This window comes from Nocardia macrotermitis (assembly GCF_009604405.1).
GTDB classification, from domain to species: Bacteria; Actinomycetota; Actinomycetes; order Mycobacteriales; family Mycobacteriaceae; genus Nocardia; species Nocardia macrotermitis.
Window position 1 is genome coordinate 113,337 of the sequence record NZ_WEGK01000019.1, and the last position, 40,978, is coordinate 154,314.

Here is a 40,978-nt window from a genome sequence, read left to right on the forward strand (position 1 = left end):
GATTCAGCGCAGGGTGTAGTGATATCTGCTGGTCGGGACCACATCGATATCCCGGTCGGCACCGAAGGCGGCGATACTGGTCATCATCCGGGTGACGCGGCGTCGCAACTCGGCGTCGTCACCGCCGCTACCCCAGAACGCGTGCGGATCGGTCATGGCGGCCATCGGGAACAGTTCCTCGACCAGACCGTCGAGGTGACGTCCCGGAGTCACCGCCGAGACGACGGTGTTCTGGAGATAACCGAAGGTCGCCTGCGTCTCCATGGCGATCGCGGTGTGCACGTCGTGCCAATACCGTTGCCACGCTTCGGATGTCATCTCCGAGGGAGTGCGCAGGAACGCGAGATTGGACAGCGCGTCGAAGCGGGTGCCGTCGGCGGTCGCCGGGGGCGGCATCGGGACGCGCTCCTGCACGATCCAGCCTTCGACCCGATCGGCGAGGGCATCGAGTTCGCGGGTGATCGGCTCGTGTTCCGCCGCGGTCCACACGCTGACCACGGCGGCCACTGGTTCGTCGTAGGTCGAGAGCCGCAACGCCGCCGCCGCGACATCGTCATCGACCACGTTGACCTGCAATTCCGCAGCGCCCGCGCGGGCCAGCCGGAGATGCGACGCGGGGGAGCGCAGCGTGTCGCGCAGATCCGAACCCCACAGGGCGTACATCAATTTCATCTCGCTCGCCCTTTCGACGGAGGTCTGATCGACGAGGGTATCGGCGTGCGAGGACCGCCTGGGGGAATTCCCGCGGACGGTCTCGCTGAGCGGAATCGCCGGGTTCAGCGGGTGCTGAGTTCGGCGAGTTGGAAGGCGATCGCGCGCCGCACGAACGGGAACAGCACCGCGGTGCGAATCACGATGTTGCGCAGGGCGCGAGCCGGACGCGGGCGCAGGGTGGCCATGCGGGTCATGCGATCGGTGAGCGTGACCACGTCCTGCGCGATCGGACGACGGGTCGCCTCGTACTGATCGAGCAACGTGTCCGCCTCGCCGTGCAGCACCCGCGCGAGCAACCGGCCCAGCAGCGCGCCGTCCTGGATGCCGGTGTTCATGCCCTGCCCACCGGCCGGGCTGTGCACGTGGGCGGCGTCACCGGCGAGCAGGACGCGGCCCGCGCGGTAGTGGTCCGCGAGCCGGTGGTGGACGTGAAAACGCGAGCTCCACAACACTTCTCGGATCCGTCCGCCCGGACGACGCGCGTCGATGATGGCTTGCAGGAAGGCCAGGTCGGGTTGTTCGGGGGCCTCGTCCACGGTGGCGACGATGCGGAACCGGTCGTCCTGCTCGTCGGGCAGCGGCGCGACCAGGGTGAATCCCTCCGGCGCCAGGTGCAGCGCGACCTCGGTGCGCGGATCCGGCCAGTCCATCCGGACGTCGGCCAGTGCGAAGGATTCCGGGTAGCTCGCGCCGGTGAATCCGATGCCCGCCTGTTCGCGCACCACGCTGTGCATACCATCCGCGCCGACCACGTAGTCCGCCCGGATGGACCCGGAATCGCCTGCGGCATCGGTGAATTCGACGGTGACGCCGGTGTCGTCGCCCCGGACGGCGGTGACCGTGTACGGCCGCAGCACCGTGCCGCCCGCCCGGTGCAGCCGGGCCAGCAGCGCCTCCTCGGTGGTGGCCTGGCTGATCAGCAGTGCGTAGGGGAATCGGGTGGGCAGGTCGTCGAAGCGGATGGTGGCCAGGCGTTCCGGGCCGTCGTTGAGGTCGAACTGGCCGACGACGAGTCCGCGTTCGTTGAGTTCGGCGGCGACGTCGAATTCGTCGAGGACCTCGAGGGTGCGGGCGTGCACGACCGCGGCGCGCGAGGTGTTCGCCCCCTCGGCCAGCCGGTCCAGCAGCACCACGTCGACGCCCGCGTCGGCGAGGGCGATTCCGGTGGTCAGACCGGCGGGACCGGCGCCGATGACGACGACCGAGGCGGTGGCGGGAACGGTGTTCATAACGGCTCCTCTGGTTTGCCAACACTTGTTGGCCAACGACTGTTGACATCAACGATAGAACTCCGGAGGTGGCGCGTCAACAGTTGTTGGCCTACGTTTGTTGGCATGACCGCCGAGACCACCGCCCGCCGCTCCGATGCCACCCGCGCCGCCATCCTGGCCGCCGCCCGGCACCGCTTCGCGCAGGACGGCTTCCGCAAGGCGACCATCCGGGCCATCGCCGCCGACGCCGCAATCGATCCGTCGATGGTGATGCGGTACTACGGCAGTAAGGAGGGGTTGTTCGACGCGGCCCTCGAGATCGATCTGGAACTGCCGGATCTCGGTGTGGTGCAACAGGATTCACTCGGCGAGACGATCGCGCGCCGATTCCTCGAACTGTGGGAGACCCCGCCCGGCGACGAGATCCTGCTGACCCTGCTGCGCTCGGCGGTGACCGACGACGAGGTCGGCAAGCGCGCCCAGCGGATCTTCGCCGGACAGATCATGCCGATGGTGCTGCGCGTCGGCGATCCGGCCGACGCCCCGCGCCGCGCGGGCCTGATCGCCAGCCAGGTCCTCGGCGTGGCGCTGTGCCGCTACGTGCTGCGCCTGGAACCGATGGTCGCGATGACGCCCGCCGAACTGACCGCCAGCATCGCCCCCGTACTCCAGCGCTACCTGACGATCCGTCCCGGCGAGTCCTGACCCGCGCGGTGCGTGTCGCGGCGGGTCGTAGGGTTGAACTGCCGTCGCGGACGTGCGACGCGTGCGAGAAAGGCGAGGTGCGGTGGTGCATTCGGTGGAGGAACTGGCCGCGCGGCTGCCCGAGGGGCGCGTCGTCACCGATCCGGACGTGATCGAACGATACGGGCACGACGAGGCCGAATGGGCTCCCTACGAGCCGCCGCTGGCGGTGTTGCGGCCGCGGTCGGCCGAGGAGGTCCGCACGATGGTGCGGTGGTGCGCCGAACATCGCGTGCCGGTGATCGCGCGCGGGGCGGGGACCGGGCTGTCCGGTGGGGCGAACGCGACCCGCGACAGCGTGGTGCTGTCCTTCGAGCGGATGAACGCGGTGCTGGAGATCGATCCGCTCGAGCGCGTCGCGGTCGTGCAGCCGGGCGTGGTCAACGAGGATCTGCGGACCGCCTGCGCCGCATACGGGCTCTGGTATCCGCCGGATCCGGCGAGTGCGCCGTGGTCCACGATCGGCGGCAACGTCGCCACCAATGCGGGCGGGCTGTGCTGCGTGAAGTACGGGGTGACCCGCGACTATGTGCTGGGTATGCAGATCGTCACGGGCACAGGGGATCTGGTTCGGCTGGGCCGCCGCACCGCGAAGGGGGTGGCGGGGTACGACCTGGCCGGATTGCTGGTCGGCTCGGAGGGGACGCTCGGCATCATCACCGAGATCACGGTGCGGTTGCGGCCACGTCGTCCGGCCGAGCGCACCGTGGCCGGATATTTCGACTCCATCGTGGATGCCGGGCGGGCCGTCGAGGCCGTCGTCGGTTCCGAGGTGATCCCCTCGGCGCTCGAACTCATCGACCGGCATTGCCTACGCGCGGTGGATGATTGGAAGAAACTCGGGCTCTCGGTCGACGCCGAGGTCGTCCTGCTCGGTCGCGTCGACGTCGCCGGATCGGTCGGCGAGGCCGACGCGGAGACCATGCGCGCCTGCTTCGAGAAATCGGGCGCGACGTGGAGTGCGGTATCCACCGACGAAACCGAGTCCGAGGCCCTGTTCCAGGCCCGCCGCCTGGCCTATCCGGCCGTCGAACGCCTGGGACCCGTTCTCACCGAAGACATCTGCGTCCCCGTCCGCGCGGTCCCCGCCATGCTCGCCCGCATAGAACAAATCGCCCAGCACCACGACACCGTCATCGCCAACATCGCCCACGCCGGCGACGGCAACCTCCACCCGCTCCTGATCACCTCCCACGACGACGAGGCCGCCCGCGCCCGAGCCCAAGCCGCCTTCGCCGACATCATCGACGCCGCACTGGATTTCGGCGGCACCGTAACCGGTGAACACGGCATCGGCCTCCTGAAGATGCCCGGCCTCGCCCGAGAACTGGACCCCGTCGCAATGGCCATGCACCACAACATCAAACAAGCCCTCGACCCCCTGGGAATCCTCAACCCGGGCAAGGTGATTCCCGCAAGTCTCCCTGATTGATGCTGTGTATCAAGGTGATCCGGGCGTCGATCGCAGTCCGAGCGGACAGAGAAGTGAGGCTGCATCATGTGTCTTCAAGGGCTACATACTGATTGATCGCGCGTAGGAGACTCGCGCCATCACCTCGACGAATGAATCATGGCCGGAGGCAGCGGGATCAGTACCGCGTGATGACGCCCGGTATGGCTCACCGCCACTTGGATGTAGCCGGAAACGGTCGATGGCGGTCCAGACTGCTCCCCGCAACGGTATTCGACCCGATGGCGTGTAGATCACGCCGGGAAATACCGTGATGTCGCCGATGTCGAGCAGTGGGCAATTGACTGGCTGAATCGGTGAAGAGGCTGGGATCGGCAGCCACGGTTGCGGTTCGCGGGGTGCGGTCATGGTCGTTTCGCTCCTCTGGATCGGCGGAGCGTGTCGGTACCGGGAGCGCTCGTTGATCCACCTCGGGCCTTGGGTGACGTCCGTCCATAGCCGGTTGGCCGTTGAGCGTTACTTCCATCGGTACCGAGGTGTTCGTCCGATGGTCGAATGTTCGTTGCTGCCGGTACAGTTGGGCTGCGGTTGTCTGCGTGGGCGGGATGCCGCGTGGCTCGGTTCGCTGGTGGGCACGGCTAGGGAGGGTCTGGGATGGTGGTGCCGCACGAGGTGCTTCTGGCACCTCGGGACTTCGTGAATCGGAAGCCTGCTCTGGAGTGGAGTGACGGTTTCTGGGCCGATGACAGCGGCCATGCCCGGGTGGGGGTGTGCTCGGGGCTGCCGGGGGTGGGCAAGACCGCCTTCGTGCGCCGCAGTGTCGAAAAGGCAATAGCGTCAGGGCGATTCGCCGACGGTCAACTGTGTGTCGAATTCGGTTCGGGGCCGGGGGAGCGGACGTCGGTGTCCGACGGGCTCGCGGCCTGCCTGGCCGCACTGGGTATCGCCACCGACGCGATTCCGAGCAGTCTGAAAGAACGCTCCAACCGTCTGCGCAGCATCACGGCAGAGAAATCGGTGTTGATCGTGCTGGAGGACGTCACCGATGCCGCGCAGGTGGTGCCGTTCGTTCCCGGCGGTCCGACCAGCGCGGTGCTGGTGACCAGTAACAAGCTGCTCACCGAACTGGTGCTCGACGGTGCGTGGGGGCATCACTTGGAACCGCTGGACGGCATCGCCGGCACTCATCTGCTCACCGCACTCGTCGGTGAGCGCGTGGAGCGCGAACCCCTCGCCGTCGCCGAACTCGTCCGACGATGCGCGGGCCTGCCCGTCGCGCTCAAACTCACGGCGGCCCGGCTGCTGGCGCGTCCGAGCCTGCGGGTGGAAGCCCTGGTGGCCTCGATCGATGCCGATGACAGCGGTGTCGCGCCGTTCACCCGGGCCGGTTGGGAGAAGGTGACCGCGGTCTTCTCCGAATCGTATGAAGCCTTGGACGGCGAGGCCGCTCGTCTGTTCCGGTTGCTGGGCATATTTCCGGGGCGGGATCTGGCCGCCGAGACCCTGGACGTGTTGCTGGACCGCGGCCCCGTCGTGCGGGATGCCGCGATCTACTCACTCATCGACGCCGGATTCCTCGTCGAAGACTCGGCGGGTCGAATGTCTTTGCACCCCTTGCTGTCTCAGTACGCCGCACAATTGTCCGAGTACATGGATCACAGTGCCGATCGGGAGGCCGCGCTGGCGCGAGTTGCGAGTCATCTGGTGCGGCGTGCGGCGCAGGCCGATCGGAAGATCATGGGAGAAAAGCGTTTTCGATGCACTCCCGACGAGGTCGCCACCGGTGCGGAATCCCCGTTCGCCGATGACCGCGACGATACCGCGGCCTACGCGTGGTTCGAAGTCGAGCGGGCCAACCTGCTCGATCTCCAGCGGGTCGTCGCGGCCAAGGGGTGGCACGACTGGTCCTGGCAGTTGGCTGAGGCATTGTCCGCGCTGTATTCGCAGCGCCGCTATTTCGTGGACTGGACCGTATCGAGTGAGATCGGTGCGGCCTCGGCCCACAGGGCCGGTAACGTCCGAGCGGAGGCGCGGCTGCGCAGTTATGTCTCCCGCCCCTTGCTCGAGCTGGAACAATTCGAGCGCGCGCACGACGAATTGCTCGTCAAGGCATTCCCGTTGGCCGAAGCCATCGGTGAGGGTCGGCTGCTGGGATCGGTATGGGAGATGATCGGTCGCTATCGCGATGTCATGGGTGATCCCGCCGGGGCGCTGGAAGCGTACACACACTCGAGCGCGCTGTTCGAAGCCGAAAACGATGCCCGGGGAATCGCTTTCGTAACCGTCTTTCGCGCACAGATGCTGTACCGGCTCGGTGACCTCGAATCAGCCGAGCGCACAGCACGATCCGCGGTGGAAAGGTTGCGGGCGCTGCCGAAGCCAGAGCCCAAGATGGAGGGCCGCGCTCTTACCGAGCTGGGTAAGATATCCGCCGAACGCGGTGAATATGCTGGTGCGCGTGCACAACTCGATAATGCGATCAGCATCCTGACAACTGGTGGTGGATACGCGTTCTACGCCGCAGGCGCGCACGAGCAGGTGTTCCGTCTGGCCGAGCGCACCCAGGACACCGAACTCATGCGAACCTCGCTGGAACAGATGCTCGTCATCCATCGTGATCTGGGTAGCGCGCGGGTGCGTGAGCTCACCGAACAGTTGGCTCAGCTGACCGATCGATCGTGAATTCGACAGGGAGCCTTTTGATTCCGGCCTGGATGGTCAGTTTTCGATCCGTGAGTGAACCGTCCAGCAGGCAGCAGTAGATCGCCGATGCGATCAGCTGAACCGATTGTGCGACATCGGATTCGGAGGTGATCAGCACGTTCCGATGCCTGCGAATCACCGCGAGGCAGCCCTGCGGTGTCGGTGCGACCGCAAGTCTCGCGCCCGGATGAGCGGTCAGTGTCGAGACCGCCCAGCGTTGTGCGGGAACGGGATCCAGTATCCCGCTACGGGTGATGGCGGCAGCACGCTCCATGGCCTTCACTTCGAGTTCCCGGTAATCGATGACCACATGGGTTTCGGCGTCATCCGTCGAGGACGCGTAGTGCCGCACCGATACCGGAAACCGCACCAGTGCCAGCGTGTCGTCGACCGGCGCGACGGTGTGCACCGTGTATCCGGTGACATCCTGAATTGTGCAGTGTGGGACCGGAATTCGAATCACCGAGTCGGTGTGCGCCAGCGGCTCCACACGGAGTTTTCCGTAGAGCGCCTGCTGGAGGGCGAGGGTAGCCCCTTCGGTACCGGCGAACACCCGATCGATGATGTGCTGGTATCGCCCGGAATCGTGTCTTTCTCTCCCAGCCTTGTATTGCTCACGGGCGCAATGGATCTGATGAGCCAGATCGCCGTCGAAACGTAAGGTCGGGGCCAGTCGGGCAAGGTCCTCGGCGGGCGTACCCGGAACCGTCTCCGTCGCAGCGCCTGCCATCAGCAGTGGGCGATCCAAACCTGCGGCGAACAGCCCCAATGAGCCGTGATCGGAAATAACGACGTCGGCGGCGATGAGTGTGGCCTGCCAACCTGCCTCGGGCGGCAGCGCCGCGAGCCCGGCCCGCAGCGCGGACGAATACCATGTCTCGATCTGCAGCTTCTCTTCCAGCGCCCAGATATTGGGATGAAATATGGCTGCTACCTGGTATGAATCGGCATCCAACGTGGCCAGCAGTCGCGTCACGACGTTGGGATCGCACCCGATCACCGACTCCGGCCCCCAGGTCGAGGCGATGGTTACCAGGGTGCGGTCGCCGGTGCCCAGCGCCTCCCGGTAGTCGTCGCGCAGATCGACGCTCGCGAGCATCTGCTCGAAGGTCGGGTCGCCGATGTGCACGGTCCGGCCCGCGGTCTCCGGCACGGCGGCGAGCAGCTCCTCGCGCTGTCCGGGGTGTGAGAGTGCGATGGTGATATCGCGCGTCCGCAGCGCCTTTCGCGGTGGGATGCCAGCGATGCGCAGCTCTTTTCCCCTACCCGCGTAGACCAGTTTGTTGAACCCGAGGCCGTGTGCGAGCAGGAAGATCGGACCGTCGAGGGCCGAGAAATCGATGGTCTCGCTGGCGCACAAGGTGAGGTGATACCGCACCTTCCCGCGCCGGACTCGTTTCCAATCGATGATCTTCGCGCCCCTGCGATGCAGTAGCTCGGGGACGTCGGCGCCGAAGGCCGACCTGTCGTCGGTGGTGAATGCGAACTCTATCCGGAAGTCGTCGCGGAACAGCGAGATCGCCTCCAGCAGACGATAAGTCGAGGTCGGGCTGCGTGCGACCAGCAGCACGTGGAACTTGCCCTCGGTGAAGGTCTTCCACGTCGTGTCATCGGTGCGGGTCGACCATGCCTCGCCGCTGCGGCGGCGCGACACGCCACGTTCCCCATCCACTACCGCACCGTCCCCCGATCGGAAAATCGCTGGCCCGCAACCGATATCGATCCCCGAACCGCCACCGGGACCGACCGATCACCCGGTTTCCGGTTTCCGGCATCCGGCATCCGGCATCCGGCATCCGGCATCCGGCATCCGGCATCCGGCATCCGGCATCCGGCATCCGGCATCCGGCATCCGGCATCCGGCATCCGGCATCCGGCATCCGGCATCCGGCATCCGGCATCCGGCATCCGGCATCCGGCATCCGGCTCGAGCATTCAGTATAGCGCGGATCGCAGGATGAAATGCCAAGTAGTGCAGTCGATTTCGATGAAACCCGAACCGGACGATCAGTGTGTCGCAAACTCCCCGTGCGCAATTCGGCTACATGGTGGCCCGATCGAGGACTCGCCGAGGAGTGCCACGCGATTGCCACCTGTTGTCCATCCCTGTTCGAGCCGTCGAATCCGGTTCAACCGTAGCCGATCCGGACAACCGCGATCCGCGCCCACCTCGCGTGCCCGACAACGAAAAAACCCTGACCAGTCGCACTGATCAGGGTTTCGGTGCCCTCGGCAGGAATCGAACCTGCGGCCTTCTGCTCCGGAGGCAGACGCTCTATCCCCTGAGCTACGAGGGCGGGGATGGACCCGTTCGTCTTTCGTCCGATCGGGCTGGGAAAGCGTATCGCATCATCGGCCGTGAGCCAAAAAGCGGGCTCGAGCGGGTCAGGTCATGGGGAGTGGGGGTGCGTTGCGGGCGGTGAGGAGTTGGGTCATGAGCTGGATCTCGCCCTGCTGGGTGGCGTTCATACTCGTGGCGAGGGTGCGGACGGCGTCGGTGTCGGCGTGCGTGCTCGCGTAGTCGACCATGGTGATGCCGCCCTGATGGTGACGCAGCATCAGTTGCAGGAACAGGGTGTCCTGCTCGGGGCCGGTGAGTTGGCGCAGGCGGTTCATCTCGGTGGCGGTGGCCATACCGGGCATGGACTGCACCGCCCCGGTCGGCTGCGCGCTCATCGACATCGAGGGCATCGAACCCATCGAATCGTGCATGCCGCCGTGCGCACTCATCCAACCCATGTACCCGTCCGGATCCACGCTCGGCCGCTGCCACAGCTGCAACCAGCCCTGCATACGCCCGGCCTGATTCTGCTGGGTGGTCAGAATGTCGTACGCGAACCGCTTGATCTCGGGATCACTCCCACCCGACAACTCCAGCGCCGCCATCTGCACCGCCTGCGCATGATGCACCGACATGTCCTGACAGAACCCGACATCCACGGCATTCGGCGCGGCATCCCCCTTGTCCTGCAAGGGAATCCGCGCGATCACCCCGATCGCGAACCCGGTCAGCAGCAAACATGCCCCGAGCAATACGAACAACGTGGTGCGGCGTCGAGGCGAGGACCCATCGGCCTCGGTCGAGTCGAGATCCGCAGACGCCGCCCGACCAGATTCGCCGAGACCGCTCTCGGCCCGCACAGCGTCGGAATCATCCGGATCGTCGGCCCGCCCGGATTCGTTCCCGCCGACAGCCTCGGTCGACACCGGGTCCTCCCCGGCATCGACATCGGCCGAACACCCGCTGTTACTCACTTACCGACCAGCACCCGGAACGAACTGCCCCCCACCCGACGGAACCGGAATCCCCGGAATCCCACCCGGCAACGCCCCACCCATCTCACTCGGATCGGTCTGCAATCCCTTGCCGTCCATGGGAATCGCATCCTTACCCGGCGCGCTCGCGTCGAACGCGGGCGGATTGTCGGTGTCGAACGTCGGATTGGCGCAGTCCGCGCCGACCTCCGGATAGGTGTACTGATTCAACCGCAGCGCCGTGATGAACTCGCCGACGCGCTTGTCCTTCGGATCGTCCAGCTTCAGCTGATGCCCCCAGGATTGCAGCGATACGGTATGATCCAGCCCGGGATACGGCGACATCAACATCGCGGGCTTGCCCTGCACCCGGTCCTTCAGCGAATCCAGCGCCGAACCGGTCACCTTGTCGGGGTTGTAGGCGATCCAGACCGCGCCGTGCTCGAGCGAATGCACCGCGTTCTCGGTGCGAATCGCCTTGCCGTACACCACGCCCGTGCAGGTGGCCCAGGACGCGTCGTGCGGGCCGCCCATCGGCGGGGTCATGTCGTAGGCCACCCGCTGCGTCGCCGAGACGTGCAGTCCGGCCGGATACTCCTTGTGCACCACGCCCGGAATATCGGTCGAGGGATCCTTGTGGTCCGCGGTCGGGGTGAATTTCTGCGCATCGGCCTTCTGCTGATACTTCGGCACCAGATAGACCGCGAGCGCTGCCACCAACGCCACGATCACCACGACGCCGCCGACGATCGGCCACTGGATCCGACCACCCCCGGGCAGTTTCGGACCGCCCTTGGATTTACTCGCGGGAGCGGACCGGGCGGCGGCACGGATGGCCTTGGCCGACTTTGCGCTGGTGTTCGGCATCGCTGATGGGCTCTCTTCGATCGGTCGGCTGATCCGAGTCCGGGAAACCCGCTGGCGGTGCCCCCCTGCTCGAACCATAGGATACTTACTCGTGACTCCAGTTGACCTTGCTGATCTTCTTCGTGCTACCGCGGCGAAGGTACTCGTGGAACGTGGATCGGACCCTGCGGTCCTGCCCGACGAGGTCACGGTGGAGCGACCGCGCAATCCCGAGCACGGTGACTATGCCACGAATGTGGCCATGCAGGTGGCGAAGAAGGCCGGAATGAATCCGCGCGAACTCGCCACGTTGCTCGCCGCGGCGCTCACCGCAGCGGACGGTATCGACACCGCCGAGGTCGCCGGTCCCGGATTCCTGAACATCCGGCTGGCCGCCGCCGCGCAGGGCGCGATCATCGCGAAGATCCTGGCCGCGGGCGAGCGCTACGGCACCGCCGACACCCTCGCGGGCACGAATATCAACCTGGAATTCGTCTCCGCCAATCCGACCGGTCCGGTTCATCTCGGCGGCACCCGCTGGGCGGCGGTCGGCGATGCGCTGGGCCGCATCCTGATCGCCCAGGGCGCGGCGGTGACCCGGGAGTACTACTTCAACGATCACGGCGCGCAGATCGACCGTTTCGCCAATTCCCTGGTCGCCGCCGCGACCGGCGCGCCGACTCCGGACGACGGATATGCGGGCGCGTACATCGGCGAGATCGCCGACACCATCGTCGCGGCCAATCCCGGCGCGGCCGAACTGCCCGAGGCGCAGCGGCGGGAATTGTTCCGGCGCGAGGGCGTCGAGCTGATGTTCGCGCAGATCAGGGCGTCGCTGCACGAATTCGGCACGGATTTCGACGTCTATTTCAACGAGAGTTCGCTGTTCGAATCCGGTGAGGTCGAACGCGCGGTCGCCACCCTGAAATCCTCGGGCAAGCTGTACGAGAAGGACGGCGCGTGGTGGATCGCCTCCACCGAATACGGTGACGACAAGGACCGCGTGGTCATCAAGAGTGACGGCAATTCCGCCTATATCGCCGGTGATATCGCGTACTTCCACAACAAGCGCGCCCGCGGCTTCGACCTGTGCATCTACATGCTCGGCGCGGATCACCACGGCTACATCGGCCGTCTGAAGGCCGCCGCGGCCGCGTTCGGCGACGACCCGGCGACCGTCGAGGTGCTCATCGGCCAGATGGTGAATCTGGTGAAAGACGGTGTGGCCGTGAAGATGTCCAAGCGCGCGGGCACCATCGTCACCCTCGACGACCTGGTCGACGCGATCGGTGTGGACGCCGCGCGCTATTCGCTGATGCGTTCCTCGGCCAACAGCAGTATCGATATCGATCTGGACCTGTGGACCAAGCAGGAGAGCGTCAACCCGATCTACTACGTGCAGTACGCGCACGCCCGCACCTGCCGGATCATCGAGAACTCCGCGGCGTTCGACTTCGCCTCGGTGACACCGGATTTCGCCGCGATGACCGCCGACCGCGAGGGTGAGCTGATCCGCACCCTGGGCGAGTTCCCGCGGATCGTGGCCACCGCCGGCGAGACGCGCGAACCGCATCGCGTGGTGCGGTATCTGGAGGAGCTGGCCGGTGTGTATCACCCCTTCCAGTCCGACAACGACATGCGCGTGCTGCCGCAGGGCGACGAACCGCTCACCCCGCGTCACGCCGCGCGCCTGGAACTGGTGAAGGCGACCCGTCAGGTGCTGCGCAACGGCCTGTCGCTACTGGGCGTCAGTGCCCCGGAGCGCATGTGAATCCGAAGGAAGGACCATTCGTCGTGAGCGGTAGCGAACGAATCATCGACCCGGCCGCGGGTACCCGCGCCGGGGATGCGGCCGCTGTGTTCGTCTCGGTGTCGATCCCCGGTGAGGTCGCGGCATGAGCGCGCATCCCGCCGGGCCCCGGCACGCCGAGATCCCGCACGCGCCGAATCTTCCGGAGCGGCCGAGTGATCCGGCGCAGCTGATCGAGCTGCCCGAGAATGTGTGGCCCCGCAACGCTTCTCGCGACGCCGACGGCGCGGTGCGGCTGGCCGGTGTGCCGGTCGCCGAACTCGCCGAGAAGTTCGGCACCCCGCTGTTCGTGGTGGACGAGGACGACTTCCGTTCCCGCTGCCGCGACATGGTGAACGCGTACGGGCCGAACACCCGAATCCACTACGCCTCCAAGGCTTTCCTGTGCGGTGAGATCGCGCGCTGGGTCCGCGACGAGGGCCTGTCCCTGGATGTGTGCTCCGGCGGCGAACTCGCCGTCGCACTGCACGCGGGTTTCCCGGCCGAGCGAATCGCGTTGCACGGCAACAACAAATCAGTCGCCGAACTGGATGCCGCGGTCGCGGCCGGGGTGGGCCACGTGGTGGTCGACTCGCTGCTCGAGATCGATCGGCTCGAGGCCGCGGCGGGCCGCGCGGGTGTGGTGCAGGACGTGCTGGTGCGCGTCACCGTCGGCGTGGAAGCCCATACGCACGAATACATTTCGACCGCGCACGAGGATCAGAAGTTCGGTTTCTCGATCGCGGGCGGCGATGCGATGGAGGCGCTGGCGCGGGTGTTCGAGGCGCGCAATCTGCGCGTGGTCGGCCTGCACAGTCACATCGGTTCGCAGATCTTCGACATCGACGGTTTCGAGATCTCCGCGCGACGCATGCTGCGGCTGCTGCGCGAGGCCATCGAGAAGTTCGGCGTCGAGCGTACCGAACAGATCCACACCCTGGATCTCGGTGGCGGACTGGGCATTTCGTATCTGCCCGCGGACGATGCACCGCCGCTGGACGAATTCGCGAAGAAGGTCCGGCACCTGGTCGAGGAGGAGTCCGCGCTGATCGGCCTGCCCACCCCGACCATCGCGATCGAACCGGGCCGCGCCATCGCCGGACCGGGCACGGTCACGCTGTACGAGGTCGGCACGATCAAGGACGTCGTCCTGGACGCCGGTGCGCAGCGCCGCTACATCAGCGTGGACGGCGGCATGAGCGACAACATCCGCCCGGCGCTGTATCAGGCCGAATACGACTGCCGCCTGGTCTCGCGCACCAGCGCGGCCCCCGCGGTCGTCGCCCGCGTGGTCGGAAAGCATTGTGAGAGTGGCGATATCGTGATTCGCGACACCTGGATGCCCGCGGACGTCGGTCCGGGCGATCTGCTCGCCGTCGCGGCGACGGGTGCGTACTGCTATTCGATGTCGAGCCGATACAACCTGTTGACCCGCCCGGCGGTGGTCGCCGTACGGGACGGGCAGGCGCGCCTGATCCTGCGCAGGGAAACGGTGGAAGATCTCTTGAGCTTGGAGGTGCGGTCATGACGGACCAGGAACATCACTTCGGAACCGATCACCCGATCGGCGTCGCGGTCCTGGGAATGGGCAATGTCGGCACCGAGGTCGTGCGGATCATTCAGGAGCAGGCCCAGGACCTGCGGCAACGTGTCGGCGCGCCGCTGATGCTGCGCGGTGTCGCGGTGCGTCGCGCGGACGTGGACCGGGGTATCGATCCCGCGCTGCTGACCACCGACGCACACGCCCTGGTCGCCCGCGACGACGTGGATCTGGTCGTCGAGGTGATGGGCGGTATCGATCCGGCCCGCGCCCTGATCGGCGCCGCGCTCACTGCGGGCAAATCCGTGGTAACCGCGAACAAGGCGCTGCTGGCCGACTACACCGGTGAGCTCGCCGCCGCCGCCGAACACAGCCGCGCGGACCTGTACTTCGAGGCCGCGGTCGCCGGCGCCATCCCCGTGGTGCGCCCGCTGATCCAGTCGCTGTCCGGTGACCGCGTCAACCGTGTCGTCGGAATCGTCAACGGCACAACGAATTTCATCCTCTCGGCGATGGACGAGACCGGTGCGGACTACCACGCGACACTCGCCGAGGCCACCCGCCTCGGTTACGCCGAGGCCGATCCCACCGCCGACGTCGAGGGTTTCGACGCCGCCGCCAAGGCCGCGATCCTGGCGTCGCTGGCCTTCCACACCCGCGTCACCGCCGCGGACGTCTACCGCGAGGGCATCTCGCGCATCACGTCCGAGGATCTCGAGACCGCCGCGGCCCTGGGGTGCACCGTCAAACTGCTGGCAATCTGCGAGCGCGTCCCCGCCGGCCCGGGTGAGCCCGGATCGGCCCAGGGTGGCAAGGACCGCATCTCGGTTCGGGTGTATCCCGCGCTGATCCCGCGCAAACATCCGCTCTCGTCGGTGAACGGCGCGTTCAACGCCGTGGTCGTGGAGGCCGAGAACGCGGGCCGCCTGATGTTCTACGGCCAGGGCGCGGGCGGCGCGCCGACCGCGTCGGCGGTGATGGGCGACGTCGTGATGGCCGCCCGCAACAAGTTCTTCGGTGGCCGCGCACCGGGTGAATCGGTCTATGCTGAGCTGCCGATCGCGCCGATCGGCGACACCCCGACCCGCTACCACGTGAACATGAAGGTCGCCGACCGCACCGGAGTGCTCCAGGCGGTCGCGGGGGAATTCGCCAAGCACGGTGTGAGCATCTCGACCGTCCGTCAAGAGGGGCAGGACACCGGCGTGATCGAGTCGGGCCCGGAGGCGGCAGCGGAGCGTAACCACGCAGGGCCCTCGAGCACGCCCAGAAGACAGGGCGCGCGATTGGTCGTGGTGACCCACCACGCGACCGAGTCGGCACTGGCCGATACGGTGGCCGCGTTGGCCGAACTGGAATCCGTCACGTCCGTGACCAGCGTTGTGAGATTGGAAGGCACCGAGGAATGAACAAGGCAGGAGTGCCGATTCCCACCGCGGTACACAAGCCCTGGCCGGGACTGATCGAGGCGTACCGCGATCGGCTGGCAGTGGGTGCGGACTGGGAGACCGTGACGCTGTACGAGGGCGGGACGCCGCTGGTGCCCGCGCACCACCTCTCCGAGCTGACCGGCTGTGAGGTGTATCTCAAGGTCGAGGGTCTGAACCCGACCGGATCCTTCAAGGATCGCGGCATGACCGTGGCGATGACCGACGCGAAGGCGCGCGGCCAGCAGGCGGTGCTGTGCGCGTCGACCGGCAACACCTCGGCATCGGCCGCGGCGTACGCCACCCGCGCGGGCATGCACTGCGCGGTGCTGATCCCGCAGGGCAAGATCGCGATGGGCAAGCTGGCCCAGGCGGTCATGCTGGGCGCGAAGATCATCCAGGTGGACGGCAATTTCGACGACTGCCTCGAGCTCGCGCGCAAGGTCACCTCGGAGTTCCCGCAGGTGGGCCTGGTGAATTCGGTGAATCCGGCGCGCATCGAGGGCCAGAAGACCGCGGCCTTCGAGATCTGCGACGCCCTGGGCCGCGCCCCCGACGTGCACGCGCTGCCGGTCGGTAACGCCGGCAACATCACCGCATACTGGAAGGGCTACAGCGAATACCACGCCGACGGCCTGACCAACTCCCGCCCGCGCATGCTCGGCGTGCAGGCCGCCGGGGCCGCGCCGCTGGTCAACGGCGCGCCGGTGAAGAATCCCGAGACCATCGCCACCGCCATCCGGATCGGCGCGCCCGCGTCGTGGAACAGCGCCGTGGCCGCCAAGGAGGAGTCGGACGGCACCTTCCGGGCCGCCACCGACGAGGCCATTCTCGAGGCATACCGCCTGGTCGCGGGCACCGAGGGCGTATTCGTCGAACCCGCTTCGGCCGCGAGCGTGGCCGGGCTGCTGGCCGCGCGCAAGGAGGGTTGGCTGGATTCGGGGCTGACCGTGGTCTGCACGGTCACCGGTAACGGCCTCAAGGATCCCGACACCGCGTTGTCGGGGATGCCGCAGGTGCAGGCGATCGCGGTCGACCCGGTCGCGGTCGCCCACGAGCTGGAACTGGCCTGAGTTGACCGCGCGTGAAGGGCAGCGTGAGCGAGTGAACCCTGTCACAACGCCCGCCGGGGCCGACGCGCGCCGGCGCGGCCCCGGTGCGACCCGGACCCTGCCCGCCGGATTGCGTGTCACCGCGCGGGTGCCTGCGTCCAGCGCCAACCTCGGACCCGGATTCGATTCGCTGGGTATCGCGTTGGGCGTGCACGACGAAATCGTGGTGCGCACCACCGATTCCGGGCTCACCATCCGGGTCGAGGGTGAGGGCGCGGACGATGTGCCTTGGGGCCCTTCACATCTCGTGGTCCGTGCGATCGAACGTGGTCTGCAGGCCGCGGGGGTATGGGCCGACGGTCTGGATGTGGTGTGCCACAACGTGATTCCGCACTCGCGAGGAATGGGGTCCTCGGCCTCGGCGGTGGTCGGCGGACTGGCCGCGGGCCGGGCGCTGGCCGCGAAGTTCGACCCCGAACTCTGGTGCGACGATGCCGAATTGGTCCAGCTCGCAGCGGAATTCGAGGGACATCCCGATAACGCGGCGGCCAGTGTGCTGGGCGGTGTCGTGGTCTCCTGGACCGAATCCGAGGAGGTTGCCGACGCCGCCGGAATCGGTCGTCGCTATCACGCGGTGCGGCTCGATCCGCACGATCGGCTGCGGGCGTTCGTGCTGGTCCCCGAGGAACGTTCGGCGACCGCGCACACCCGCGGCCTGCTGCCCGAGACGGTGCCGCACGCCGACGCCGCCTTCAACGTCAGCCGCGCGGCCCTGGCGGTAGTGGCCTTGACGCAACGTCCTGACCTGCTGCTTCCCGCCACCGAGGATCGGCTGCACCAGGGCTACCGGGCTTCGGCGCTGCCGGTCACGACCCGCTGGATCGCCCGGCTGCGGGCGGCCGGAATCGCCGCGACGGTGTCGGGTGCGGGCCCTACCGTGCTGGCATTGACCACCGGTGAATTTCCCGTCGAACTGCGTGAACTCGCGATTGCCGAAGGGCTGCGGGTACTCGAACCGACAATTTCCGAGGGTGTGCGAACCGATTGATGGCGTGCCTGCCTTGCAGGCATTCCTGCGGGGGGCTATTCTGGGCGAGTCCGTACATCGTGCGCATCAGACGCCGGTGCTTCATTTGGGCAAATCGCTCCAGCAGGCTCTTGCTCAGGCTCGCGAGACGGGTCTCGAGATCATGGGGTCGGCACTGGAATGAACTCCCACCTTTGTGAACCGGTGGCGCAGACCTGGCGGTGATGAACCGCAGGTCCGGCGGGGCAGGCGATACGGCATCCGGGCTCGACACAGTGATCGGGCTTCGGGACGAAACCCTCGAATAAGCACACGGCAATCGAGGGAAGGAAAGGATCTCCGTGACAGATACGGACCTGCTCGCGACACCCGGGGTGGAAACCGATGGACGTTCCTCGGCCAGCGATAGTGACTCCGGACAGATTTCGAAGATGAGCGAACAAACCGACGTCGCACGATCGGGGCTGACTGGAATGTTGTTGCCGCAGTTGCGCGCGCTTGCCGGAGAGCTCGGTATCCGAGGCACTTCCGGAATGCGCAAGGGCGATCTGATCGCCGCCATCAAGGAAAATCAAGCCGGTAAGCCGACGCGTGGCCGCGAGGAATCCGCCGCGCCCGCGAAGTCGGCCAAGACCGAGGCCGCTCCCGCCGCGGAATCGCCACGGACCAGGTCCGCTGCGGCGCGCGGTGAGCAGCAGACGCTGGACGGCGTCGCCGACAAGCCCGCGGAGAAGTCCGCGGAGAAGGCGGCCAAGTCCGCCGACAAATCCGCGGCGAAGACCGCCGAACCCGCTCCGGCCAAGGCTGATTCGCCTGCGCGCCCGGCGGATTCGGGTGAGGAGAACGGTCGCGAGGGCAGTCAGCGCGGTCGTGGCCGGCAGCGCCGGGGTCGCGATCAGCGGGCCGAGAGCGGTGAGGCGAAGGCCGAGACAAACGGCACCGAGGTCAAGCCCGAGCAGGACGCCGGTGAGCGTCGTCGGGAGCGCAACGACCGTAATCAGCAGAACGATCGCGGCGAGCGCAACGACCGGAACCAGCAGAGCGATCGCGGCGAGCGCAATCAGCAGAGCGATCGCGGCGAGCGGAACCAGCAGAGCGATCGCGGCGAGCGGAACCAGCAGAGCGACCGTGGCGACCGGAGCCAGCAGAACGATCGTGGCGACCGGAACCAGCAGAACGGTCAGGGCAACCAGAACCGCAATGGCACCGATCGCGACCGGGATCGCGGCGGTGACGACGACGGTGACGGCCGCGGTCGGCGCGGGCGTCGCTTCCGGGAGCGTCGCCGGGGCCGGGACCGCGAGGGCGGCACCGGTGGCGGTGAGACCCGCGAGGTCGAGATCCGCGAGGACGACGTCCTGCAGCCGGTCGCGGGCATCCTGGACGTGCTGGACAACTATGCGTTCGTGCGCACCTCCGGTTACCTGGCGGGCCCGAACGACGTCTACGTCTCGATGAACCTGGTCCGCAAGAACGGCCTGCGCCGCGGTGACGCGATCACCGGTGCGGTGCGCGCGCCCCGCGAGGGCGAGCAGGGCAACCAGCGGCAGAAGTTCGATCCGCTGGTGCGTCTGGACACCGTCAACGGCACCGATATCGACTCGGCGCGCCGTCGTCCGGAGTTCAACAAGCTGACCCCGCTGTACCCGAACCAGCGACTGCGGCTCGAAACCCAGCCCAACAAGCTGACCACCCGCGTGATCGACCTGATCATGCCGATCGGCAAGGGCCAGCGCGCCCTGATCGTGTCCCCGCCCAAGGCCGGTAAGACCACGGTCATGCAGGACATCGCGAACGCGATCGCGACCAACAACCCCGAGGTCTACCTCATGGTGGTGCTGGTCGACGAACGTCCCGAAGAGGTCACCGACATGCAGCGCTCCGTGCGCGGCGAGGTGATCGCCTCGACGTTCGACCGGCCGCCGAGCGATCACACCTCGGTCGCCGAACTCGCCATCGAGCGGGCCAAGCGGCTGGTGGAGATGGGCCAGGACGTCGTCGTGCTGCTGGACTCGATCACCCGTCTGGGCCGCGCGTACAACAACTCCTCGCCGGCTTCGGGCCGCATCCTGTCCGGTGGTGTCGACTCGACCGCGCTGTACCCGCCCAAGCGGTTCCTCGGCGCGGCCCGCAACATCGAGAACGGCGGCTCGCTGACGATCATCGCCACCGCGCTGGTGGAGACCGGTTCGACCGGTGACACGGTGATCTTCGAGGAGTTCAAGGGCACCGGTAACGCCGAGCTCAAGCTGGACCGCAAGATCGCCGAGCGGCGCGTATTCCCGGCCGTGGACGTCAACCTGTCCAGCACTCGTCGCGACGATCTGCTGATGGCTCCCGACGAGGCGGGCGTGGTGCACAAGCTGCGGCGCGTGCTGTCCGGCCTGGATTCGCATCAGGCGATCGACCTGCTGATCGACCGGTTGAAGAAGTCGAAGAACAACATGGAATTCCTGGTGCAGGTCTCCAAGACCGCGCCGGGTGCTCTGGACGAGTAGGTATTCCGGTACTTCGTGCGGGTCCGACCGTGTCGCGACGGGCCCGCGCGAGGTACGGGTCGTTCCGGCGAGCGAGCCGTGTCCTCGCCGGATATCCGATACCGACACCGCTGAGGTCCTGCTTCCGGGCAGGGCCTCAGCGGCGTTTTCGGCTGGGGGAGTAGAAGATTCGGCCCACCACCATGGCGCCGAGGATGAGTCCGCCGAGGATCAGCGCGGTGGCGGCGGTGAGGCCGCCGGTCGGCAGTGCGGTCGCGGTGAACTGATACGGCTCGCTCTCGGCCGGCGTGGCGAGCGCGGCGGCACGGTGTGGGGGCGTGGCCCAGCAGCCGACCGCGATCATCACGGACAAGACCATCAGTACGACTCCGGCGACGAGTTCCGCGCGCCAACCCCCCGGCAGGACGCGAACTCGGCGGCCGATCGCCGTTCCGGGGGACCGCGACCCCCGAGCCCCCCGAGCGGTGTGTTGATTCACTGCGTTCCCTCCTGTCGCGGCCGTCCCGGGTCTCGGCATTACTCTATGAACAACACTGTTCGCATTCATGGGTAGCCGACTACCCGACTTTCAGCGTGGCTCGAGACCTGCCGATACGCGTGCCCGTACTTCCTGTGTCTTTTGCCTCCGCTCCGCTCCGGCGGGTTTTCGGCGCAGGTGTGGCTCGTCGTTCGGGCACCGCTGCTTGCTCCTTCGTCGCGTACGCAGCGGTACCCGAACGACGAGCCGCGCCGAAAACCTTTGGGGCGCTCTTACTGAGCCTTTCGCTGCGCGGGCGACTTCCAGCGGGACGGAGACGCTTCGCCGCTGGTTGCGTCATTCCGTCGGAGGTGGGGAGGGGGGAACAAAGCCGGTTGGAGCAGCGTTTACACTGACACGTTGGCAACAATGCCTAGTCGGTTCCGGTTCACGTCCTCGTCTGCGAGGGCGACCCGGCGACCATCGAAAGGGACATCCATGAAGGCAGGAATCCACCCCACGTACGTCGAGACGACAGTCGTCTGCGGTTGTGGGAACACGTTCCAGACTCACAGCACCAAGGAGTCGGGCAAGATCACGGTCGAGGTCTGCTCGCAGTGCCACCCGTTCTACACGGGCAAGCAGAAGATCCTCGACACCGGCGGCCGCGTCGCCCGCTTCGAGGCTCGCTACGGCAAGCGCACCCCCAAGAAGTCCGACGCCCAGTAGCATTGAAACCGACGCCCGTCCTACGCTTCGTAGGCCGGGCGTCGGTGCGTTTGCAGGGGAAGAATCGAGCCTCGGGTCGCGATCGACGTGACACCGCAGGCGGTGCCGAAGACTAAGGAGCTCCCGCGATGGCCGATGTGACGGCCCCGTCCGCGATCGACGACATCCTGGCCGAACATGCCGGGCTGGAGATGCAGCTGTCCGATCCGGCGCTGCACAACAACCCGGCCGAGGCGCGGCGCGTGGGCAAGCGGTTCGCCGAGCTGGCTCCGATCATGTCCACCTACGGCAAATTGCGGACCGCGCGTGAGGATTTGAGTGCCGCGCGCGAGCTGGCCGCCGATGACGCCTCCTTCGCCGCCGAGGTGCCCGAGCTGGAGACGCAGGTCCAGGAGTTGGAGAAGGCGCTCACCGATCTGCTCGCCCCGCGCGACCCGCACGACGCCGACGATGTGGTGCTCGAGGTGAAATCCGGTGAGGGCGGCGAGGAGTCGGCGCTGTTCGCCTCGGATCTGGCCCGCATGTACATCCGCTACGCCGAGCGACGCGGCTGGAAGGTCGAGGTGCTCGACGCGAACATCTCCGATCTGGGCGGCTACAAGGAAGCCACGATCACCATCAAGAGCCGCGAACCCAGCCGCGACGGCGTGTGGTCCCGGCTCAAGTTCGAGGGCGGCGTACATCGCGTGCAGCGGGTGCCGGTCACCGAGTCCCAGGGCCGCATCCACACCTCGGCCGCGGGCGTGCTGATCTACCCCGAACCCGACGAGGTCGAGCAGGTGCAGATCGACGAGGGTGATCTGCGCATCGACGTCTACCGTTCCTCGGGCAAGGGCGGCCAGGGCGTCAACACCACCGACTCGGCCGTCCGCATCACCCACCTGCCCACCGGCATCGTGGTGACCTGCCAGAACGAACGTTCGCAGCTGCAGAACAAGATCCGCGCCATGCAGGTCCTCGCCGCCCGCCTCCAGTTGCTCGCCGAGGAACAGGCCGACGCCGAAGCCGCCGCGGGCCGCGCCAGCCAGATCCGCACCGTCGACCGCTCCGAACGCATCCGCACCTACAACTTCCCCGAGAACCGCATCACGGACCACCGCATCGGCTTCAAGGCCCACAACCTCGACGCTGTGCTCGACGGTGACATGGACGCGGTCCTGGACGCCCTCGGTGAAGCCGATCGCGCCGCCCGCCTGGCCGCGGAGTAGGTCTAGAGCAGCGTGACCATGTTCGACGCACCCCCGGCGAAGCGTCTCTGTGTGCTGGGACTGTCAGACCTGAAAGACCAACCCCGAAAACCCGCCGGAGCGAAGCGGAGGCCGAAAATACAGTGAGTCGCGTCAGTTTGCGCCCGGCCGTGCTCGAGGCGGTCGAGCGGTTGCGGGTGGCGGGTGTGCACAGTCCGCATACCGATGCCGAATTCTTGGCTGCTCATGTGCTGGGGGTGGAGCGGCCGCGGCTGGCGTTGGTGCCGATGCTGACCGTCGAGCAGCTCGCCGAATTCCGCAAGCTGGTGGATCGGCGCGCGGAACGTGTTCCGCTGCAACATCTCACGGGTGTGGCGGCGATGGGGGAGATCGATCTGGCAGTCGGTTCGGGCGTGTTCGTGCCGCGTCCGGAGACCGAATTGCTGTTCGCCTGGGCGCTGGCCCACCTCGAGGCGGCCGGGCACGAGCATCCGCCGATCGTGGTGGACCTGTGCACCGGATCGGGCGCACTGGCCCTGGCGATCGCACACGCCCGCCCCGACGCCGAGGTCTACGCGGTCGAGATCGATCCGGCCGCGCGCGAATGGGCCCGCCGCAACGCCGACCGCCAGGCCGCCCAGGGCGACACCCCGATCCATCTACACGCCGGTGACGTCACCGACCGGAATGTGTTGTCCCCCTTGAACGGTCGCGTCGACGTCCTGGTAGCCAACCCCCCTTACATCCCCGAGGACGCCGTCCTCGACCCCGAAGTCGCAGACCACGACCCCCACCGAGCCCTCTTCGGCGGCCCCGACGGCCTCTCTGTCATCACCCCCATGATCACCACCATCACCCGTCTCCTGCGCCCCGGAGCCGTAGCCGCCGTGGAACACGACGACACCAACGGCCCCCAGGTAGCCACCCTCTTCGCGAACACATCCCGCTTCACCGCCATCATCGAACACCCCGACCTGGCCGGCAAACCCCGCTTCGTAGCCGCCCGCCGCACCGCGAACTGACCCGAAACGGCTACCTGTCGCCGGACAGGGCGTAGAGCTTCTCCTGCATGGCGTCCCAGTCGATTCCGCGATCAGGACCGCGTTTCCACCGTCGTCGGCGACGATCGTGACCGGTGCGTGGTTTTCGGCAGCGGACCGATTCTCGAAAATTATCTCTGATTCAGATGTAAATACCTCTGACTTAGAGGTAATCTGGGGCGGTGCAGACGGTTCGGGAAGGTGTTGCCGCGGGTTCGGAGGGGTCTCCGGAGCTGGTCGGCGGCATGTTGCGGGTGTTCGGGCGGTTTCGGCGGCAGGTGCGCAGGCTGGCCGGGCGGGTGTTCGATCAGCCGGGGATCTCCGACGCGCAGGCGGAATTTCTGCGGCTCGTGTCGCGGCATCCGGGGATCTCGGTGAAGGCCGCGGCCGCTGAACTGGGGTTGGCGCCCAACAGTGTGTCGACCTTCGTCAGCGCGCTGGTCAAGACGGATCTGCTTGTGCGGGAACAGGATCCGGAGGATCGGCGCGCGTCGCGGCTGAGCCTGACACCGGATGTGCAGCGTTCGGTGGACGAAACCCGAAGGCGCAGGCACGAACTCGTCGGCGCCGCCCTCGGTGAACTCACCGCGCGCGAACGCGAGGACCTGGCCCGTGGTCTGGCCGTGGTCGAGAAACTCACAGACCTGCTGCACGAGCGTGAACAGCGCCGTCAGCGGTGATCCGGGAACCCACCGGTCGGCCACGACCGGCCCGGCAATTCGATACCGACGCCGAGCCCGCGAATCCGCCCACCGCGGAACGGGATTCGGCACGAGCGAGAACGGGGGAGTGCGATGACGGCGAAATCCGTTGAGCCACCCGGCGATACCCCCGCCGTGGACTGCGTCGGCCTGACGCACCGCTACGGCGACCACACCGTCGTGAACGATCTGGATCTGCGCATCGAACGCGGCGAGGTCTTCGGCCTGCTCGGCCCCAACGGCGCGGGCAAGACCACCACCATCCGGCTGCTGACCACCCTCATGCCGATCCAGCACGGCAGCGTCACCATGTTCGGCTGGCAGGTCGGCAAGGACAACACCGCGATCCGCTACAACCTCGGCTACGTCCCGCAGCAGCTGTCCATCGAGGCCGCGCTGACCGGACGCCAGAACGTCGCGTGGTTCGCGCGGCTGTTCGACGTCCCGCGTCGCGAACGTGTCGAACGCGTCGAACAGGCCCTCGAGGCCATGAACCTGCTCGACGTCGCCGACCGCCTCGCCTCCGGATACTCCGGCGGCATGGTGCGTCGCCTGGAACTCGCCCAGGCGCTGGTCAACCGTCCCGCCCTGCTGATCCTGGACGAACCGACCGTCGGCCTGGACCCGATCGCCCGCGACAGCGTCTGGGAACGAGTGCGCGACCTGCGCCACCGCTTCGGCACCACCGTCCTGCTCACCACCCACTACATGTCCGAAGCCGATCAGCTGTGCGACCGAATCGCCCTGCTGCACAAGGGAATCCTGCGCGCGGTCGGTTCCCCGGCCGAACTGAAGGCGACCCTCGGCCCCGACGCCACACTCGAGGACGTCTTCCGGCATCACGCCGGCGCCGGGCTCGACGGCGAAACCAATACGGAGGGAGGGCTGCGCGGTGTCCGAAGCACACGCCGAACCGCTCAGCGTGCCGGCTGAATTCCCGCCCCTGCGACCGGCCCCACGCGGCGTCGGCCGTGCAGTTGCCCTGGGTTCGCGGATGGGCACGTTCGCGCTGGTCGAATTGCAGAAACTGCGGCACGACCGCACCGAACTGTTCACCCGCGCGGTCCAGCCCGCGCTGTGGATGCTGATCTTCGGCACCACGTTCTCGCGCCTGCACAGCATCCCCACCGGCAAGCTGCCGTACCTTGACTTCCTGGCGCCGGGTGTCATCGCGCAGTCGGCGCTGTTCATCGCGATCCTCTACGGCATCCAGCTGATCTGGGACCGCGACGCCGGAATCCTCAACAAACTCCTGGTCACCCCTACCCCGCGCGCGGCGCTGATCGCGGGCAAATGCTTTGCGGTAGGGGTGCGTTCGGTCGCGCAGGTGCTCATCATCGTGGTGCTCTCGCTGGTGATGGGCGTACACCTGACGATGAATCCGCTCAAACTGCTCGGCGCGGTGGTCGCGGTGATCCTGGGCGCGTCCTTCTTCGCCTGCCTGTCGATGTCCATCGCGGGTCTGGTCACCAAACGCGACCGCCTGATGGGTATCGGCCAGGCGATCACCATGCCGCTGTTCTTCGCCTCCAACGCCCTCTACCCGATCGACCTGATGCCGGGCTGGCTACGTGTGATCAGTCACGTCAATCCGCTCAGCTACGAGGTCGACGCCCTGCGCGGTCTGCTCATCGGCACCGCCACCCACCTGTGGCTCGACATGGGTGTTCTCGTGCTCGCGGCCGTTCTCGGAATCGCTTGTGCCTCCGCGCTTCTGGGCCGATTGGTGCGGTGATCCGGCGATGTCCCCACTCCCGCCGCGCCCACCGGCGAGCCAGCAAATACACTCTCCCGAGTGAGTATCGTCTACGACTGCTCCGATCCCGACTCACGTGCCGCCGGGCTGACCGCCGCGCGGACGACGTTGAAATCCGGGCGGCTAGCGGTCATCCCCACCGACACCGTGTACGGCCTGGCGGCAGATGCCTTCGATTCGGGGGCGGTCGCCGATCTGCTGGCCGCCAAGCGCCGCGGCCGCGACATGCCGGTGCCGGTGCTGGTGGGGTCCTGGAACACCATCGACGGACTCGTGTTCTCGGTGTCGCAGCACGCGCGCGACCTGATCCGGGCATTCTGGCCGGGCGGGCTGAGTCTGGTTGTGCAGCAAGCGCCTTCGCTGGCCTGGGATCTGGGTGACGCGCGCGGCACAGTGATGTTGCGGATGCCGCTGCATCCGGTCGCGCTGGAACTGCTGCGCGAGGTCGGGCCGCTGGCGGTGTCCAGCGCCAACGTCTCCGGGCAGCCCGCGGCCGCGACCGTGCAGGAGGCGCGCGACCAACTCGGCGAGCTGGTCGGCGTGTACCTCGACGGCGGACCGGCCGACCACGGCGTCCCCTCGACGATCGTGGACCTCACCGCCGACAGCCCGCGCATCCTGCGCGAGGGCGCGGTGACCGCCGACCAGGTGGGCGAGGTGCTCGGTATCGCGCCGGGGGACCTCACGGCCCGAGCGTCACGGTGACGGCCTGGTAGATGATATTCAGCCAGGGCGCGGTCGTTCCGCTGCGCGAGCTTCTGCTGGTCCTGCTCGTGTCGACGGTGGTGACGCTGCTGTCCACCGGTGGTATTCGGGTGCTGGCGATCAAGTTCGGCGCGGTCGCTATTCCGCGGGAACGTGATGTGCACGTCAAACCGATTCCGCGGATGGGCGGGGTCGGCATCTATCTGGGCGTGGTGGCCGCGGTGCTGTTCGCCCACCAACTGCCCGCGTTGCGACGGGGCTTCGACTATCCGCACGACGTCCCCGCGGTCATGGTCGCGGGCACCCTGATCGTGCTGGTCGGCATCATCGACGACCGTTGGGGTCTGGACGCGCTGACCAAATTCGTCGGCCAGATCACCGCCGCCTGCGTGATGGCGGTGATGGGCCTGAGCTGGGTCGCGATCTACAACCCGTTCACCAACACCACGGTCGTACTCGACCAGCTGTACGGCGGCGCGGTGACGGTGATCATCACCGTCACCATGATCAACGCCTGGAACTTCGTCGACGGCCTGGACGGTCTGGCCGGTGGCCTCGGCGTGATCGCCGCGCTCGCGGTCTTCGTCTTCGCCGCCGGACTGCTGTACCAGCAGGGCGGCGCGACCGACGGGTATCCGCCCGCGCTGCTGGCCGCCGCGATCGCGGGCGGCTGTCTGGGATTTCTGCCACACAATTTCCAGCCCGCCCGGATCTTCATGGGCGACTCGGGGTCGATGCTGATCGGGCTCATGCTGGCGGCGGTCTCCACCGGCGCCTCGGGCCGGATTCCGCTGACCGGTTACGGCGCCCGCGACATCGTCGGGCTGCTCTCGCCGCTGCTGCTGGTCGGCGCGGTGATGTTCATTCCGGTGCTGGATCTGGTGATGGCGATCGTGCGCCGGGTGCGCGCGGGCGTGAGCTTCTCCACACCGGACAAGATGCACCTGCATCACCGGCTGTTGCAGATCGGGCATTCGCAGCGCCGCGTCGTGCTGACGATCTACCTGTGGGTCGGCGTGCTGGCGTTCGGCGCGGTCGGTTCCTCGCTGATCGATCGACGCCTGGTGGTGCTGCTGTTCGCGGCCGGTCTGGTGTGCGCGCTGGTGCTGACCGCGGTGCCCTCGCTGCGCGAGGCGGTGGGTCTGCGCAAGCGCAGTCGCACGGTCGCGGCCGATCCGGCGCCGGACGGGCCGGAAGTAAGCGGCGAGTAAACTGCGCACCGTGACCACGTCATCGCACTCCCAACAGGACGCCCCGCTGCGGGCGGCGCTGCGCTACGGCATCGCCGGACTGATCGCGCTGGTCGTGGTTTCGTGCGTGCTGGCCACCGTCTTCGCAGGTCTGCACGGCCTCTGGGGTGCGCTGATCGGCTCGGCCATCGGTGGATTCTTCATCCTGACCACCGCCGCGCTGGTGCTGTTCAGCGCGAAACTGGAGTCCGGGATCCAGGGCATGGTGATGCTGGGCAGTTGGGTCGGCAAACTCCTGGTCGTGCTCGTCGTCGTCGCGATCCTGAAGCATTTCGAGTTCTACAGCCGGATGTCGTTGTTCCTGACCGTCATCGGTGCGCTGCTCATCGTGCTGGGCGCGGAGACGTACGGCGTTCTGAGCCAACGGGTTCCGGTCATCACCCCGCCGGACGAGGCGTCCGGAAAAGATCGTTCAAATCTGTGAGCGATACCCCCTACACGTTGTCGTAGATGGCTTGGTAAACTCTTTACCGTAAGCATCCGATCAGTGGGGGCGATCATTGCGATCCGGCCACTGCCGGTATGCTTGCAGCCGTGCCGGACCTGAGGGGGTTCGGCTCTGCACCGTCGACGATGTCGCCGACGTACAGACGCCTCGAGCGGGTTCTTCCCGCCTCAGCTGCTGACGAACTCGAGCCGACCACAGTCGACCCACCTGATCGTCAATGTCCGATCGAACCGCGGGAGACCCTTACCTCCTGCGGCCCGAACACGGGAGAGAACGCTGAGCGTCACCACTCTGGCGGGCGAGTTCCATGCGCCGTCGCTGTCTGACTTCTTCCCTCCGGCTGTGCTGTTCAAGGGAACACCTTTCCAGCTGGACAGCATGATCCTGATCAAGATCGTCATGACGGTCGTGCTCGTGGCTCTCATGCTGTTGGCCTTCCGCAATCCGAAGATCGTCCCCCGCGGACTCCAGAACATCGCCGAGATCGGCCTGGGGTTCGTGCGTGAGGAGATCTGCTTCGAGGTGCTCGGCAAAGAGACCGGCAAGAAGTATTTCCCGCTGATCGCGACGATCTTCTTCACGGTGCTCTTCCTGAACTTCTCGGAGATCATCCCCGGCATGAACATCTCGTCCAACGCGCGCATCGGGATGCCGCTGCTGTTGGCCGCGATCGCGTACATCGCCTTCAACTACATCGGTATCAAGAAGTACGGCTTCTGGAACTACGTGCGCCATTCGGCCGTGGTGCCCAATGTGCCGGCCGCGATGCACGTGCTGCTGATTCCGATCGAAGTCATCTCGACCTTCGTGCTGCGTCCGTTCACCCTGACCGTGCGACTCATGGCCAATATGCTGGCCGGCCACGTGATGCTGGTGTTGTTCTTCGCGGCCACGCAGTTCTTCCTGTTCGAGGGAGCCGCGTGGATGAAGGTGCTCTCGCCGTTCTCGTTGATCGCGGGCCTCGGCTTCACGCTCTTCGAGGTACTGGTCATCTTCCTGCAGGCATATGTCTTCGCGTTGCTGACCGCCGTTTATGTCGGACTGGCCCAGCACGCCGACGCGCACTGACGCGCGAGCCCGACAAAGTTTCACAGAGACTGACCCACACGCTGCGATGTGGGCAACAGAAAGGGATAGAAACTCATGAGCCTCTCCAACGTGGCCACCACCCTCGCCGAGAACGCCCCCACGGTCAAGGGTTACGGCGCGATCGGTTACGGCCTGGCCGCCATCGGCCCGGGTATCGGCGTCGGCATCGTCGTCGGTAAGGCGATCGAGGGCATCGCTCGCCAGCCCGAGCTGCAGGGCACCATCCGGACCAACATGTTCCTGGGTATCGCGTTCACCGAGGCCCTGGCGCTGATCGGTCTCGTCGCCGGCTTCATCTTCTGATTGCCATGAACGGGATCCAGCTACTGGCGGCCGCGGATGCCGGGGACAAGAACCCCCTCATCCCGGAGGTGCCGGATATCGTCTGGTCGCTGATCTGCCTGATCGTGATCGGTGTCGCGTTCTGGAAGTACGTGGCGCCGCGGCTGACCAAGGTTCTCGACGAGCGCTCGGAGAAGATCGAGGGCGGCATCGAGAAGGCGGCGGTCGCGCAGGCCGAGGCCGAGTCCACGCTGCAGCAGTACCAGCAGCAGCTCGCCGACGCCCGGCTCGAGGCGGCGCGCATTCGTGAAGAGGCGCGCACCCAGGGCCAGCAGATCCTCGCGCAACTGCGCGCGGAGGCGCAGGCCGAGGCGGACCGCATCGTGGCCAGCGGCCACACGCAACTCGAGGCCCAGCGGCAGCAGATCGTGACCGAGCTGCGCGCCGAACTCGGCAGCACCGCGGTCGATCTGGCCGAGAAGATCATCGGACAGTCGGTCGCCGATGAGGCCAAACAGGCCGAGTCCATCGACCGGTTCCTTGCAGAATTGGATCTGCAGGCCGGTATCGGGGTCGGACGGTAGCGAGATGCCCTGGCGGGTTTGCGGCCGGAGCCACGGAACGCAGCAGCGGGGTGTCACCACACCGGTTGTCGGGTACAGGCATAATCCAACAAAGCCTGGGCGGGTCGAGGGCCGGAAGCGGCAGCGTTGTGCGACCACACGGGCCGCCACGCACAGGCAGGAGCCAACACAGTGAAAGTGGGAAGCATGTACGCAGCGAGCCGTGAGGCGAATTCCCGTGCACGGGAAGCTCTTTCGGCCGCTCTGACCGGGAGTGACACCGTCGCCGCCACGACGGGATCCGAACTGTTCGCCGTGGTCGACGTCCTGGACGGCCAGCGCTCGCTGCGTATTGCGCTCGCGGACAAGTCGGTATCGAGTTCGGCCCGCGCCGAACTCGCCGAACGCCTGTTCGGCGGCAAGATCAGCGCGGCCACACAGGCCGTGCTGACCACCGCCGTCGCGCAGGACTGGTCCCGCAGCCGGGACCTGGTCGACACGCTGGTGCAGCTCGGCCGGGAGGCGCTGCTGCGTGCGGCCGCCGATCGCGGGCGCATCGACGCGGTCGAGGACGAACTGTTCCGGCTCGGCCGGGTCGTCGAGGACAATCCGGATCTCGAGCAGGCCCTGGCCGACCGCGGTAAGTCGGCGCGGGCCAAGCGTGAGCTGGTCGCCCGCCTGCTCACCGGCAAGGTCGAGGACATCACCCTGCAACTGGCCGAGCAGGCGGTCAGCCGTTCGCACGGTGACGTGGGTGTGGTCTTCGACGAGTTGTCCGATCTGGCCGCGTCGCTGCGTAAGCAGATCGTGGCCCATGTGCGTGCGGCGACGGAACTGACGCCGCAACAGCGCGAGCAATTGGCGGCCTCGTTGCAACGCATCTACGACAAGCCGATCACGGTGCATGTGCAGGTCGATCCGAGCCTGCTGGCCGGCGTCGTCGTGCACGTCGGTGACGACGTGATCGACGGCAGTGCCGTGGGCAGGCTCCAGCGGCTGCGCCAGTCGCTCACCTAGGCGACCGGCGCGAGCCCGGCGGCCTCACACCCCACCCGACATTCGAGACCACAGCGAGAGCAGGAAGAACATGGCGGAGCTGACGATCTCCCCTGACGAGATCCGTAGCGCGATCCAGAGCTACACCCAGGCCTACACCCCCGAGACCTCCATCGAGGAGGTCGGCACGGTCACCGACACCGGCGACGGTATCGCCCACGTCAGTGGCCTGCCCTCGGCGATGGCCAACGAGCTGCTCGAATTCCCGGGTGGTGTGCAGGGCGTCGCGCTGAACCTGGAGGACACCGAGATCGGTGCGGTCATCCTGGGTGAGTTCGACTCCATCGAGGAGGGCCAGACCGTCCGGCGCACCGGCGACGTGCTGTCGGTGCCGGTCGGCGACAAGTTCCTCGGCCGCGTGGTCAACCCGCTCGGCGCGCCGATCGACGGTCTGGGCGACATCGAGGCCGACGACCGCCGCGTGCTCGAACTGCAGGCCGCCACGGTGCTCGAGCGTCAGCCCGTCGGCGAGCCGATGGCGACCGGCATCACCGCCATCGACGCGCTGACCGCCATCGGCCGCGGCCAGCGTCAGTTGGTCATCGGCGACCGCAAGACCGGCAAGACCGCGGTCTGCATCGACGCCATCCTGAACCAGAAGGCGAACTGGGAGTCGGGCGATCCGACCAAGCAGATGCGTTGCATCTACGTCGCGATCGGTCAGAAGGGTTCCACCATCGCGGGCGTGAAGGCCGCGCTGGAGGCGCACGGCGCGATGGAGTACACCACCATCGTCGCCGCGCCCGCCTCGGACTCCGCCGGCTTCAAATGGCTTGCGCCGTACACCGGTTCGGCCATCGGCCAGCACTGGATGTACCAGGGCAAGCACGTCCTGATCGTGTTCGACGACCTGTCCAAGCAGGCCGAGGCGTACCGCGCGATCTCGCTGCTGCTGCGTCGCCCGCCGGGCCGCGAGGCGTACCCGGGTGACGTGTTCTACCTGCACTCGCGTCTGCTGGAGCGTTGCGCGAAGCTGTCCGACGAGATGGGCGCGGGCTCGATGACGGGTCTGCCGATCATCGAGACCAAGGCCGGTGACGTCTCGGCGTTCATCCCGACCAACGTCATATCCATCACCGACGGCCAGGTCTTCCTGGAGTCGGACCTGTTCAACAAGGGTGTTCGCCCCGCGATCAACGTCGGTACCTCGGTCTCCCGTGTCGGTGGCGCCGCGCAGACCAAGGGTATGAAGGCCGTCGCCGGTTCGCTGCGTCTGGAACTGGCCCAGTACCGCGAGCTGGAGGCGTTCTCCGCCTTCGCGTCCGACCTGGACGCCGCCTCGCTGGCGCAGTTGGAGCGCGGTGCGCGCTGGGTCGAGCTGCTCAAGCAGGACCAGTACACCCCGGTCGCGGTCGAGGACCAGATCGTCTCGATCTTCCTGGTCGACGCCGGTTTCTACGACACCGTGCCGGTCGGCGACGTGCGCCGGTTCAACGCCGAGCTGCTCGAGAGCCTGCACCGCAGCGCGGCCGCGGCGTTCAAGACGATCGAGGGCGGCAAGCGGCTCGACGGCGAGGCCGCGGACCTGATCAAGGCCGAGACCGACAAGTTCAAGCAGAGCTTCATCGCTTCGGACGGCAGCCGCGTGGTGAACGAGGCCGAGGCCGGCGCGCTCGATCACGAAGAGGTCGAGTCCGTGTCCGTCCACCGCAAGCACGTCGAGAAGTAGACGCGGGCAAGCCAATGCGATTGTCGGACAACCGCAGCATGGGCGACGGGCACGGAGGCGGCAGCCTGCGTAACCACGTAGTGGCCCGCCCATGCTGCCCGTGGACACAGAATGAAGGGAGTGAATAGCTATGGCCAATATTCGCGAATTGCGCTCCCGCATTCGTAGTGTGAGTTCGATCAAGAAGATCACCAAGGCCCAGGAGCTGATCGCCACCTCGCGGATCAGCCGGGCGCAGGCCCGGGTCGCCGCGGCCAAGCCGTACGCGGAGGAGATCACCAAGGTGCTCGGCGAACTCGCCGGCGCCTCGCAGAATCTCTCGCATCCGCTGCTGACCGAGCGGGCCGAGCCCACTCGGGCCGCGATCCTGGTGATCACCAGCGACCGCGGTATGTGCGGTGGGTACAACTCGAACGTGCTCAAGCGCGCCGAGGAACTCATGACGACGCTGCGCTCCGAGGGCAAGGAGCCGGTGATCTACGTGATGGGTGCGAAGGGCTTGTCCTACTACACCTTCCGCGGCCGTCGCCCGATGGGTTCGTGGACCGGATTCTCCCAGCAGCCGCACTACACCGACGCCTCGTCCGCGTGCAACCACCTGGTGGACGCGTTCATGGCCGGTGGTGAGGCCGAGGTGCCCGCGCCGAACGGTGAGGGCACCATCGCCGGTGTCGACGAGTTGCACATCGTCTACACCCGGTTCGTGTCGATGCTGTCGCAGACGCCCGAGGTGCGGCGGCTCGCGCCGATCCACGTGGACATCATCGAGGAGAACTACGACCTCGGCGAGGACATGATGTCCGATTCGCCGACCGCGCAGGTTTCCTCGCTGTACGAGTTCGAGCCCGACGCGGACAAGTTGCTCGGCGCACTGCTGCCGAAGTACATCAACACCCGCATCTACTCGTCGTTGCTCGAAGCCGCGGCCTCGGAGTCGGCCGCACGCCGCACCGCGATGAAGGCGGCCACCGATAACGCCAACGACCTGGTCAACAACCTGACCCGGCAGGCGAACTCGATCCGGCAGGCCAACATCACGCAGGAAATCAGCGAAATCGTCGGTGGCGCGAACGCGCTGGCGGCAGCCTCGGATCGCGACTAGTCCACCTGCCCACCCCAGAAAGAGAACAATGACCGCAGCTGTCACTCAAGACAACAAGAGCCGGGCGGGCGCTGGTACAGGCCGCGTCGCCCGAGTCATCGGCCCCGTCGTCGACGTCGAGTTCCCCCGGGGCTCGATCCCCGAGCTCTACAACGCCCTGCACGCGCAGGTCACCCTGCCCTCGGTGGCCAAGACGCTGACCCTCGAGGTCGCGCAGCACCTGGGCGACAACATCGTTCGCACCATCTCGATGCAGCCCACCGACGGCCTGGTCCGCGGCGTGGAGGTCGAGGACACCGGCAAGCCGATCTCGGTGCCCGTCGGTGACGTCGTCAAGGGCCACGTGTTCAACGCCCTCGGCGACTGCCTGGACACCCCCGGCCTGGGCCGCGAGGGCGAGCAGTGGGGCATCCACCGCGAGCCGCCGCCGTTCGACCAGCTCGAGGGCAAGACCGAGATCCTGGAGACGGGCATCAAGGTCATCGACCTGCTGACCCCGTACGTGAAGGGCGGCAAGATCGGTCTGTTCGGTGGCGCCGGTGTCGGCAAGACCGTGCTGATCCAGGAGATGATCACCCGTATCGCGCGCGAGTTCTCCGGCACCTCGGTGTTCGCGGGCGTCGGTGAGCGTACCCGTGAGGGCACCGACCTCCACCTGGAAATGGAAGAGATGGGCGTGCTGCAGGACACCGCCCTGGTCTTCGGCCAGATGGACGAGCCGCCCGGGACCCGTATGCGCGTGGCGCTCTCGGCGCTGACCATGGCGGAGTACTTCCGCGATGTGCAGAACCAGGACGTGCTGCTGTTCATCGACAACATCTTCCGGTTCACCCAGGCCGGTTCCGAGGTCTCGACCCTGCTGGGCCGCATGCCCTCGGCCGTCGGTTACCAGCCGACCCTGGCCGACGAGATGGGTCAGCTGCAGGAGCGCATCACCTCGACGCGTGGTCGTTCGATCACCTCGATGCAGGCGATCTACGTTCCCGCCGACGACTACACCGACCCGGCCCCGGCGACCACCTTCGCCCACCTGGACGCGACCACCGAGCTCTCCCGCCCGATTTCGCAGAAGGGTATCTACCCGGCCGTCGACCCGCTGACCTCGACCTCCCGCATTCTGGAGGCCTCGATCCTGGGTGACCGCCACTTCGCGGTGGCCAACGAGGTCAAGCGCATCCTGCAGAAGTACAAGGAACTGCAGGACATCATCGCGATTCTGGGTATGGACGAGCTCTCCGAGGAGGACAAGGTCCTCGTCGGTCGCGCGCGTCGCCTGGAGAAGTTCCTGGGTCAGAACTTCATCGTGGCCGAGAAGTTCACCGGTCAGCCGGGTTCGGTCGTGCCGCTGGAGCAGACCATCGACGACTTCGAACGCGTCTGCAAGGGCGAGTTCGACCACTTCCCCGAGCAGGCGTTCAACTCCTGCGGTGGCCTGGACGACGTCGAGGCGGCTGCGAAGAAGATCGCCGGGAAGTAGCCCAACATGGCGGATATGTCAGTGGACCTGGTCGCCATCGAGCGACGGTTGTGGTCGGGACAGGCGAGTTTCGTCAGCGCCCAGACCACCGAGGGGCAGATCGGTATTCTGCACGGCCACGAGCCGGTCCTGGGCCAGTTGGTCGAGGGCGGCATCGTGACCATCGTCGGCACCGAGGGTGAGCGCATCGTCGCCGCGGTGAACGGCGGGTTCTTCTCCGTGACCGGGGCGACCGTGCGAATTCTGGCCGAGACGGCGGATTTCGCGGAGGATGTGGACGTCGAGGCCCAGCGGGCGATCGTCGCCGATCCGAATGCGTCGGAACGGGACAAGAATGCCGCGGAAGGTCGTCTGCGGGCAGTGGAGTTGAGCGCTCGCCCCTGAAATCTTCTTCGGGACAACTGAATTCGACAAGCCGCGCGGCAGTTTCGGACATTTCCGGAACGTCGCGCGGTTTTTGTTTTGCGACAATCAATTTCGGGTACGCGGCAACGTTCTCCGGAGTTTCGGGCCCCGAATTGTAGCCCCTGCCTACACTCGTGTAATTTGACCCGCAGCAATACTTCAGCTTCATCTGATGACCCAACTGGTTGGCACAGCGTGGCCGCTATGAGCTGGACTATTGCGGCCTCGCGATGAGGATGCGGGGAGTGAATGAGCAAGTATTCAGCAAGTGGCCGTTCCTGGTTCACGCGTATTGCGGTGGGAATGGGCGTCGCCATTACGGCAATCGGCCTGTGGTCTCCGGGCGCCGCACGAGCGGACACTTTCGTGCGACTGCCCAACGGCCATATCGAAGGCCCCGGCGTGAAAATCACCAGTACCGGTGAGCACGCCCTGATCTCACCGTCACTGGCAGCCAACGGCGCGGGACGCACGACGTGGGTCAGCGGCGATGTCACCGTCGACATCCAGACTCCGAACGGCACCGTCGGCCCGAACAACGGCGCCCAGAACAACTCCGGTACGAACGACTCCTCGACGCACGGCGCGTCCGGCCTGACGGTCGGCTACCTCGTCGGCTGCCAGGTGGCGCTCGGATCGTTCGGCCCGTCCCTCGGCGCGACGTTGTCCACGACGCCGACGGTCGCCGCGGGCCTGTCCTTCCCGATCAGCCCCGGCGAGGTGAAGTGGGTGCAGATCAACAACAAGGACATGACCAAGTCCGGACGCTACTACCTGAATTACCAGGACGTTCCGATGGATATCCAGGGTTGCGCCGGATATGCGCAGGCCCGCCAGTTCGCGGTCGTCGAGGTCGTCGGACCCGATTATCACAAGGTCACTCTCTACGGCCAGCCGTTCAGCATCGGCTGATCACACCGTCACCTTTCGAGAGGAAACACATGATTTACGGCAAATCTGTGCGACGTGGCCGCGTGATCGGTCTGGTGACGGCGGTGGCCGTCGGGCTGGGATTGTCCGCGTCCGGTGCGGCGAACGCCGATGCGTTCATGCGGCAGCCGAACACGGTCATCACCCGGACCCTCGGCGACGGCACCGTCGTGCACATGTCGCTGCTGGATCAGTCGGCCAAGGTCAGCGGGTCGATGGGGTCGACGCCGCTGCATCGCAACGTGTGGACTTCCGCGCGGGTGGTCGTCGATGTCTCCGGGCCGGGGGCGTCGTCGGCGCAGATTCAGCTCAACCCGGGGTATGTCGTCGGGTGTCAGGTGGACATCTCGGGGCTGAACAACAGTGACTCGGCCTCGGAGTCCGCGACCACCAGTAGCAGCGGGCTCACACCGGGAGCCCCGTCCGTCGGTGCCACCGAAACGCTGACCCTCGCCCCCGGCCAGGCCGTCACGCGGTACCTGCTCGACATCGAACAGCCCGACGACTACGGCAACGAGGCTCACAAGGCCCACCCCACGGTGAAGGGCTCGCACGCCAGCGTCAGCTGGACCGATGAAACCTTCGCGGTCAACGGTTGCGGTGGTTACGCGCAGGCCCGCGCGTTCACCTTCGCCGATGTCTCGACGAGCGCGGGCGAGAGCATCATCTCGGTGTGGGGAGCGCCCTTCACGATGGGCTGAGTCCCGGCTGTTGGCTCGGATGGATCACGACGTGCGACCGGGTTCCAGTGCGTGTGCGCTGGTGACTCGGTCGCCGTCGTCTTTCGAGGGGAATCGGATCACCTTGTGCGCGTTCATCTTTCGCGGTTGCGACGAATTCGCGCCGGGTCGCGTGGGCAGGGTCCCGCAACTCGGGTGTACCGGCCGATTTCCGGTGCGAGGATGTTTGTAGACTCGCCCACACAGTGACGTTGTACGGGATGGCACGCCACTCGCACCGGCATCAGGGGCTTTAGCGAAGGGACGGACCTGGATTGCGGACCGGAATGGCGTTGCTGATCATTCTGGTGTTGGTGCTCGTCGGTCTCGGGCTGGCCTCGCTCTACCGATTGCTGATGTTGCGCCGCGGCGGAACGGCGGCCATCCTGCGGGTACTCCCGGCCAAGGGCGGTCAGGGCTGGCGGCACGGCCTGATCCGGTACGGCGAGGATCAGCTGGTCTTCTACAAGCTGACCAGCCTGAAATTCGGTGCGGATTCCTCGATCCGACGCCTCGGTATCGAGGTGGTCGATCGACGCGGCCCGGTCGGCGACGAGTACGACATCATGACCGACGACATCATCGTGATCGCGGTTTCCGACGGTGACGGCAGCTACGAGCTCGCACTCGATCGCGGTGCGCTCGCGGCCTTCCTGTCCTGGGTGGAGTCCCGTCCGTCCGAGCGGATCCGGCGACGTCCGGGCTGATCCGGACGAAACACCCATCGATCGTGCAGAACACCCGGAGAGGCGGGGGATTATGAGTGTGCACCTGACGCGGATCTACACGCGGACCGGCGACGACGGCACCACCGGACTGAGCGATTTCTCGCGAGTGGACAAGACCGACCCGCGGCTGATCGCCTACGCCGACTGCGACGAGGCCAATGCCGCGATCGGTGTCGCAATTGCGCTGGGACAGCCCGCACCCGAACTGGTCGAGGTGCTGCGGCAGATCCAGAACGACCTCTTCGACGCGGGCGCGGATCTATCCACCCCCGTCGTCGCCGAGCCGAAGTACCCGCCGCTGCGCATCACCCAGCCGTACATCGATCGGCTCGAGCGCTACTGCGACGAGTTCAATTCCGAACTGGCGCCGTTGAATTCGTTCATCCTGCCCGGTGGCACCCCGTTGGCCGCACTGCTGCACACCGCGCGCACGGTGGTGCGCCGGGCCGAGCGTGCGGCGTGGTCCGCGGTGCGGGCGCACCCCGACGACATCAGCGTGCTGCCCGCGAAATACCTGAACCGGTTGTCGGATCTGCTGTTCATCCTCGGCCGGGTGGCCAATCCGGACGGTGACATCCTGTGGCGTCCTGGCGCCGCCGGACAATCGGAGACCGATAGAGAGGCCACGACCGATGGTCCTGCCCGTTAGGCTGGCCCCCGTGAGTCAACCACCGACGCAGCGTGCGGCACGTCCCGCGCAGGCCGGCCCCGTTCGGGGGGCGCTGTGAGCGAGCTTGCGAGCGAATCGAAATCGCGGCGTGCGGCGCGCACGACGGAGCCGAGCGGCAGCGGGGTGGAGTCTTGAGCGAACGGTTCCTGGTGACCGGTGGCAGTCGACTCGTCGGTGAGGTCGAGGTCGGCGGCGCGAAGAACAGCGTGCTGAAGCTGATGGCCGCGGCGTTGCTCGCCGAGGGCACCACGACGATCACGAACTGCCCCGACATCCTCGACGTCCCGCTGATGGCCGAGGTCCTGCGCGGCCTGGGCTGTGATGTGACCGTCGACGGTTCCGTCGTCACCATCGACACTCCCGCCGAGCCGAAGTACCACGCCGATTTCCCCGCGGTGACCCAGTTCCGCGCCTCGGTCTGTGTGTTGGGTCCGCTGATGGCCCGGTGCCGCCGGGCCGTGGTCGCCCTGCCCGGCGGTGACGCGATCGGCTCCCGTCCGCTGGACATGCACCAGACGGGGTTGCGGTTGTTGGGCGCGACCAGCGAGATCGAGCATGGTTGCGTGGTCGCGCGCGCCGACGAATTGCAGGGCGCGCGGATCCGGCTGGACTTCCCGTCCGTCGGCGCGACCGAGAACATCCTGATGGCGGCGGTGCTCGCCGAGGGCGAGACGGTCATCGACAACGCCGCCCGCGAACCGGACATCGTCGATCTGTGCACGATGCTGACCAGGATGGGCGCACGCATCGGTGGCGCGGGCACCTCGGTGCTCACCATCGAGGGCGTGCGCAAGCTCTCGCCGACCACCCATCAGGTGATCGGCGACCGGATCGTCGCCGCCACCTGGGGAATCGCCGCGGCCATGACGCTGGGTGATGTGCGGGTGCAGGGGATCAACCCCAAGCATCTGTCGCTGGTACTGGACAAGTTGCGTTCGGCGGGCGCGCGAATCTCGTTCGAGCCGGACGGTTTTCGCGTCGTGCAGCCCGAGCGGCCCCGCGCGGTGAACTTCGCGACCCTGCCCTTCCCCGGTTTCCCGACCGATCTGCAACCGATGGCCATCGGCCTGGCCGCGATCGCCGACGGCACCTCGATGATCACCGAGAACGTGTTCGAGGCGCGGTTCCGTTTCGTGGAGGAGATGATCCGGCTCGGCGCTGACGCCCGCACCGATGGTCATCACGCGGTCGTGCGCGGCATCCCGCGGTTGTCGAGCGCGCCGGTGTGGTCCTCGGACATCCGGGCCGGCGCGGGTCTGGTGCTCGCGGGTCTGGTGGCCGACGGCGTCACCGAGGTGCACGACGTCTTCCACATCGATCGCGGCTATCCGAGGTTCGTGGAGAACCTGCGCTCGCTGGGCGCGGAGGTACACCGCGTGGGAAACCGCTCCTGACCAGGCGATTTGACATGGTAAGCGGCACCACGTAACTTATTCCAAGTCAGCGACGCGGACACCGACCCGGAGCCGAGAGGCCCGGGACACGAGGTAGTACGAGAGCGCCTGACGATCACACTGGATCAACCGAGAGTGCGGATTTGGTTTCGCCACTCGGATTGAGCTAAGCTGTAAAAGTTGCCCAGCCGATCGAGACCCGGTTCACGCCGGTGAGATTCTGGTGCGTGTGTTCTTTGAGAACTCAATAGTGTGTCGATGAATGTCAGTGCCAATTTTTTATTGGTTCCGGCCTCTTGCACCCCCGTGTGGGAGTGTCGGACATTTAGTCAGCAAATACTTTTGCTGGTGTTTGATTTTTTGCCATGGTTTTCGGACTCTGGTTAATTCTTCCGATTAGCCCT

General features: G+C 66.7%; 37 protein-coding genes and 1 tRNA gene. 31 read left to right on the forward strand and 7 right to left on the reverse strand.

Annotated elements, in window-relative coordinates; all coding sequences use genetic code 11:
- Positions 1-3: 3 nt before the first annotated feature.
- On the reverse strand, positions 4-672 hold the full coding sequence (locus NRB20_RS32255) for an EthD domain-containing protein (protein ID WP_153415188.1): 669 nt from the start codon (positions 670-672) through the stop codon (positions 4-6).
- Positions 673-776: 104 nt separating this feature from the next.
- Positions 777-1,943 carry an FAD-dependent oxidoreductase gene (locus NRB20_RS32260; protein WP_153415189.1) on the reverse strand — a complete coding sequence of 389 codons (1,167 nt, stop codon included), beginning with the start codon at positions 1,941-1,943 and terminating at the stop codon, positions 777-779.
- 105 nt (positions 1,944-2,048) lie between these two features.
- On the opposite strand from NRB20_RS32260, the gene NRB20_RS32265 reads away from it, so the two are divergent.
- The 3 genes from NRB20_RS32265 to NRB20_RS32275 all read left to right on the forward strand — a co-directional run bounded on the left by NRB20_RS32265 (position 2,049) and on the right by NRB20_RS32275 (position 6,762).
- Positions 2,049-2,630 (forward strand): TetR/AcrR family transcriptional regulator, encoded by a 582-nt coding sequence (locus NRB20_RS32265; protein ID WP_153415190.1) that lies wholly within the window; start codon positions 2,049-2,051, stop codon positions 2,628-2,630.
- An 85-nt stretch (positions 2,631-2,715) separates the two neighbouring features.
- On the forward strand, positions 2,716-4,101 hold the full coding sequence (locus tag NRB20_RS32270) for an FAD-binding oxidoreductase (protein WP_319945670.1): 1,386 nt from the start codon (positions 2,716-2,718) through the stop codon (positions 4,099-4,101).
- 633 nt (positions 4,102-4,734) lie between these two features.
- The gene (locus NRB20_RS32275) at positions 4,735-6,762 is read left to right on the forward strand and encodes an NB-ARC domain-containing protein (protein WP_153415191.1); all 2,028 of its coding nucleotides are present in this window, start codon (positions 4,735-4,737) and stop codon (positions 6,760-6,762) included.
- Here the strand turns inward: NRB20_RS32275 and NRB20_RS32280 are convergent.
- The 4 genes from NRB20_RS32280 to NRB20_RS32295 form a co-directional block, all read right to left on the reverse strand.
- Positions 6,725-8,455 carry a hypothetical protein gene (locus NRB20_RS32280; protein WP_153415192.1) on the reverse strand — a complete coding sequence of 577 codons (1,731 nt, stop codon included), beginning with the start codon at positions 8,453-8,455 and terminating at the stop codon, positions 6,725-6,727. The genes NRB20_RS32275 and NRB20_RS32280 overlap by 38 nt on opposite strands.
- A 552-nt stretch (positions 8,456-9,007) precedes the next feature.
- Positions 9,008-9,080 (reverse strand) — tRNA-Arg (locus tag NRB20_RS32285).
- Between the two features lie 88 nt (positions 9,081-9,168).
- Positions 9,169-9,924 carry a DUF305 domain-containing protein gene (locus tag NRB20_RS32290; RefSeq protein WP_406603907.1) on the reverse strand — a complete coding sequence of 252 codons (756 nt, stop codon included), beginning with the start codon at positions 9,922-9,924 and terminating at the stop codon, positions 9,169-9,171.
- Between the two features lie 114 nt (positions 9,925-10,038).
- The gene (locus NRB20_RS32295) at positions 10,039-10,905 is read right to left on the reverse strand and encodes a DUF3105 domain-containing protein (protein ID WP_153415193.1); all 867 of its coding nucleotides are present in this window, start codon (positions 10,903-10,905) and stop codon (positions 10,039-10,041) included.
- 91 nt (positions 10,906-10,996) lie between these two features.
- Between NRB20_RS32295 and argS the strand changes: the two genes are divergently transcribed.
- The 6 genes from argS (at position 10,997) to rho (ending at position 20,217) form a co-directional block, all read left to right on the forward strand.
- Positions 10,997-12,655: an arginine--tRNA ligase gene (gene argS, locus NRB20_RS32300; RefSeq protein WP_319945672.1), complete on the forward strand. Its 1,659-nt coding sequence runs from the start codon at positions 10,997-10,999 to the stop codon at positions 12,653-12,655.
- A gap of 124 nt (positions 12,656-12,779) precedes the next feature.
- Complete coding sequence (gene lysA / locus NRB20_RS32305) at positions 12,780-14,201, forward strand: diaminopimelate decarboxylase (RefSeq protein ID WP_153415195.1); 1,422 nt, start codon at positions 12,780-12,782, stop codon at positions 14,199-14,201.
- Positions 14,198-15,622, forward strand: coding sequence for a homoserine dehydrogenase (locus NRB20_RS32310; protein ID WP_153415196.1), 1,425 nt, complete (start codon positions 14,198-14,200; stop codon positions 15,620-15,622). Before lysA ends, NRB20_RS32310 begins: the two co-directional genes overlap by 4 nt.
- Complete coding sequence (thrC, locus tag NRB20_RS32315) at positions 15,619-16,713, forward strand: threonine synthase (RefSeq protein ID WP_153415197.1); 1,095 nt, start codon at positions 15,619-15,621, stop codon at positions 16,711-16,713. Before NRB20_RS32310 ends, thrC begins: the two co-directional genes overlap by 4 nt.
- Before the next feature lie 31 nt (positions 16,714-16,744).
- A complete protein-coding gene (gene thrB / locus NRB20_RS32320) occupies positions 16,745-17,740 on the forward strand; it encodes a homoserine kinase (protein WP_319945673.1) in 996 nt (331 codons plus the stop codon).
- A gap of 320 nt (positions 17,741-18,060) precedes the next feature.
- Entirely contained in the window at positions 18,061-20,217 is a 2,157-nt protein-coding gene (gene rho / locus NRB20_RS32325) for a transcription termination factor Rho (protein WP_319945674.1), read from the forward strand.
- A gap of 136 nt (positions 20,218-20,353) precedes the next feature.
- On the opposite strand, the gene NRB20_RS32330 is transcribed toward rho, so the two are convergent.
- Entirely contained in the window at positions 20,354-20,575 is a 222-nt protein-coding gene (locus tag NRB20_RS32330; protein ID WP_153415199.1) for a hypothetical protein, read from the reverse strand.
- 597 nt (positions 20,576-21,172) lie between these two features.
- On the opposite strand from NRB20_RS32330, the gene rpmE reads away from it, so the two are divergent.
- From rpmE to murA, 22 genes are all read left to right on the forward strand, one after another.
- Positions 21,173-21,403, forward strand: a complete 231-nt coding sequence (gene rpmE / locus NRB20_RS32335) for a 50S ribosomal protein L31 (RefSeq protein WP_153415200.1) — start codon at positions 21,173-21,175, stop codon at positions 21,401-21,403.
- Between the two features lie 128 nt (positions 21,404-21,531).
- Positions 21,532-22,611 (forward strand): peptide chain release factor 1, encoded by a 1,080-nt coding sequence (gene prfA / locus NRB20_RS32340; protein ID WP_153415201.1) that lies wholly within the window; start codon positions 21,532-21,534, stop codon positions 22,609-22,611.
- Positions 22,612-22,733: 122 nt separating this feature from the next.
- The gene (gene prmC / locus NRB20_RS32345) at positions 22,734-23,612 is read left to right on the forward strand and encodes a peptide chain release factor N(5)-glutamine methyltransferase (protein WP_319945675.1); all 879 of its coding nucleotides are present in this window, start codon (positions 22,734-22,736) and stop codon (positions 23,610-23,612) included.
- A 200-nt stretch (positions 23,613-23,812) separates the two neighbouring features.
- Positions 23,813-24,310 (forward strand): MarR family winged helix-turn-helix transcriptional regulator, encoded by a 498-nt coding sequence (locus NRB20_RS32350; RefSeq protein ID WP_319945676.1) that lies wholly within the window; start codon positions 23,813-23,815, stop codon positions 24,308-24,310.
- Between the two features lie 114 nt (positions 24,311-24,424).
- Positions 24,425-25,264, forward strand: a complete 840-nt coding sequence (locus NRB20_RS32355; RefSeq protein ID WP_153415203.1) for an ATP-binding cassette domain-containing protein — start codon at positions 24,425-24,427, stop codon at positions 25,262-25,264.
- Positions 25,265-25,325: 61 nt separating this feature from the next.
- Positions 25,326-26,066 (forward strand): ABC transporter permease, encoded by a 741-nt coding sequence (locus NRB20_RS32360; protein ID WP_153415204.1) that lies wholly within the window; start codon positions 25,326-25,328, stop codon positions 26,064-26,066.
- A gap of 60 nt (positions 26,067-26,126) precedes the next feature.
- Positions 26,127-26,792 (forward strand): L-threonylcarbamoyladenylate synthase, encoded by a 666-nt coding sequence (locus NRB20_RS32365; RefSeq protein ID WP_319945677.1) that lies wholly within the window; start codon positions 26,127-26,129, stop codon positions 26,790-26,792.
- 11 nt (positions 26,793-26,803) lie between these two features.
- The gene (locus NRB20_RS32370) at positions 26,804-28,003 is read left to right on the forward strand and encodes an MraY family glycosyltransferase (RefSeq protein ID WP_153415205.1); all 1,200 of its coding nucleotides are present in this window, start codon (positions 26,804-26,806) and stop codon (positions 28,001-28,003) included.
- Between the two features lies 1 nt (position 28,004).
- Complete coding sequence (locus tag NRB20_RS32375; RefSeq protein WP_153415206.1) at positions 28,005-28,466, forward strand: hypothetical protein; 462 nt, start codon at positions 28,005-28,007, stop codon at positions 28,464-28,466.
- Positions 28,467-28,832: 366 nt separating this feature from the next.
- Positions 28,833-29,558: a F0F1 ATP synthase subunit A gene (gene atpB, locus NRB20_RS32385; RefSeq protein ID WP_319945678.1), complete on the forward strand. Its 726-nt coding sequence runs from the start codon at positions 28,833-28,835 to the stop codon at positions 29,556-29,558.
- Positions 29,559-29,633: 75 nt separating this feature from the next.
- Positions 29,634-29,882 (forward strand): ATP synthase F0 subunit C, encoded by a 249-nt coding sequence (locus NRB20_RS32390; RefSeq protein ID WP_153415207.1) that lies wholly within the window; start codon positions 29,634-29,636, stop codon positions 29,880-29,882.
- Between the two features lie 5 nt (positions 29,883-29,887).
- The gene (locus NRB20_RS32395; protein WP_153415208.1) at positions 29,888-30,445 is read left to right on the forward strand and encodes a F0F1 ATP synthase subunit B; all 558 of its coding nucleotides are present in this window, start codon (positions 29,888-29,890) and stop codon (positions 30,443-30,445) included.
- 186 nt (positions 30,446-30,631) lie between these two features.
- Positions 30,632-31,441 (forward strand): F0F1 ATP synthase subunit delta, encoded by an 810-nt coding sequence (locus NRB20_RS32400; protein WP_153415209.1) that lies wholly within the window; start codon positions 30,632-30,634, stop codon positions 31,439-31,441.
- Between the two features lie 70 nt (positions 31,442-31,511).
- A complete protein-coding gene (gene atpA, locus NRB20_RS32405) occupies positions 31,512-33,149 on the forward strand; it encodes a F0F1 ATP synthase subunit alpha (protein WP_153415210.1) in 1,638 nt (545 codons plus the stop codon).
- A 130-nt stretch (positions 33,150-33,279) separates the two neighbouring features.
- Positions 33,280-34,251, forward strand: coding sequence for a F0F1 ATP synthase subunit gamma (locus NRB20_RS32410; protein WP_153415211.1), 972 nt, complete (start codon positions 33,280-33,282; stop codon positions 34,249-34,251).
- Positions 34,252-34,279: 28 nt separating this feature from the next.
- Positions 34,280-35,728 (forward strand): F0F1 ATP synthase subunit beta, encoded by a 1,449-nt coding sequence (gene atpD, locus NRB20_RS32415; protein WP_153415212.1) that lies wholly within the window; start codon positions 34,280-34,282, stop codon positions 35,726-35,728.
- Between the two features lie 6 nt (positions 35,729-35,734).
- The gene (locus NRB20_RS32420) at positions 35,735-36,112 is read left to right on the forward strand and encodes a F0F1 ATP synthase subunit epsilon (protein ID WP_153415213.1); all 378 of its coding nucleotides are present in this window, start codon (positions 35,735-35,737) and stop codon (positions 36,110-36,112) included.
- A gap of 270 nt (positions 36,113-36,382) precedes the next feature.
- Positions 36,383-37,045 carry an MspA family porin gene (locus NRB20_RS32425; RefSeq protein WP_153415214.1) on the forward strand — a complete coding sequence of 221 codons (663 nt, stop codon included), beginning with the start codon at positions 36,383-36,385 and terminating at the stop codon, positions 37,043-37,045.
- A 29-nt stretch (positions 37,046-37,074) separates the two neighbouring features.
- Positions 37,075-37,764 (forward strand): MspA family porin, encoded by a 690-nt coding sequence (locus NRB20_RS32430; RefSeq protein WP_153415215.1) that lies wholly within the window; start codon positions 37,075-37,077, stop codon positions 37,762-37,764.
- 305 nt (positions 37,765-38,069) lie between these two features.
- Positions 38,070-38,489, forward strand: coding sequence for a DUF2550 domain-containing protein (locus NRB20_RS32435; protein WP_194290088.1), 420 nt, complete (start codon positions 38,070-38,072; stop codon positions 38,487-38,489).
- Positions 38,490-38,541: 52 nt separating this feature from the next.
- Positions 38,542-39,159 carry a cob(I)yrinic acid a,c-diamide adenosyltransferase gene (locus tag NRB20_RS32440; RefSeq protein WP_153415217.1) on the forward strand — a complete coding sequence of 206 codons (618 nt, stop codon included), beginning with the start codon at positions 38,542-38,544 and terminating at the stop codon, positions 39,157-39,159.
- A 152-nt stretch (positions 39,160-39,311) separates the two neighbouring features.
- Positions 39,312-40,574, forward strand: a complete 1,263-nt coding sequence (gene murA / locus NRB20_RS32445) for a UDP-N-acetylglucosamine 1-carboxyvinyltransferase (RefSeq protein WP_153415218.1) — start codon at positions 39,312-39,314, stop codon at positions 40,572-40,574.
- The last annotated feature ends 404 nt before the right edge of the window (positions 40,575-40,978 follow it).

What these genes read in the sequence shown, in the direction of transcription:
- NRB20_RS32295 (WP_153415193.1), bottom strand. Translation starts at nt 10,905, where the DNA reads ATGCCGAACACCAGCGCAAAGTCGGCCAAGGCCATCCGTGCCGCCGCC.
- NRB20_RS32355 (WP_153415203.1), top strand. Translation starts at nt 24,425, where the DNA reads ATGACGGCGAAATCCGTTGAGCCACCCGGCGATACCCCCGCCGTGGAC.
- thrC (WP_153415197.1), top strand. Translation starts at nt 15,619, where the DNA reads ATGAACAAGGCAGGAGTGCCGATTCCCACCGCGGTACACAAGCCCTGG.
- NRB20_RS32260 (WP_153415189.1), bottom strand. Translation starts at nt 1,943, where the DNA reads ATGAACACCGTTCCCGCCACCGCCTCGGTCGTCGTCATCGGCGCCGGT.
- NRB20_RS32395 (WP_153415208.1), top strand. Translation starts at nt 29,888, where the DNA reads ATGAACGGGATCCAGCTACTGGCGGCCGCGGATGCCGGGGACAAGAAC.
- NRB20_RS32330 (WP_153415199.1), bottom strand. Translation starts at nt 20,575, where the DNA reads ATGGTCTTGTCCGTGATGATCGCGGTCGGCTGCTGGGCCACGCCCCCA.
- NRB20_RS32360 (WP_153415204.1), top strand. Translation starts at nt 25,326, where the DNA reads ATGGGCACGTTCGCGCTGGTCGAATTGCAGAAACTGCGGCACGACCGC.
- NRB20_RS32425 (WP_153415214.1), top strand. Translation starts at nt 36,383, where the DNA reads ATGAGCAAGTATTCAGCAAGTGGCCGTTCCTGGTTCACGCGTATTGCG.
- NRB20_RS32310 (WP_153415196.1), top strand. Translation starts at nt 14,198, where the DNA reads ATGACGGACCAGGAACATCACTTCGGAACCGATCACCCGATCGGCGTC.
- NRB20_RS32400 (WP_153415209.1), top strand. Translation starts at nt 30,632, where the DNA reads ATGTACGCAGCGAGCCGTGAGGCGAATTCCCGTGCACGGGAAGCTCTT.
- lysA (WP_153415195.1), top strand. Translation starts at nt 12,780, where the DNA reads ATGAGCGCGCATCCCGCCGGGCCCCGGCACGCCGAGATCCCGCACGCG.
- prfA (WP_153415201.1), top strand. Translation starts at nt 21,532, where the DNA reads ATGGCCGATGTGACGGCCCCGTCCGCGATCGACGACATCCTGGCCGAA.
- NRB20_RS32440 (WP_153415217.1), top strand. Translation starts at nt 38,542, where the DNA reads ATGAGTGTGCACCTGACGCGGATCTACACGCGGACCGGCGACGACGGC.
- NRB20_RS32265 (WP_153415190.1), top strand. Translation starts at nt 2,049, where the DNA reads ATGACCGCCGAGACCACCGCCCGCCGCTCCGATGCCACCCGCGCCGCC.
- rpmE (WP_153415200.1), top strand. Translation starts at nt 21,173, where the DNA reads ATGAAGGCAGGAATCCACCCCACGTACGTCGAGACGACAGTCGTCTGC.
- atpA (WP_153415210.1), top strand. Translation starts at nt 31,512, where the DNA reads ATGGCGGAGCTGACGATCTCCCCTGACGAGATCCGTAGCGCGATCCAG.
- NRB20_RS32420 (WP_153415213.1), top strand. Translation starts at nt 35,735, where the DNA reads ATGGCGGATATGTCAGTGGACCTGGTCGCCATCGAGCGACGGTTGTGG.
- NRB20_RS32435 (WP_194290088.1), top strand. Translation starts at nt 38,070, where the DNA reads ATGGCGTTGCTGATCATTCTGGTGTTGGTGCTCGTCGGTCTCGGGCTG.
- NRB20_RS32430 (WP_153415215.1), top strand. Translation starts at nt 37,075, where the DNA reads ATGATTTACGGCAAATCTGTGCGACGTGGCCGCGTGATCGGTCTGGTG.
- atpD (WP_153415212.1), top strand. Translation starts at nt 34,280, where the DNA reads ATGACCGCAGCTGTCACTCAAGACAACAAGAGCCGGGCGGGCGCTGGT.
- NRB20_RS32410 (WP_153415211.1), top strand. Translation starts at nt 33,280, where the DNA reads ATGGCCAATATTCGCGAATTGCGCTCCCGCATTCGTAGTGTGAGTTCG.
- NRB20_RS32255 (WP_153415188.1), bottom strand. Translation starts at nt 672, where the DNA reads ATGAAATTGATGTACGCCCTGTGGGGTTCGGATCTGCGCGACACGCTG.
- NRB20_RS32370 (WP_153415205.1), top strand. Translation starts at nt 26,804, where the DNA reads ATGATATTCAGCCAGGGCGCGGTCGTTCCGCTGCGCGAGCTTCTGCTG.
- NRB20_RS32275 (WP_153415191.1), top strand. Translation starts at nt 4,735, where the DNA reads ATGGTGGTGCCGCACGAGGTGCTTCTGGCACCTCGGGACTTCGTGAAT.
- NRB20_RS32390 (WP_153415207.1), top strand. Translation starts at nt 29,634, where the DNA reads ATGAGCCTCTCCAACGTGGCCACCACCCTCGCCGAGAACGCCCCCACG.